The organism is Bacillus thuringiensis (assembly GCF_001182785.1).
GTDB classification, from domain to species: domain Bacteria; phylum Bacillota; class Bacilli; order Bacillales; family Bacillaceae_G; genus Bacillus_A; species Bacillus_A thuringiensis_S.
Map to the genome: position 1 here is coordinate 2,239,763 of NZ_CP012099.1, position 57,671 is coordinate 2,297,433.

The following is a 57,671-nucleotide window of genomic DNA, read 5'->3' on the forward strand; positions in this document are numbered from 1 at the left end:
TGGGGATAAGGAAATGGAAAACGGAGCTGTAAATGTACGTAAATATGGAGAAGAGAAGTCAGAAGTTGTTGCGCTAGATGTATTTGTGGCAAGTATTGAAGAAGAAATAAAGAATAGAAAATATTGATTGTAAAGAAAACACACTATTAGAAATTAGTGTGTTTTCTTTTTTATCTTACAAAAATGTAAGGTAAATGTAAGCGAAATCGAGGGAACGAGTTGTAGAAAAATGAGAATATGAAATAGGAAATAGGTTCATGTTAAAGGTGTAACTCTTATTGAATGAATAATTAAAAAATTCTTAAGAATTTACATGACAAAATAATAAGAAATATGTGAGAAATTGATTTTATACAAAAGGGATGGAGTGAAAGAGATGTCAACAAATGTAGTTACTGTAGAAAGTGTAGAAAAAACGTATGGGAAAAGAAATGAGAATCAGTCAAAAGCATTAAGGGGTGTATCGTTAAGTATTAAAGAAGGAGAATTTGTCGGGATCATGGGACCTTCTGGTTCTGGAAAAACGACTTTACTTAATGTGATAAGTACACTTGACCAAGCGACAGGTGGTAGTGTGACGATAGCTAGTACAAATATTACTTCTATGAAGGGCAATGCGTTATCTGATTTTCGCTCTCAAAAATTAGGTTTCATTTTTCAAGATTTTAATCTACTAGAAAACTTATCAATTTATGAAAATATAGCTTTACCACTTTCTTTGCAAGGCGTACCGTCAAGTGAGATTACTGGAAAGGTAAATGACGTTGCAAAAAAATTAGGCATCACTGAAATTTTAACAAAATATCCGACTGCGGTTTCTGGAGGACAAAAGCAAAGAACAGCGGCGGCAAGAGCTTTAGTACATAATCCAGCAATTGTATTAGCAGATGAACCGACAGGAGCGCTTGATAGTAAAAATGCAAAAAGTTTATTAGAAGCGATGCAAGATTTACATGAAAATCATAATGTAAGTATTTTAATGGTTACACACGATGCATTTAGTGCAAGTTATTGTGAGCGTATTTTATTTATTCAAGATGGTCTTCTTTATAAAGAATTAAATCGTCAAGGCACTAGAGAGAATTTCTATCAAGACATTTTAGGTGTGCTCGCTCATATGGGCTCAGCTGCTGAGTCTAAGTAGGGGGCGAAACTATGTTATTTAAATTATCACGTCATAGTATGAAAAAGATGTTAAAAGATTATATGGTTTTACTTATTGGCCTTGTTATTAGTATTAGTATTTTCTACATGTTCCAAACAATGGCGATGAATAGTGAATTTACGAAAGATAATAGTCTAATTAGTAGTATTAGACTCGTCTTTTGGGTAGGTGCAATACTATTATCTTTCATTACTGTATTTTATATTATATATGCCAACTCTTTCTTGCTCACGTTAAGAAGAAAAGAACTCGGTATGTACATGATGCTTGGTGCGAAAAAGAAAAAAGTAGCACAGTTATTATTTATTGAAACATTCGGTATGGGTATTGTTAGTATTATTATCGGTATTTTAGTAGGGATGTTACTTGCAAGTGTAGCAGGGAACCTTTTAATGAATGGAATGGAAATTTCAGCAAAAGGTAGTTACGCATCTGTATACACACCAGCAATTTTAGTTACAGCTATTTTCTTCTTAATACTATTTTTCATTACTGGCGTAATGAACAGTGTCCGATTGTTACGTAAAACTGAACTAGAATTAATTCGTGAAGATGAAACACTAGATGAAGTGAAGAAAAGTAAAACTCGCATTATTATAATGACAGTACTTGGTGTATTACTAGTAAGTACAGGGTACTATTTTATGATCAATGTAAAGATATATGCTGAATTAGGTTTTATTATAGCAACCATCGTTACAACACTTGGAACATATTTTATCTTTAGTTCATTACTCCCATTTTTTGTGATGAAAATTAAGGGGAATAAAAAACGAAATGAAACGGGCTTAAATAGTTTTACATATGCACAGCTACGCTTTCGAGTAAATAGTTTATCGAGAGTATTAGGTACTGTAGCTATGTTAATTGCATTAGGCGCAGGTGCGATGACGGCAGGTATGGCGTTCCAAAAAAATGTAGGTATTATGACAGACTTTTCTCGTGTATATGATGTTGTAATTCATGATTCGAATGATCAAGACAAAGCTGCCTTAAAAGAAATGGAAATTGTTGAAGAAAGCAAGTACAAATATAAAGTAGATGGAGAAGCGGTTTATTATTTACGTAACGACTTAACTGCGAAACCACCACTTGTTTCAGACCATTTTGATACAAAAACGTTAAAAGAGCCTGTTCGTAAACGTGTGACTGAACCTTTAACTGAACCTGTATATTCAGCTTTAGAGGCTCCTGAATTAGCAAAATTCCCTCGTATGCCAAAGGATTGGGAAGACGCAGTTGTAAGAGAGATACAAATTACGCATAATCAATTTAGCGGAAAACCAGTAAGAATTGCAGACGAAGAGCATTATAAAGGAATTCAAGGAACAGAACACACTGTAATATTAGCAAAAGTAGATGATATGAAAAAATATAAACCGTTATTGATCGAAATAGACAAGAGACAAAAAGCACAAATTGAAAAAGCAACAGGTGAAAAGGTAGACTTATTTACGAAAATGACAATTTATCAGTTTATGAACAGCTTCATGAGCGGAACAATGTTTATGGGATTTTTCCTCGGAATTGCCTTTTTAGCAATGATGGCAAGTTCCCTTATGTTCAAAATATTAACAGGTGCTTCTCGCGACGTACGCCGTTATGAAATGTTACGAAAAATTGGTGTGAGACGCAGTATGTTAACGAAAAGTATATATAAAGAAATTTCATATTTATTTATCTTCCCAGCGATCATTGGCATTTCTCACGTTTTAGTAGGGCTTAACTTATTTAGCTTTATATTAGTTGACCCGTTTGTGAAAGTGTGGGTGCCAATAGGAATTTTCTTAGTCATTTATTTCATTTATTACTGGATAACTGTTCAACTTTATAAAGGTATGGTAATGCCGAAAGAAGAGGTAGCTAAATAGTTTATGAAACGAGTCCTTGTGTTGAGAATAAGGGCTCTTTTTTTATGTTTTTTATAAAGAAGGAAAAGATTGGATAATGGTCGAAAAATATAATGTAACTTCCAAGAAATGACTAAAGCAATACTATTTTGTCGAGAGAAAGGATACGAAGTATGAAAGAAATGCTACAGTTATTTCGCAACAAAGTGTATGCACGTTTTTTTCTAGCGAATATTTTAGAACGACTCGGTTCTATGATTGCTGGAGTTTCTTTAATGTTTTATTTGTTAGACCAATACGGAAAACAACCAGTTTACGCAACGATGACACAAATTATGATGGCATTACCTGCATTAATCTTTTTTCTATTAGTAGGGACGGTAGTGGATCGTTTTGATAGACAGCGTATTTGTACGGTAAGTAACATATGTTGTTCGCTTTGTAATATCGGAATTCTAATTTCGCTTTATTACGGGATGATTATACTCGTCTTTATATTTTTATTTTTGGAAAATGCATGTATACAATTTTTCTCTCCGTCAGAACAGTCGATGATACAGGGAGTAGTTGAATCAGACCAATACGGTGCAGCAGCGGGTATTAATCAAATGGTAAATAGTTTGTATGCTTTGTTTGGTGTAGGAATTGCAACGATGGTGTACTGGACTTTTGGAATTTACGGGAGCATTTTAGTAAATACGCTCACTTTTATTATGAGTGGTATTTTGATTCAAACGATCTCCATTCCAGAAAAAGTTCGTTTACCAAATGGTAGAACAAAATGGAAAGAAGTTAATTTGAAGATGTTAATAACAGAGTTTAAAGAAGGGATTAGGTATATATACCAAAATGAAACTTTAAAAAAATTACTTTTAGGATTTATCGTATTTGGATTATTAAATGGTGTTTTAAGTGTATCCACTACTTACATATTAAAATACAAACTAGCTCCAGAAACGTATGAAAGTTTAGCGATGGTGGGCGGTGTAGTTGGAGGGATTTCATTACTAATTGGAAGCATAGTAGCAACGAGTATAGGTAAGAAATATGCGCCAAAATCTATTATAGTTTTTGGTATGGCAGGCTCAGGAGTCTTCTTTGGTATGTGTTACTTTGTAAATTACGTATGGTCTTTTTATGTATGTATCGCTTTAGCGACATTCTTTTTACCGTTTATTAATGTTGCAATATCAGGTTGGATGTATGATATCGTAGAAGAATCGTTTATGGGGCGTGTTCAAAGTTTGCTAAGTCCATTAACGACAGGGTTTCAATTGTTATCTCTTGGAGCGATAGCTATGTTATTCCCGAAATGGATTGAGGCGGATACTTTGTATATTATTTTATTTGGTTTATTATTTTTTGTTACGTGTTTATACCAAGCTATTTTACCTAGTGGGCAAAAGCGAGTACATGTTGTAGCTAAAGAGATGTGACATATTTAGCTCTTTTTGTTTCTAGATATTCTATCGAATGGTAAGGGGTAATAGTTATGTTCATGCGAACTGCTAAGTGGTGTTGGATTACTTGTTTACAATTATTAGCTGCAATTCTATGTATAATCTGTTTAGGTGCGCTCCCTCGATTATTTAAGGGATTGCAAATTGATTTAATCGGTTTTTGGAACACGATTGTGTTTATTGGAGGAAAGTTACTCCGACCATGGGAAATTACATTTGGATTTCGAGACTCGAGGAAATTATTTCCGCAAATATGGATTCATTATAGTGAAACTATGATTGTATTTCTATCAGCTTTTTTACTATCTTTGCTTATAGCGTATGTACTTGTTGTTTGGGTATTGCAGCGTTCTCATATGAAGCAAAAAATGTGGAATGGAGTTTTTCTTACGTTAGAGAGTATACCGGATATATTACTTATTTTATTATCACAACTTCTTGTTGTAATTATGTTTCAAAAAACAGGATTTATGCCGGTCAAACTGGCTGGATTAGGGGAAGAAAGGATACGTTTGTTACCAATTATATGTCTTACAATACCAACAACATTATTGTTTATTAAACTGTTTTTATTACGGTTTAAAGAAGAATTAGAGAAAGATTATAGTTTGTTTGCCAAGAGTAAAGGGCTAAGCTTACGGCATATTTTGACACATCATATTTCAAGAAATGTTTTATTAACGACAATTTATTACGCGAAAACAAATATTTTATTTATGCTTTCTAATTTATATATTATTGAATGGATATTTAATACATATGGTATGTTTGTTTTTGTAAAAGAAAATTCTAAATTAGAAATATTTACAGTGAGTCTAGTAATATTATACGTACCGCTTTTTATACTATTTCGTATATTACATACGCTTTTACAAAATGTTATAAGGGAGCGTGTGTAACATGTGGCAAGTTGTAAAAAGAGATGTGAGATTTTGGATAGGTGTTACTTTTCTGAGTGTACTAATGATTATTAGTATTGGATATACGTTATTTTTCGATGGGAATATTCGTGAACTTACGATGATGTATAACGAAAAAGGAGAACTAGAGGCTGCGCCATTTTCGCCATCAAGTAAATTTTGGTTCGGAAGTGATACGAAAGGCCGTGACCTTGTCCAATTAATAATAGAAGGCGCGAAATGGACAGTTGGAGCGAGTATAATTATAGCAACTTTACGAGTTATAGTTGGAGGAGGGATTGGGTTACTTCTTGGTATGTATGGTAAACGATCATTCCCAGTTATTTCATCCTTTTTTGATCCTTTTAGTATTGTACCGATGGTTATGATTTCTTATTTTATGTTAAATGAAGTATTAACGTTTGATAGTGGAGCAGAAGTTGTGCCGTTATATTTGCGTGTGGCATTTCAAATTATAGTTCTTGTATGTCTTGCTGCACCAACGGTTATGTTGTATGTAGCGCAAGAAGTTAAACGTATTAAGAAAGAAGAATTTATGTTGGCAGCCACTGTGCTTGGCGGGAGTAAGTGGCAAAGGTTAAAGCGCCATATATGGCCTCATATGTTGCCATCATTTCTTTTATTAGTAGCACAACAATTTGTGAGTACTTTATTACTTCTTTTACACCTTGGTTTGTTGCAATTATTCTTTGGTGGAACAATAACCTTCAGTGGAATGGATCCAGATAGTGTAACAAAAGAATGGACCGGCCTAGTTGGTCAAAACTTCCGCCACTTAACTACTCATACATGGATTGTACTTATACCGATTGCTTTTTATAGTATGACAATTTTAGCTGGAAACCTTATTAGTAATAGCATGCAAGATGCGATTAAGCTAGGAAATGTGAGAAGGCCAGAGCGGGAAGGTAGAGAAGTGCAAGTAGAGAAACAAGTACAACCAACTATGAATGACTTTTCTTTTTATAGGGAGATACAAAAGTAAAGAAAGATAGCTGAAGACAAATCGTTTTCAGCTATCTTTTTTCGCTTAAAGTGGAGGTAAATCAATCTTACCTTCTTCAAATAATTCTTTTATCATATGCTTCGTATAACCAGCGGCTTGACCAAATGTGATTTTTGCTGGCATTGGTGCTTCGTTAGCATCTACAACTACATCAATAATACACGGTTTATTTTGTTTTACTGCATTTTCGAAAGCGGGAAGTAGTTCATCTAAATTCTCAACACGGTATCCAATACCTCCACACGCCTCTGCATATTTTGCAAAATCAGGGTTCGTTAAATCTGTTTCGAATTCGATGTTACCCATGACTTCTTGCTCGAATTTAATCATCGCAATTTTATTATTGTTTAATACGACGACAACGATTGGTAATTTATATTTTACAGCTGTTACGAAGTCATTCATCGTCATTCCAAATCCGCCATCACCACAAACTGCAAACACTTGTTTATCCGGGAACGCAATTTTTCCAGCAAGAGCACCAGGTAAACCGCAACCAAGTGTTGCGAGCCAGCTAGAAATGACAAATTGCTGGTTCGTCATACGGAAGTGCCTTGCGGTCCATACTGTTACATTTCCGACATCGACTGATAGAATTGCATCATCATGTGCTACTTGCTGCAGAGCATGCATAACGCGTTGTGGTTTAATTGGAATGGAAGAGTCTTCTTCTTGCTCGTGTAATTTTTCTTCCCACTTTTTCATCATTTCTTGATAATGTTCTAAGAAGGAATGGTCTGTGTGTTTTTCAACATTTTCAATTAACCATCGCAATGTTTTATCAGCATCACCAGCTAAACCAATATCTGTCGCGTAACGTTTCCCGATTTGGGCAGGATCTGTATCGATATGAATTGTTTTTGCTTTTTCAGGTAAGAAGCCGGTGAACGGATAAGAAGTACCGACCATAATTAAAGTATCTGCATGCTTCATTGCTTCATAAGAAGGTTTCGTTCCAATTAATCCTAATCCACCAATACAAAGAGGGTGTTCATCAGGAATAATTCCTTTAGCAGGTAATGTAAGTACGATTGGAGCACCAATATGTTCTGCCAATGCAAGTAAAGATTCTCTCGCATGTTTTGTTCCTTTTCCTGCTAAAATCACAGGCTTTTTCGCTTCATTTATTGCGAGTTTTGCTCCATCTAAATCTTCTTTTTGTGGAAACAACTCAGGTAAAGTAAAAGAAGTATTTGTAATACGAGCACCATTTTTCACTTCGAATTTCGGGACATCATCTGGAATTGTAAGAACGGATACACCTTTTTTCGTATAAGCCATTCGAATTGCTTGATTCACTACGGCAGGTAGTTGCTCTGCTGACATAATACGCTGGTTATAAACCGCAACATCATCAAACATTCTTTCTAAATTTACTTCTTGGAAAAAGTCCGTTCCAAGTAAATCGGTTTCTACTTGACCTGAAATTGCTAGAACAGGGGCTTTATCGAGTTTCGCATCATATAAACCATTTAATAAATGAATAGCACCAGGTCCTGCAATTGCCATACAAACGCCAAGTTTTCCTGTTAATTTCGCATAGGCAGCCGCTGCTAATGCACCAGCTTCTTCATGGCGAACTTGAATGAATTTAATTTTATCTTGTTTTTTTCTTAAAGCTTCAATGATAGAATTGATGGAATCTCCAGGCATACCGTATATGTGTTCTACTCCCCAGTCAATTAATAAATCAACTAATGCTTCACCAGCTGTTTTTCCAAACATAATTGTTCCTCCTTATAATAGGTAGATAACATTATGTTTTGGATAAAAAGGAAAAATATACAAATAAGAAAATTTATCTGGTTATTTGTAATCTAAGAATCAGTGTGGGAGGAACAAAAGTTTCACTTTAGCAACTTTAATGATGACCAGCGAATAAAGTGAACACTGTTATTAGTAAAAAACCACTAGTTGCCCATATTAGAAATGTAAGGAAAGAGAGCTGTTTCTTAGCTTTCCAAAGCATTTCATGAATTGTGACATATCCAAGTGAACCAATAGCACTTCCCATAATGAGTCCTTGCAGGTGAAGAGCTTTTCCTTCCATCAAAATGCCAAAAACTGTGCCAGTGCCGAGAATAAGAGAAAGTAATAAAGTCGTTAATAAAAAGGAAATATATTTATGTTTTGTAAAAAGAAATGGAATAATTAAAGCTAATCCTTCTGGAATATGGTGAACGACAATTGCTATTAAAAACGGAATGGCAGAGTCATTATGATTTATAAAAGCTGTACCTAACGCAAATCCACTTGGTATATTATGAATAAATATAGCGAAAGAGAGAAAAAGGAAGGTTTGCCATGCTTGTTGATCTTTTTTATGTATCATTGGATGATGACAATAGTTATCTAATAAGCTCATAACTAAAATACCGATGGCTATACCAAGTATAGGCCCAATCATTTCGTAGCTTGAAAATGTTTCAGGAATAATTTCAAGGGATAAAAGCCCAAGCAAAATACCGCCACATAATGCATATAAACGATGCATTTTTTCTTCAATTAGCTGGCGTGTAGCAATGCCAACAGCACCGCCTAATAATAAGCCACCAAATGAAAAAAATGTAACTATCATAGGAATCCATAATCGTTCCATAGTATCACACTCCGATTCTTCCACCTTATTTTTAGCTTACGAAAAGGAAAGTTAGATTAGTCCAAGTAATTGTGTTTGATTATAGAGAAAAAAGTAGTGATTCGTTATAATTTATATATTAAATTTAAGTGAGAAAATGAAAAGGGGAATTGGTTATGCAACAAATTAAAAAAATAGGAAACTCATTTTGGTATATGACACCTGTTTCTGAAACAGATAGGCCTATCTTAGGAATGGTCGTTGGACAAGAAAAAACGTTAATGATTGATGCAGGGAATTCAGAAGAACATGCACAATTATTTTTAGAAATGTTAAAAGAAAAAAATGTATCGAATCCTGATTTTGTAGCACTAACGCATTGGCATTGGGATCATATTTTTGGATTATCTGTATTACATAATGCATTAACTATTTCGCACGTTGAAACGAAAAAAGAAATGCAGGCAATAGTATCTTATGAATGGACAGATGAAGCGTTGGATGCACGCGTAAAAGAGGGTACTGAAATTGCATTTTGTGCGGATTGCATAAAAAAAGAGTTTGAAGAAAAAGCGAGAAATATTAACATTATTCCTCCGACCTTAACGTTCCAGAATCAAATTGAATTAGATCTAGGTGAAGTGACATGCGTGTTAAAACATGTGGGCGGAGATCATGCACATGATTCTGTTGTTATGTATATAAAAGAAGAAAAGATATTGTTTTTAGGAGACTGTATATATGCAGATATTTTTTCTTCGAAGTGGAACTATACGACGAAAAGAACGTTTAAATTGATAGATGAATTAGAGAAATTTGATGCTGAAACCTATATCCTTTCTCATGGGACAGCTATAAATCGGGATGAGTTTTTACAAGAAATGCGTTTACTAAAAACAGTAGGAACTTATACAGAAGCTCATAAAGGCGATGAAGAGAAGATAAAGGAAGCGTATAAACAAGAACTAGATAGAGAATTAAATGAAGATGAGTTAGAAACAATAACTTATTTTGTCAATGGTTATGAAATGGTTAATCTGTAAAACACAGCTCTAATCAAAAAGTATTATACTTCACAAAAAGAGTATTGAAATTTAATTCAATACTCTTTTAAATATTAAGTTCCAAGCAATTTCTAAATTTTTTAGCTGGCTCATCATCTGGATTTATACCACTTTCAAAACTGGTAGTGAAAGGTAACCACTGCCAATCTTCGCATCCTACAAAAGCTATTCTTGACCAATTCTCAATGAATTCAATGAAATTATTCGCAATCTTATATCCATGTCCTTCTCCATCGTCGTGGCTTAGATAAATTATCGGAGCATCTATATCATCTTTCATATCAAATGCTAAATAATCTCCATTTCCCACTTCACAAAATGCTAATTTGTTGTGCCAAACTACATCATATTCATCATCTAGATTTGAAAAAACCTCGTCAACCAAGTCTTTACGTTCTTTTTCGAACTCAGAAAGACTTTCTAGACTCCAGTGGGGTGTTCCGCAAAAAATATCAGTAAATTCATTTGGTAGCTCTACATCGTCAGGTAAAAACCAGCGTAAGCTAAAATTTCCTGAGAACTCTAAAAGTACTTTTTTGAAGCTATTTGGTAGTTTAATACCCAGTTTTTCTTCTACTTGGATTATTTGTTCAAGGGAAGATGGTTTATCTATACACACTTCTTGAACTTCACCACCTATGTATTTAATTCTAGAAGTTATAATTTCTATTCGTTCTTTTAGTAACTCATAATCCATCTTATCACCTCATGTTATATTAATTAAAGTATATCATTCTTAATAAATTTTTTTGTGTAATTGAGGTTTCAAGTAGCAGCTTTTTTAGCTAATTTAGTAATATATTCAAAGAATACATCACGTTTTACATCATAAACGACATTTACAGGTCGTCCATCAGCAGTTTCCTCTGTACGCCCCTGGCTAGGTCCGTATGTATGAACGATACTATTAATTGTTTGAGTTTTTGCAAGGCTAGTGTTTCCAACAAGCGCGGTAGTTAGTACATCCCATAAATAGTAGGTAGAGTTCGTTGAGAAGTGAACGAGAGGGGGGACCATTGCATAGCATTGACCAAGGAAATCAACACCAATATACTTTCTCTCTTTTGCCCACTGTTCACGTATGTCTATAGTTAACGGAACTTGGTTTGTACTTTCTAGTGTCACTAAGTCGATTTTAATTTTTGCATCCCATACACGAGCTACTGCTTCAGGGTCCCAAAACGAATTCCACTCAGCTGTTCCATCATGCTCTGGTTCATGTACATTGCCTGCTGTAAGAAATGTACCACCCATCCAAACGAGACGTTCAATTTTATCTTCAATTATGGGAGCTTCATATAATGCACGAGCAAGGTCAGTTAGGGGCCCGGTAAATAATAAAGTTGTTTTTCCTTCCGTTTGTAGAAGCGTTTCTATTAAATGGTGATGTGCAGGCTTTGCTGCTACAGGTGTTACAACTTTTCCAGCCTCATTTAAAATTGGTAAAGCATCTACATAAAATGCATGCATCCGCCAGTCTTTCGGAAACGGATTTTGCCCACGAGAGTTTGAAGCGGCTACTGCAATATTACCTTCGCCGAAGCGATCAATAATTTTACGACTTGCAGACATTGCAGGTTCTAAATAGCAGTCTGCTGGGATAACAGATACACCGGTAAGTTCAACGTTTTCCATTTGAAGTAATAAAAATAATGAAATTAAATCATCTACGCCGCCATCATGATTGAAGTATACTTTTTTCTTCATTGTAATCTCCATCCTATATAATTTAGTTAGAAATTAAATATGAATTGAGGAAAAGTCATCAATAATTTCCACCACTTCAATTTCTCCATTAATCAGTAGCTCAGGAAGCTCATTTCTAATATTTCCTTTCCAATACTCTCTAGCTTGTTGGATTTTTTGAGAAAAAGGAATACCATCTTCTTTCGGTAAAAGATTACCGTCACCTTCAAAAGAACTTCCGATTACTCGTAGTTTAACAATCTGTAAAACTTCTCGATTGTAAGAATCAAATAATGCTTTCCATTTTAAAGCATCTTCGTAGCTTTTTGAAGCGTATAAACAAGATAACCTGGAAGGGTATTCAGGGAATTCTTGTAGTCTAACCATTTCTACAATTGTTTCTCTAACTGCTCTAATTGTTTGATCCATATAACTCATAACTACTGTAGCATTTTCATTATTTATATGTAATTCGTCATTTTTATAGTGATTATTTAAAATTTGTATGCCATCTTCACCATTAGCATTTAATTGTTCTCTTTCAAAAAAGAAGTGATATAGAGTATTTTGTTGATTTTTGTTAAAAGGAATCATTTGTCCGATATGCATTTTTTTCCTTGTTACGATGTGATATGCGTAAAATTCTGCTTCATTCATGGTTATCCTCCTAGTAATAATGTAATGCAATGTTAAATTTAGTAATTCAACATTGAAATATATAAAACCTTTATAAGTAAAAGTGAGAATTTGAGTTGAAAGTAAAGAAAATATATGAAAACGTTTTAAATTTGTTCACAAAATGTTCACTTACGAAGGGGTTTCCAATGTCGATATAATGACAAAGACTCAAAGAGAGAGGATGATGAAATTTGCCAACAACAAGAAAGGAAAACTTCCAATTTGGCATGATGATGTGCTTTGGAATGGTTATCGTAATGACGTTTTACAATTTACTAATGAATGAAACAGGAGGATCAATTTATATTAAAGAGATTGCATTAGAACTATTAATTGGCTTTATTATTGCGCTATTAATTGAAATATGTATCGTTGGACCTTGTGCGAAAAAAATTGTATTCATGTTGCCATTTGATAAATCTAAGAAAATAAATATTATCGTTGCAATGGCGACAACTATGGTAATCGGAATGGTGTTCTTTATGTCATTTTTCGGTATGGCTATGATGCATTTACATGGTGGACTACAAGGAGATTCATTTGTTTCAATTTATTTTTCGATTTTTATTAAAAATTTCATAATGGCATATCCATTACAATTAATTATTATGGGACCGCTTGTACGTTTCTTATTTGCAAAGTTTGTTATGAAAAAGAAATCTTTTAATGTAGCGTAATTTTCATTTATAAAACATTATATATAAATAACGAAAAACACATCTCGCATTTTTGAGGTGTGTTTTTTTTCATTCCAAGTTATTTTCATAGTGATGTGACATTTGTCCTTTTGCCATTATAGGATGATGGTTTTTAATTAAGTCAGAAATAAAGGATGAGGAGATGATTTTTTGAAAGGTATTCTATTTGCTGTTTTTGCGGGGATATTTATAACGCTTCAAGGAACCTTTAATGCGAAACTTAGTTCACATATCGGTATATGGTCGACGAGTATTATAACCCATTTAATTGGATTCATTATTGCAACAACTGTATTTTTGTTAAAGAAAGAAGAGAAAGTAACAGATTTAAAGAGTGTAAAAAAAGTATATTTAGTAGCGGGTGCATTTGGTGGATTCATTATTTGTGCAGAAACTATGTCGATATATTCACTAGGAGTTACATTGACAGCTGGCACACTAATGGTTGCTCAATTGTTAACGGCAACAGTTATTGAAATGAAAGGACTGTTTCATATAAAAAAGATACAGATGGAGAGATATCATATTGTGGGAACAATAGTAATGATTATAGGTATTGTTGTATTTAATATGTAAATGAAAGGAGAAATGCATATGGAGGATAGATCAGGTTTAATTACGCATTATTTGAAAACCAATAAAACGCTTGAGATTTTTTCAGAAATAGATACATCTTATTTTCAATTAAATCACTTTGAAAAAGGCGAGCTTATTTGCAATATAGATGACGAAATGAATCGTTTATATTTTGTTGTTAAAGGTAAAGTAAAAGTTTACACGATTACACCTGAAGGGAAGAAACTAATCCTTCGCTTTATCAATCCACTCGCAATTGTTGGTGATATTGAATTAATTCAAAATAGCAAAGCACATAATGTCGTTGAAGCTTGTTCAGATGTTGTAGCAATTTCCATTTCTAATACGGTTATTAGAAACAAGTTATTACATGATCCTATATTTATGAAGTTCTTACTTGAAAACATTGCGAACACGTTAAAAATATCGACTCGTTTTACTGCTCTTAATTTACTTTATCCTGTAGAAGTACGTGTAGCTAGTTATTTACTTTCAATTTCAACAGATAGTAACGGGAATATGTACAAAGGGGATTTGGATGCGACTTCGGTAACGAGTATTGCGGATTTTATAGGGGTAAGTTATAGGCACGTAATTCGGGTATTACAAAGATTTTATAATGAAAAATTAATTGAAAAGAGTAATGGAGTTATTGTAATTAAAGATTTTTCTAGAATGAAGGAAGTCGCTAAAGATAATATATATGAGCAATGAAAGGGAGAGGAAGATTTTGATTGGATTTAGTTTAGCTATATTAGCAGGAATATTAATTAGCTTACAATCTGTTTTTAATGCAAAAGTAAATGAAAATGTAGGACAGTGGTTAACAACTACATGTGTCCTTGGAATAGGTCTCATTAGTTCTATTCTATTTTATATCATTACAGAAAACAGTATTAACATTAAAGTGTATACTACAAATTATTTGTTTTATGTAAGTGGACTGTTTGGCATCGGGTTAATTATTTGTATAATGGGTGCAATAAAGAGCTTAGGTCCAGCATATACGGTGCTAATTAGTCTTATTACTCAATTGGTCGTTGCATTATGCATTGATACATTCGGATTATTTGGAATGGAGAGCATGCCATTACAAATAAATAAATTAGTTGGTATAGGTTTATTAATTGTGGGAGTAGGGATTTTTAAAAATCTATTTTCGAATAAGAAAGCTATTCATATAAGAAAGGATAGGGTTTAAAGAATTTAAAGGTAAAAGCTGTTAATGGTCAGAACATATACATTTAAATAGTAGTAAGTGATTCAATATATGTTGCAAGATGGTGTACATGATTTGAAAATCGATGAGATTCAACATTTTAGCTCCCACGTAAAGCGCATGCAAGATTTTATCCCGCATTAACGGGCAGTAAGACCCCCACCTGAAAATTCAGCGAAAGCAAAGAAGTTAGGTGGGGAGCGGGCTGCCCGTAAAAACCCGATTGGTGAGGGCTGATAATCAGTGGGGGATGAACAAAACCCCTACTGATTAAAGTTTCACTTTATAAAATTTTTCGGCTATCCAATAACAAAAGAGAATTCTAGAATCGCACAAGGATAGAGGTGTGTAAAAACGAATAGGTTTATAGAATGAAAAGGGCGATTCCTTGTGAGATTAAATTTTTGATTTTGAAGTAATTCAAAATCTTAGCCAGATGCCTATGTAGCGGTACCTCATAATAAAAAGGCAGGAACATATCAATTATGTTTCTGCCTTTGATTTTATTAAGATTAACATTTATGACCTAAGTATAAATGTATTGAGCTCTTCTTTATTTATTATTTTTTGAACCGTAAATGAACAAACTTCAACATTTTTATTAAGTTTACAATTCTCATCATTATACGCGTACTACCATCCCAATCTTTATTTGTAGCTATATCTTTAAAAAAAGGGGAACAGCTTAATACTTTTATTGTAGAGGACCATTTTTCTATTGATTTTGGATTGTTTACGTAAAAATACATCATAGCACCGTTATTACCGGATTTCTTTACAGTAGCATTCGAAAGATTCAGTGCGAACTTTGATTCAGCGTCAAAATATAATTCTCCTCCAGGGAAACGTTTTGACATAGCGACTACGATCTTTTTTAAATCTTCTTCTTTAAAGTAATAAAACACACCTGCTGATATAAAAAGAATTCCGTCGTTTGGATTATATTTTATATCGTCAAACCAAGAAGTATCAAAAAATGATTTAGCAATGCTAATGTTTCTAGGGGTATCTTCAATTAAAGTTTTGCGAAAAGAGATTGCATCAGACAAATCAAGGTTGTACCAGTGTATTGTACCGTTATCGATTCTTGAAAAAGTAGTGTCAAGTCCGGAACCGATGTTGACAATAGTAGCATTCGGGTGTTTTATTATAAATTGTTTTATCGTATCGTCAATTTTTCGTGCACGTGTAATGTATGTGATACATCCGTATTCGCCAAATGTATTTGCTATTGTTGAGAAGTCAAAATCACATTCTTTAATAATTCGAATAGCTTCTATATCATCTAAAATATCCTTATTTTTCTCACTGCCATATGCTCTTCCCCATAGTGGAATAAGCATTGTACCTTGTACAGATTGCAAATCTAATTCTTTAACCATGAAACATCCTCCGTTTAATAATAAACAATATATTTAGTCGTTATTTAACATTTTTGAGAGCATTGTATTTGTTTTATATAGTCCATAAGTTAAATCCCGCCTATCTTCTTCAGATAACTTTTCGAGGTTTACTGTGAAATTATTATATATTTGTTTCCATCTCTCATAATGTACTTTTTCAGCTTTTTCTGTCAGAGAGATTAATATAGCTCTTTTGTCTACCATATCTTGCTTTTTTATGATGTATCCGTTTTGTTCTAAGTTACGCACTGTTACACTTAATTGTTGTTTAGGGATGTTTAAATAACTAGCAATCATTTTTAAGTTTACAGGCACCTTTTGCTGGGCGATATACTCTACTACGTGTTGTTCTAAATGTGTAAATTCTGAGGATTTCTCCGATAGTAATTTAAAAGTACCTGACATATTTAATAATAAATTCATGTATTCGTTTAATAATTCGTTTTGGTTCATTGTTTTTGATTCCTTTATGAGTTTAGTTATTATTTTATTACTAAATTCACTATAAATCAATTGAAATTACTATTTATAGTAAATTAACGTTTACTAATAACTGTTTTTTTGAATTTATGTGGACTGAATTATGAAGGTGCGAGAAGTGGTTTTAGGGAACGAGAATATAACCGAATATAAAATATTACTAAACATATATAACTAATGAATACAATGTCTTTTTCAGTTATTAAGTTGTAAATCATTTTATGATAAAATCTTTTACATAATTTAATAAAGGGGTAGTTTTCAATGGGTTATTTCTCGAATGGTTTATTAGTTTTGTTTGTGCTAATCGTATGCAGTTGTATATTTTTTGGTTGATAATATAATGAGAGTCTTATATAAAAGAAGTTATCTTAAGTGAGATAACTTCTTTTTATTTTATGTTGAGAAGGAATTCTATCTTTCTTATTGAAGTTTGTTCTAGTTATTTTTACATCGATCAGATTTGTGTAATGGGAATTTTATGAAATATAAACAAGCCAGAGAATAGGGAGTATTTACATGGAAAATAGTATACGCTACACAAGTGAACATCCTACAGATTTTAATGGATTATTATCCTTATACGAATCTTTAGAATGGAATTCTCTTAAATTAACGGTTAACGAGTTAGAACGAATGTGTACACAAAGTTGGTATGCAATATATGCATTTAAAGAGGAACAATTAATTGGGATGGGGCGTGTTATATCCGATGGAGTAATAACAGGCGTTATTTGTGGTGTATGTGTATTGCCAAAATATCAGTCCATTGGTATTGGGAAAGAAATAGTGGAACGATTAATCCAGCACTGTGAACAAAATAAGGTTATTCCACAACTTATGTGTGTAGAAAAATTGCAATCTTACTATGAATCTATAGGGTTTGAAGCATTCTCTATTGGGATGACAAAACATATTATAAGATAGAAGTGCTTTATCCCGCTATTTGCCGGGTAGTAAAACCCCACAGATTAAAGTTTCACTTTATATTTTCAGTTTACTCGTACATATTTTCAAACTTCAACATAAAGGAGAATGGCTATATGGAGATTGCTAAAGGGATAGAAATGTTACAACTTGAATTTCAAGAATTTGTTATTCATCCAATTCTTTTATGGGATGATGAAATGGCAGTATTAATAGATACGGGTTTCCCAGGGCAAATTGAAGATATACAAGTAGAGATGGAAAAGGTTGGGGTATCATTTGATAAGTTAAAAGTCGTGATTTTGACGCATCAGGATATTGATCATATAGGTAGTCTTCCAGAGTTGTTGCAGCGCTGTCGAAGTAATATTAAAGTTTATGCGCACGAACTAGATAAGCCATATATCGAGGGGGATTTACCTTTATTGAAGGACGGAAATATAGAGAACCGACCAAAAGGAAAAGTGAGTGATACTGTGATTGACGGGCAAGAACTTCCGTATTGCGGTGGAATACTAATTCTTCATACTTCAGGGCATACTCCGGGTCATATTAGTTTATATTTGAAACAAAGTAAAATTCTTATTGCAGGAGACTCTATGTATAGTGTGAATGGGATGTTAGGAGGAATTCATGCCCCAACAACTATAAATATTATGGAAGCACGACAGTCTTTGAAGAAGTATTTAAATCTAGATATTGAATCTGTAGTTTGTTACCATGGGGGATTAAGTAAGGGGAATATAAAGATTCAGCTTCAAAATTTGTAAAAGGTAAAGATAATAATTTTTTAATAATGGATGCTAAAGTGTAGTCTAATTGTTGATATATAAATAAAACACTTAAATGATAAAAAAGCATGTTTGAAAAAATTCAAACATGCTTTTTTATTAAAGGAAATCTATTTAATATGAATGACCTAGACCGTTCCAATAAAACGAAACAATTTCTTCTGCTAATTCATCTATATTTGCAAGAATAGGATTATGATTTTCATCTTTAAAATTCCCAATTGATAATAAAGATACGAAAGCATGAGCCGCAAATTTAGCGTTTCCTTTCGGAATTTCTCCGATGTGCATCGCATTATCGAGTGCTTTTTCTAGTACTTCATACATATTATCTTCAGCATTTTTTAATTCTTTCAATTGTTCTTCAGATAACGACAGTTTTGCATCTTTCATAAAATTTTTCATATCAATATCCATCGTTGCGTGTAAGTAAACTTTAGCGAAGTCTAATAATCTTTCTTCTAACGTTTTGTTTGTAGAGAGTATTTGAGACATATTCTCACGTATACGTACCATCATTTCGATCATAGTAGCGGTAAATAAATCGGCTTTTGTTGAATAGTAATAGTAGACAGTTGCTTTCGTAACACCACAAACTTTTGCGACCTCATCCATAGAAACGACTTGATAATTTTGCGTAAGAAATAAGCGGGTTGCCACTTCTAAAATGGTTTCTTTTGTAGATTTTGTATTTTTATTTTGACGCGGCCTTCCGAGAGGACGTTGTTTTTGTTCCAAATACATTCGCTCCTGACATTTATGATTGAGATGATTATAACATAATTTTCAATCATTCTTGATTAATTAACCGACCAGTATATATAATTAATAATGGAGGAAAAAAGGAAGGTGGGTTTTTATGAAAAAGCACCCGTTACATATGTTAGGGAGGCTTGTAGCAGGGAGAAATACACAATGGATCACTTTATCGGTGTGGGTTCTTATTACATTATTACTTTCATTTACGTTACCACAAGTGAACAGTATGAAAGAACCGAATCCGAAAAATTTACCTGAAACAGCTATGTCACAGCAAGCGGAAGCGCTTATGAAAAAAGAGTTTCCGAATAATGCAGGGAATCCGTTGTTAGTAGTATGGTATAGAGATGGTGGATTACAGTCACAGGATTATAAACTCATACAAGATGTTTATAAAGAGTTAAAAGCTAGTCCTTTAAAAGAACAATCAACGTTACCACCATTTGATACAATCCCAGAGCAAGTATTATCAAAAAGTGCATCAAAAGATGCTACATCATTTGTTACACCGGTATTCTTTAATAAATCTGCTGGTACAGATATATTAAAAGGAAATCTTGAAGAGTTTAGAAAAATAGTGAATAGTAAGGTGGATGAAGATCCATTTAAACAAAAAATAAGTGAATCTGGTTTACATGTTCGATTATCAGGACCTGTAGGTATTCAAACGGATGCAGTTAGTTTATTTAGTCAAGCAGATGTGAAATTGTTAGTGGCTACTGTATTATTAGTCTTGGTCTTATTAATTTTGCTTTACCGTTCGCCAATTTTAGCAATTTTACCTATACTTGTTGTTGGCTTTGCATACGGTATTATTAGTCCTACACTCGGTTTTTTAGCTGATCACGGATGGATTAAAGTAGATGCCCAAGCGATATCAATTATGACAGTATTATTGTTTGGCGCTGGAACGGACTATTGTCTATTTTTAATTTCGAGATATAGAGAGTACTTGTTAGAAGAAGAAAGTAAATATAAAGCATTGCAACTTGCGATTAAAGTTTCTGGCGGTGCAATTATAATGAGTGCGTTAACTGTTGTACTTGGATTAGGAACATTATTACTTGCTCATTATGGTGCCTTTCATCGATTTGCAGTACCATTTAGTGTTGCTGTATTTATAATGGGAATCGCGGCTTTAACAATTTTACCAGCACTATTATTAATTTTCGGTAGGATTGCATTTTTCCCGTTTATACCGAGAACAACTTCAATGAATGAGGAGTTTGCAAGAAAGAAAAAGAGAGCTGTAAAAGTTGAAAAATCAAAAGGCTCCTTTAGTAAAAAACTTGGAGATATTGTAGTACGAAGACCGTGGACAATAATTATGGTAACTGTATTTGTATTAGGCGGATTGGCTTCATTCGTACCACGTATTCAATACACATATGATTTACTAGAGTCGTTTCCAAAGGATATGCCTTCTCGTGAAGGGTTTACGTTAATTAGTGATCATTTCTCAGCTGGTGAACTAGCACCAGTAAAAGTTGTTGTTGATACGAAAGGAAAAGAGCTTCCTATTAAACAAGAACTAGAGAAATTTTCTTTCGTAAATACAGTGAAAGAGCCAAAAGAGGGAAAAGAAAATAAGCAAATACAAATGTATGAAGTTTCTTTAGCGGAAAATCCATACTCAATTGAAGCGTTAGATCAAATTCCTAAATTGAAAAGTAGTGTAGAAAAAGTATTAAAAGATGCTGGGATTAGTAATGCTAAAGATCAATTATGGATTGGTGGGGAAACAGCTTCATTATATGATACAAAGCAAATTACGGAACGTGATGAATCAGTAATTATTCCAGTAATGATTAGCATTATCGCTTTACTATTACTTGTCTACTTACGATCGGTTGTTGCGATGATTTATTTAATTGTAACTGTCGTTTTATCATTCTTCTCAGCGTTAGGAGCAGGATGGCTATTACTTCATTACGGTATGGGTGCGCCGGCCATTCAAGGTGCGATACCGTTGTACGCATTCGTATTTTTAGTTGCTTTAGGTGAAGATTATAATATCTTTATGGTTTCAGAAATATGGAAAAACAGAAAGACACAAAATCACTTGGATGCAGTAAAAAATGGTGTAATACAAACAGGTAGTGTTATTACATCGGCTGGTTTAATTTTAGCAGGAACTTTTGCAGTGTTAGGTACACTTCCAATTCAAGTATTAGTTCAATTTGGTATTGTAACTGCAATTGGCGTATTACTAGATACGTTTATCGTAAGACCGTTACTTGTACCCGCAATTACAGTAGTTTTAGGCCGATTTGCTTTTTGGCCAGGTAAACTTTCAAGAAAGAGTGAAGAAATACAAAAGGTGGATGCATAGTTAAAAAAGCCAAAGATATTTTCCTTGGCTTTTTTCAATTTAGTTAATTAATTTTTTGAAGTCAAATCATCAGCTGCAGCGTGATCAGCATCTTCAATTGTTGTTTCGGGCATTCCATATAAGCCGTTCATTGCTTGTTCTTCGATAGTAAGGTTTGCAGTATTATTATTTTGAATAGATGTAGTGTTTTCAGTAACATTTTCTTTTTTATTCATATTTTTGTTATTCATGTATGTATCCTCCAAATTTCATTTGATTTATCTATAGTATGTGGATGGATTTCCAGAAATATGTGAATTGATTCTTACATATGTTATATAATTAAATAAATAATTAGGGTGAAATGTACACTGTTAGGAGTGAACAATTATGGTGAAAGCAAGGGAATTAGCCTTCTAAAATAAAAAGAAAATTTTAGGAGGCTATTAGAATGAAGTTCCATGTAATTGATAGAGAAGATTGGAATAGAGAGCAGTATTTTGAGCATTATTTAAAGTTGAAATGTACATTTAGTATGACTGTGAATGTTGATATCACGATGTTATTAGAGGAAGTATATCAAAAGGGAATAAAATTTTATCCCGTTTTTATATATTTAATTTCTAGAATAGTAAATAATCATAAAAAATTTCGAACATGTTTTAACGATGAAGGAGTTTTAGGCTATTGGGAGGAAATGATACCGAGTTATACAATCTTTCATAAAGATGATAAGTCTTTTTCAAGTATATGGACGGATTATTCAAGTTATTTCCGCACTTTCTATAAAAATTATGAAGACGATATGAGATGCTATGCTAGTGTTCATGGTCTTTTCACAAAAGAAAATATTCCGCCTAATGTCTTTCCGATTTCTAGCATACCTTGGACTAGTTTTACTGGATTCAATCTTAACATTAATAATGATGAAAATTTTCTATTGCCAATTATAACTTGTGGGAAATATTTTAACGAAGGAAACAAGGTTATGCTACCAGTTTCATTGCAAGTACATCATTCGGTTTGTGATGGATATGATGCGAGTAAATTTATAGAAGATTTACAGCAGTTAAGTAATACTTGCAACGATTGGCTTAAGTAATATCTAATTTTTAATTATATAAAGTGAAACTTTAATCAGTCCTCACCAATCGGGCTTTTACGGGCAATTGATCCCCCACCTAACTTCTTTGCTTTCGCTGAATTTTGAGGTGGGGGTCTTACTGCCCGGCAAATAGCGGGATAAAATTGAAAATGAATAAAAGAAGAGAACATGTTTATATTACATGGTCTCTTTTTATTATTCATTAATACTAAGTAACTGTGGAAAATGTAGGGTGATTTGTAGTTTAATAGTAAAGAGAATGATTAGTGTTAATTTTCTTAGTTTTGAAAAAATAAGGATATAAATGTTTTAATAGGGGGGAATAAAGTGAAATTCGTAAGCATTGAAAAAAATGAGGTCCTAATTGGGAATATGGCAAATTTGTATTGTAAAGTATTTGAGAAAACAAATTTCAATGAAATAATCGAGCGAATGAATAGGCATATAGAATATACAGGTTTTAAAGGTATAGTAGCAATAAATGATGAAAATGAAGTAGTTGGTTTTACTTATGGTTATCGCTCAATGGAGGGACAGTACTATAATCAATTAATGAGAGAAGCGTTACATCTAGAGTTAGTAGAAGAATGGTTACAAGATTGTTTTGAATTTGTAGAGTTAGCAGTTCACCCACAATATCAAAATGAAGGTCTTGGAACGAAATTACATAATGGATTACTAGAAGGGGTTTCAAATAGAACGAGTGTTTTAACAACACAAATAAACAATGAAAAAGCACGTTCGTTATATGAAAGATTAGATTGGATAAATGTATTGGAGCCATTTCATCCAAGTAAAAATGATGTTCCATATGTAATAATGGGAAAAGCATTAAAAACAAAAGTGAATTGATAATTATGGCATTCACAAAAATTATTGGTTTGTAATAATGAAGGGGAAAACAACAATGATATCTATAGAAAAAGCTACAATTTTAGATGCTAAAAAGTTAACAGAGATAATGAAAAGAACATTTGATGCAGAAGCAAAACAATGGCTATACGGCCAAGATGATGTCATTGATTATAACATTCAACCGCCAGGATATTCTTCAGTTGAAATGATGGAATATTCCATTGAAGAATTGGATTCTTTCAAAGTTGTAATGGATAAAGAAATAATCGGAGGGATAATAGTTACGATTTCTGGTAAGTCGTACGGTCGAATTGACCGTATTTTTGTAGATCCTGTTTATCAAGGAAAAGGAATTGGATCACATGTTATGAAATTAATAGAAAAGGAATATCCAAACATAAAGATTTGGGATCTCGAAACATCTAGTAGACAAATTAATAATCATCACTTTTATAAAAAGATGGGTTACCAAATGATTTTTGAATCGGAAGATGAGTATTGTTACGTGAAAAGAATAAAAACAAGCTCAAACAAAGAGAGTGTAGTTACAAATAAAGATATGAAAAATAGTCAATACGAAAACTGTAATTTAGCAAATACAGAGTATTATCAAGTGAATTTAAAAAACAGTTCATTTGTTGGTAGCAATATAATGAATATGAATATGAGTAATTGTAATGTAAGTCAATCAAAGTTTAGAAATATAAATTTTAGATGGTCATCATATGCAGATTTAAATCTTTCTGGCAGTAAATTTAATTTGGTGACTTTAGGTGGAGTACAATTTAAAAATACAAGTCTCGGAGATGAGAAGGAACCTATTTTATTCAATAAATGTGATTTGGAAGGTAGTACCATAAGTGATAGTAATCTGAAAAATATTGAAATAGAAAATTGTGATATAGTCGGTATGAAACTAAATGGCATTCCGATTGAAAATTTGCTTAATTTATATAACAAGGTGAAAAGGTAACCATATCCATATATATAGTTGTTAATCTTTTTGGAAGTTAAGTATTATATCGAAATAATTATGTAAAAATGACATAAAGAAATACGGATGAGAAGGTCATTTATGAACGTTTCTAGAATAACCACAAATATATTTTTATTTATATGGAGGAGAGAAAGATGGGGATTAACGTTAGAGCAGTAGAAATACAAGATGCTAGAGCAATTCATCGTATATGTATACAAGATGACGTTTTACCGTATATGGTTTTCTTACCTAGCATGCGTGTAGACGCTATGGAAAATAGAATTCGAAATTTAGCACCAAATCAATTTGAATTTGTTGCAGAATATGATAGAGAAGTTGTTGGGTTTGTAGGTTTAACACAAAGTCAGGGCCGAAGATCTCATTCAGGTGATTTATTCATTGGGGTAGACAGTGAATATCATAATAAAGGAGTTGGGAAAGCACTTCTTACGAAGATACTTGATCTGGCTGATAATTGGTTAATGTTAGAGAGAGTAGAACTAGGTGTGTTAGAAACGAATCCAAAAGCAAAAGCTTTATATGAAAAATTTGGATTTGTAGAAGAGGGAGTAAAGATAGGGAATTTGAAAGCTCATGGAAAGTTTATTAATGAAATTATGATGAGTCGTTTTAGACCGGATGGTTTAATTGTACATAATGAATAGTTAAAAGCATGACAGTATACTGTCATGCTTTTTTATTAGAACTTGGCTGTAATAAAAATAATACTAAACCAATAAAAATAACGGTAATTCCTAGTCCTTGTTGTAAAGAAATGGTCTCATGTAATATAAAGTACGCTAGTATACAAGTTCCAATTGTTTCTCCTAAAATACTCATTGAAATTACAGTAGCACTCATCCATTTTAATAACCAATTAAAAATGGTTTGTCCTAAAATTGTAGCAATGAAAGCTAATCCAATAAAGCACAACCAAGTTTGTGTAGAGTAATGGATGAAAGATTCTTGTTGCGTGAAAGCAAATATGCCAAGAAAGCCAGCGCTACTTCCATAACTAATTACCGAATATGGTATAAGTGCTAAATCTTTACGAACGTGTTGGCTAATGAAAAAATAAGCAGTAATGATACCGGCAGCGATAAATGCTAAAATATCTCCATATAAAGCTTCTCCGCTAATTTGGAAATCTTGCCAGCCAATGATGATACTACCTGAAATAGCGATGAGGCAACCAATAACTGCTCCTTTCGTAAATCTCTCCTTAAATAAAAAATAACCACCAATCATTGAGAATAAAGGTTGTAGCGTTACGATAACTGTAGAGCTTGCTACAGAAGTATATTGTAATGATTCAAACCATAGTACATAATGTGCAGCTAAAAATAGCCCAGATATGAATCCGAATACCCATTGTTTTTTCGTTAAATTTTTTAGCTCATTTCGACTATTTTTATTAAATAGTAATAACGGTAACAGAATTAGTGTGGCAAAGAATAATCGGTAAAAAGCAATGATTGTCGCAGGAGCATCTGCCAATTTTACAAAAATAGCTGAAGTTGATAAGGCGAATACACCAAAAAATAAGATGCAATATGAAAGAATAGGTGATTTCAAAGTTTGTCCCTCCGATAGAATGTTTATTATAATAAACTTAATGCGATATAATGTACAAAGGTAAGTATATAAGTCCCGGAGATAATAGGGAAGGGTTATTTGCCTTTGTTTAGTATGTCAGCACAAAGACAACGAAACATGCATTATGATGGACGAAAGGAAGTTTTACTATGGTACATGATAGGCTTGGACAAACAGTATTAAGTTATCGTAAGAAAAATAATATGACAATTCGTGAATTCGCTGATTATGCAGGGATTAGTACGTCGTTAATTAGCCAAATTGAAAGAGGACATGCTAATCCTTCTTTAAATGTTTTGGAATTAATTGCAAAAGCATTAAATGTACCGCTGTTTACACTTTTTATTAACGATATTGATACAGATTCGCTCATTTCTAAGAGAAAAGATCGAAAAAAAGTATATCGGGAAAACAATGATCACATTGTATATGATGTATTAACACCGGATTTTATGAAAGCACGTATTAAAATGCTAATGATGGATTTAAATAAACAAGCAAACACAACAGAAAGCCATTATTCCCATGAAGATAAGGAAGAAATTGCTGTTGTTATGAAAGGGGAAGTGTATGTGGAATTGGAGGGAAAAGAATATTTTTTAGAAGAAGGCGATGTTGTACGTATTCCACCGAATGTGAAGCATCGATTTTTGAATAAAAGTGATGAATTGAATCACATTTTATTTGTACTGACACCATCTTTAGGATGAAAATATAGTGATTTTTATTAGGGGAGAAAGAACATGGAAAACAAAAGTATTTTAAAAGGCGGCCTTTCAATTATTTCTCAATGTAAAAAAGAAACAAATGATATTTGGCATGCGCATTTTGGAGCAGCTGCAATTGCTAGTTATTTTTTTATGAAAGATAATAATATTGATGAAGAAACAGCTCGTAATATGTATTCGCAAACAAGGATGATGCTAAGCAAGAAAAAAATTGGTGAGATGATTGATGATAAAAAAGAAATAGATTTTCAGATTGCGGAGAATATGATTATAAAATCTTTAGAACAAACGATTGATGAGCTTTATTGGGTGGGGCATAACGTCATTTATGCATCATTAAGTTTATTAGCTATGAAAGAGCTACAAAAATGGGGTGATAATCAAGCAATTGAAGGGATTACTACTCTTATTTTATCATTTCGAAAAACAATTCCAGGTAGATCGTGGATTGGTTATACGACGAAAGAAGTAAAACAATTAAGTTTTGAAGATGAGATACAAAGTGAATTGAGTAATCCAACACAAGTATCTCAGTTCATTTTAAATGAGTTATCGAAATTTAATAGTATTTATCGAGCGGAATCACATCATGATTTAATTGGGCATTTGCTTACATACTCCCACGCAATTAATATAATGTACGATTTAGGACATATAGATATATTTCAACGAGGGATACGTCCGCTTTTAAAACTAGTATACGTACTAAGAGCTAGCCAAAAGCTCAAGCTGAATACGGAAATAACTTTACACTCACCTATAGATCGATTACCTTTAATTCAATCTAAACGTGCAAATATTTTACCAACTGAAAATATATTTTGGATAAAAGACTATAGTGAATTCGATTGGGATTTTGGTCATGTATTTAAATTCTCATATAGTTATTTTAATCATATACAGAGAGCTCCAAATTATAAAGATATCACATTAGAAAAATTCCGGTATGTTATTCATTCTTAATGAACGTCAATAATCTGTAAAAGGAAGTTTAATCTAGTTTCTTTTTTGTTAGTAGTATATTATTTTTTCAAATATGTAAGATTTTACATGCGTATTTTACTTTTACTAATTATGTAAGTAGGCTATACTGAAATACATATATTTTATTTTTGGAGAGATGTAAAACGACATGGAATTAGCGAAATTGGAAAAAGTAATTGAAATAAAAAAAGAAGAACTTTTATATTTAGTATCGGATTATGGAATTCAACATGAAAAAGTATTGGCATTGAGTCAAGAACTAGACAAATTAATCAATTACTTTATGTTTTTAAAATAAAGAGAACTATGACGGGGTTTGTAAATGTTATAGTTCTTTTTTATTAGGCAATTTGAAAATATATTCAAATATATTGTCTAATTTCTTACAGAATGCGCAACTTGCTAGTCGAATATAAGGACTTTTGGTTATAATAAAAAAGAATTATTAATTGTATCGGTTAGGAGCGCAGTACATATGAAAACAGTTGTTGTTATCGGTGGAGGTATAACGGGACTTTCTACTATGTTTTATTTAGAAAAATTAAAAAAGGATTATAATATCGATTTAAATTTAATTCTTATTGAAAAAGAAGAGTATTTAGGTGGTAAAATCCATAGTGTGGAAGAAAAGGATTTCATTATGGAGTCAGGAGCGGATTCAATCGTTGCTCGTAATGAACATGTTATGCCACTTGTAAAAGATTTAAATTTAGAAGATGAAATGGTATATAATGAAACGGGTATTTCTTACATATATTCTGAAAACATGTTACATCCGATTCCTTCTGATACTATATTTGGGATACCGATGAGCGCCCGGTCGTTGTTTAGCAGTACGCTAGTCTCAACGAAGGGGAAAATCGTAGCTTTAAAAGATTTCATAACGAAAAATAAAGGGTTTACGAAAGATACATCACTTGCTCTATTTTTAGAAAGCTTTTTAGGCAAAGAGTTAGTGGACAGACAAATTGCTCCTGTGCTTTCAGGCGTATATTCTGGTAAATTGAATGAGCTTACAATGGCATCTACATTACCGTATTTACTGGATTATAAAAATAAGTATGGAAGTATTATTAAAGGTTTTGAAGAGAATAAAAAACAATTTCAATCAGCAGGAAATAAAAAATTCGTATCATTTAAGGGTGGACTATCTACGATAATTAATCGCTTAGAAGAAGTGCTGACTGAAACTGTCGTAAAAAAAGGTGCTATAACGACGGCTGTAAGTAAACAAGAAGATCGATATGAGATTTCTTTTGCAAATCATGAAACAATACAAGCTGATTATGTTGTTTTAGCAGCTCCACATGATATTGCACAAACTTTATTACAGTCTAATGAGTTAAATGAGCAGTTTAATACATTTAAAAACTCATCTCTTATAAGTATTTACTTAGGATTTGACATACTAGATGAACAACTACCAGCTGACGGTACGGGGTTTATTGTAACGGAAAACAGTGATTTACATTGTGATGCTTGTACATGGACAAGTCGAAAGTGGAAACATACATCGGGTAAACAAAAATTATTAGTAAGAATGTTTTATAAGAGTACCAATCCGGTATATGAAACAATCAAAAATTATAGTGAAGAAGAACTAGTACGAGTAGCTTTATATGATATTGAAAAGAGTCTCGGAATTAAAGGTGAACCAGAAGTAGTCGAAGTTACAAATTGGAAAGATTTAATGCCGAAATATCATTTAGAACATAATCAAGCGGTTCAAACATTGCAAGAAAAAATGACGAATCTTTATCCAAATGTATATTTAGCTGGTGCCTCATATTACGGTGTCGGAATTGGTGCGTGTATTGGAAATGGAAAGAATATGGCCAATGAAATAATGGCTACATTAAATAAATAATACTGTAGAATAAATAAAAACTGTTCCTTCAGCAAAATGGAGGAACAGTTTTTATTTATTTTATTTGAATGGAAATTTTATTGTTTTTTACATTGTTTTCTTTTATTGTTAATGTTATTTCTCCAGACTCTTTAAATGAATACGGTGATAGTTGATACATATCTTTTATATCATGTTTTTCTTGTAATTTATTTATCGGTATTGATACGATAGTTGGCGTCCATGTTTCTCGTTTTCCTGAAGGATATTCTATAATTATTAACGGATTTTGTAACTGCATTGTTTTCCAATAGACGAAATATAATTGTACTTCTGTATCTTTTTTCAATAACTCTTCGGAGAAATAACCGAATTCGCCTACATTACCGAAAACAGTGTAGTTTTGATTTTTTAATTTAATATCTAAATAACTAGGTTGATATGTTACTGCATGATAAGTTCCATATGAAAGTGAGAGTATGGCAGCGATTAAAATACCGATTGAAAATGTCTTAAAGCTATTGCCTTTAAAGCTAGTCATCATGAATGAGTTTGGTGTGAATTTTTTTGCGAATAAAAAAATAAGTAATATGAGTAAGAGGGATAAGCCGATGAATATATACATAGGAAATTTACACCTCCAAAATAAAATAATATATTAACTATATTTTACCATAAATGTATGGGGTAGGGTGGTTGTTTAGAAGGAGAAAATGAAGAAACAATTTTTTTACAGTTCTTGATAATTTGAAATTCGATTTATGGAAATTATAGCGTAATGTTTGAGTAGTAATCAGAAGGTATCCAATTCGTGTATAGAGAATAAAGAGGGAATGCGTCATTAGAAATGTTTGATTTATGGAACAATAAGGACTTTACTAATTATAAATATTTTTTCTGGTATAATGAATGAGTAGAGAGAAAGGAGTGATCCTATGGCATTTCCTATATCAGAAACAGAACGCTTACGTTTAGTTGAAATAGAACAATCTTATTGTCAAAAAATATATGAAATCTTTTCGTTGGATGAAGTAACGTGTTATTACGGTATGAATTCTTTTACGGAGTTTGGACAAGCTTCACGTATGATCGAATCTTTTTCAAAAAATTACTTTGAGAAAAAGGCAATACGATGGGGAATTGTGTTAAAAGAAACGAACGTTTTAATAGGAACAATTGGACTAAATAATTTACAATTATGGAGTAAACGATCTGAGATTGGATATGACCTGCATCCTCGTTATTGGGGAAATGGTTATGCGTCAGAAGCGGCTCGAGAAATTATTGATTATGGGTTTAAAGATTTAGGTTTGTTTAGAATTGGAGCTATTACATATCCTGAAAATGTTACTTCTTGTAGAATGTTATCTAAAATCGGCTTTCAAAAGGAAGGTCTATTGCGCGGATATATTCATCAAGGAAATAAGCAACACGATGCATTATTGTATTCTATAGTGCGAACTGATATTGAGGACATAAATTTATAATAAAAAAAACCTCTTAATTAAAAGAGGTTTTTTTTATTATAAATTAACCTAATTTAGGTAATAAACGTTCTCCGCTTTTCATACTACTTTTACATAAAGGGCATTTAGGCTCTTCTTCAAATGAAAAGTTCTTTCTCATCCATCCTAAACAATCCTCTGATTCACATTCCCAAACAGGGGTTTGTTCTGGTGGTACTTCTGCTACATCGTTCTTTCGATTGCGATACATGTAACCACTCCTTTTATGTAAAAAATTTTAGTTATATATTAAAAAGGTTGTTAACCTTGCTGGTAACAACCTTTTTATTGTTTGAATTATAGCTTTACAACGTTTTTAGCTTGAGGTCCGCGGTTACCGTCTTCAACTTCGAAGCTAACTTCTTGACCTTCGTCAAGAGACTTGAAGCCGTCGCCAGTGATAGCTGAGAAGTGAACGAATACGTCGTTACCGTCTGCAACTTCGATGAAACCGAAACCTTTTTCGCTGTTAAACCATTTTACTTTACCTGTTAATGTCATGGTAATGCCTCCTAAAAGTAGAAAAATTACAATATGATCGGCCTTATTTGAATGAAAATAAAAGTTCACATATTATCAAAAACCCATAAGGAGTACAAAATGTCCCTGATTGATACTTGATAATATGCAAAGAAAATATAGTATTAAATTGACCTTAATTACTATCTTACAACAAATGGTGGGAAATAGCAAGTGCTGGTAATACCAGTGTGAAATAGGGATGGTAAAAGACACAAAAACATCTCTTTTATTTATATATTATTCCTAATTTTGGTTTATGATAAACTAAGAACATTTTTATTGGGAAATTGTATTAGTGAATCGATATATAGTATAAGAATAGTGTTGATGTATTTGTTAAGGAGGCGAGAATATTGCAGTCTAATAAATTTAAAATAATTGAAGCAGCCAAAGAAGGAAGAAGAAAAGTTCATCCAGTATTTGCTGTTATACTTGTAATTGTATTTTTAACTTTAGGTGAATTGTTTATGTTATTTATGTTGTTTTTACCGAAAGCAGAAACGCTTTTAATGAAAGCAATTTATAGTGATATTGAAATGATATTGACGTTTGGCGGAGCTATATTTTTTGTTTTTTTATGGATTAGATTTGTAGAGAAAAGATCAATTTCATCCATTGGATTTTGGAAGAATCAGTGGATAAGAAAATATTTAAGAGGTGCATTAATAGGTTTTGTTTTTATTTCAATACCAGTCATGCTACTTTTATTAACTGGAAATGTACAACTACAAATGCAACACATTACACCAACGGCTATACTTGGAATTGTGGGATCTTTAGTTGCTTTTTTAATACAAGGTGCAACAGAAGAAATTGTTGTTCGGGGTTGGTTATTTCCAGTTCTTTCTGTTAGAAGCCGTATATGGATCGGTATTGTTGTAACTTCATTTTTATTTGGTTTTCTTCATTTACTAAATCCAGGTATTACAATTCTTTCAATATCGAATATAATATTAGTTGGTGTGTTTGCAGCTTTTTACGTTTTGAAAGATAGTAGTCTTTGGGGGATATGCGCATGGCATTCCATTTGGAATTGGGCACAATATAACGTATTTGGTTTTGCGGTTAGTGGAATGACAATGTATTCTACACCACTTTTTAAACCTGTAACAACTGGATCGGAATTCCTTCATGGAGGCTCGTTCGGAATTGAAGGGAGTATCATTACAACAATAATGCTCTCTATCGCTTCAATTGTTTTATGGAAACAGTTATGGGGGAGAAAGGCGAAACAACGAGATTTTAGTTAATGAAAGAGGGAGAAACTATGGGGATTATAGCGTTTGAGGGAGCGAGTGCGGTTGGTAAGAGCACAACGTGTCGTGAGTTAGAAAAGAATTATGGTGCTTATATTATACCTGAAGTGAATTTTTTATTTGAAAGACCAAAAAATGAGCATAGAACATGGTATTTTGAAAAACAAGTAGAGCGCTGGAAAATAGCAATGCAGAAGTCAGAGCAATATGAATTAGTAATACTTGATGGAGACATTTATCAGCCACTTAGCTATAATTGGTGTTTCCATTTTGAAATATTTGATCAGTCATTATCTTTAATAGAAGACTTTTATAAGGAAAAGCTGATACATAGGGAAATTGGTTTTCCTGATCAATATTTTTATTTATATACGAATGATGAAGAACTTAGAAAACGGAAAGAATCTGATGAGACGAGAAGAAGAAGAAACTTTGAAAAGCATTTACATATATCAAAACCACTTCAGCGTTATTATGAAAATTTAAATACCGTTACAGACGGGTATTGTAAATTAATTGAGGCGAAAAGTGTAAAATCGAATGAAATAGAAATTGTAAATAATTTAAACAGTTTAAATGTTTGTGAAGAAAGACGTTTTGATGTTTCGAGGTTAGATGCTATTAAGAAGTGGTTAAACGAAAATCGTGCATAAAGTAAAAACAACGAGTGTTGTAGAACGCGCTCGTTGTTTTTTTGTTTCTTTATAAATATAAAGGGAAAATTTGTAGAATATTTTCATTATTTAACAGAATAATCTTTCAATTTCAAAGAAAAAGAAATACAATATGAGGAAGTATATATAAATAATATGATAGGGGATGGGATGCGATATTTTAAATGAAGTAACAGTTTTTATATAAGAAATAGTTAGGTAGTCAGAACAGAGATATTTGGGAGGAAACAAGCGCGATGAAAACACTATTTAAAATAATCGGTATTCTAGCTGGTATGGCGGTAATCGGAGTAGGTTTAACATATGGTATGCTGCATTATTTAAATAATAGTAAACCAGCTGCGAAAAAGGCATCACCAGCTGCTCCAGCAGTAGAAGTACTAGCTGATAGTAACGTAAAAGCAGAAGATGCGAAGCTTTTAGAAAATGGAAACTATTCATTACCGAATAGTGGTTTTAATAAAAATTTTAAATGGACAGATGAGAACATACAGACAGCATTACATGAAATGGCACATCAAAAAGCGAAAGCTGATCAAAAGTGGGGCTATATTTTTATTACACAAGAACGGATTGAAAGTTTAATTGATATTGTAAAGAGTAACGATCTTGTACAGGGAAGTACATATGTAGAAATTTTAGAACGATGGAAACAAGGAAAATATGAAAAAGTTGATGGGGATCATAATAAGATTTGGAAATTACAAAGTGGGAATTTAGGAGAAGGAAAAGGAGTAATGTCGGAAGCTGAGCAAAAAGAATTAATTAATCAAGTGTTTATGCAAAAAGGTACATATTCAGGTAGTAAATTAATTGCAGATGGGGGAAAGACTAATAAATAATATACTAATTAATGAAAGGGAGTAATTGCTTATTAGGCAATTACTCTTTTTATATGTACTTCTTAATATCTTAATCTCGTTCAAGTAAGGAAAGAAACGACTGTAGTACCGGAGAAATCCATCTAGATTTATGATAGATGACATGACTTTGAATAAATGCTGGAGTTTCAATAGGCTGAAAACATAGTTGTTCTTTTTGACAACTCTCTTGTACAACGATATAAGGAAGAATTGAAATGCCTAACTCACACATGACGGATTGTTTAATGACTTCAACATTGGAAGTTTCAAATGTTTTAGCTGGAATATTTCCGCTTTGACGTAAAAAACGATCTACCATTGGCCTATAGCCGCAGCTTTGTTCTGTAAAAATGAACTGGGTGTCCTGTAATAACTGGAATGGATTTGTATGTGCAGCGGAATAAGCTGGTAAAATCCATCCAAATGTTTCATTACTAAAAGTTCGCGTAATAAAATCATTATGTTCTATACTTTCTCCAATTATGAAGACAATGTCTGTTTCTCCTTCACGTAATTTTTGTAATGCTTGTTCATTTGTGTTCGTTTCAAGTACGATATTTACTTTCGGATTTTTCTGTTTGTAAGTACGTAACAATTGTGGTAAGCGGTATACCGCTAATGATTCATTAGATGTAATACTCAATGTACCTTCTAAATAATCTGTATTTTGGGGGATTTCTTGCGCTTTTTCATATATTGCAAGTAATTCTAATGCATAAGGATGAAATTGATGACCTGCTTTTGTAAGTAGCACTTTTTTCCCTAACCGATCGAAAAGAGGAATATGTAAATCGTTCTCTAAAGCTTTCATATGTGCTGTAACAGTAGATTGCGCATAACCTAGCGCGTGCGCAGCTTTAGAAAAATTACCATACTTCACAATGGCGCAAAATGTTTTAACATGTCTCATTTCCATAAGCGATCCCTCTTTTATTATCATGATTTGTGAATGATTATATCATGTATTTTAATTTTCCAAATGATTAAATTCTGTATAAAATGAAATTGTAGAAATATTCATTCAGGTGATATTGGAGGAGAAAAGATGATCAAAAAGGGCTATCATGTAGCTGTTGTTGGGGCTACAGGTGCGGTAGGGCAAAAAATTATTGAACTGTTAGAGAATGAAATGAAGTTTAATATAGTTGAAGTTACATTGCTTTCGTCCAAACGATCCGCTGGTAAGAAAGTAAGATTCAAAGGACGAGAGATAATTATACAAGAGGCAAAAACAACTAGCTTTGAAGGTGTAGATATTGCCTTTTTTAGCGCTGGGGGAGAAGTATCTAGACAATTTGTAACTCATGCAGTTTCTAGTGGTGCGATTGTAATTGATAACACAAGTGAGTACCGAATGGCGCAAGATGTACCGCTCGTTGTTCCGGAAGTGAATGCGCACACTTTAAAACAGCATAAAGGTATCATTGCAGTTCCAAATTGTTCAGCATTACAGATGGTAACAGCACTTCAGCCGATTCGAAAATCATTTGGTTTAGAAAGAATTATCGTTTCAACATATCAAGCTGTATCGGGTTCTGGCATTCATGCGATTCATGAATTACAAGAGCAGGCTAAGTCTATACTTGCAGGTGAAGAAGTGAAGAGTGATATATTACCGGTGAAAAAAGATAAAAAACATTATCCAATAGCATTTAATGTACTGCCTCAAGTAGATATATTTACAGACAATGATTTTACTTTTGAAGAAGTCAAAATGATTCAAGAAACGAAGAAAATATTAGAAGATGAAAACCTGAAAATGGCAGCTACTTGTGTACGTGTTCCAGTTGTATCGGGGCATTCAGAATCGGTTTATATAGAACTGGAAAAAGAAGCAAGCGTTGCGGAAATTAAGGAAGTATTAATGGATGCACCAGGTGTTATTTTGCAGGATAACCCTAGTGAACAGCTGTATCCAATGCCATTATATGCAGAAGGGAAAATAGATACATTTGTCGGAAGAATACGTAAAGATCCTGATACGCCAAACGGATTCCACCTTTGGATTGTTTCCGATAACCTATTAAAAGGTGCGGCTTGGAATTCAGTTCAAATCGCAGAGACTTTAGTGGAAAAGGGGATACTTTAATATAGTTTAAAAAACTGGGGAATCGTTAATGATTCCCCAGTTTGTATTTCATAATTGTTTTCTTTATTTCGGCCAACTTTAATTAAAATTAGTCGTTATTGAATTTTTATAAATATCTACTTTATGTGCAGTGAAGCGTAAGGTTTTGGATTCTGCATGAATTGTAAGATTAATAATAATCGATAACGGCATTTCGACCGTTTTCACAATATCTTCTATAGCAATATACTCATTTTTTGCTTCCTTATAATAAACAACAGAACGAATTACGGCCTCGTCACCTTCAATATCAATTTCACACATCATAGGGAATTTTTCACCATTATGTAAGAATAATTCGCCTAGTACGATTGAACCGTTTAATTCTTCTGTAAAATTAGTAGTTGCCGCTGGTTTTACCCATGTTTCGTCATGTTCTTCGTTTTCCTCTTCATCTATTGCCCATTCCCAAATGGGGTTTTGTTTTAGGTCCTCAATAGTTAATTTATCAATTGGTTTGCAATTATTCATACATAAATTCTCCTTTTATTTTGATAAGTAAGTTTCTTAGTTTCATGAATTAGATGATTGCTTATAAGTGGATTCAACAAAGTATTTTGCTCATTTGATATCCAAACTACTTTATTTTGAAATAAAGTTATTACAGCAATATTAACAAAACTTTAATTGTCTAGTAAATAATTATTAGTGGAGATATTAAAATGGGATGGTGTTAAAGAAAGATAGTAAAAAACATCAAGGATGAATGAAATCCATTTGGTATGATATGGATATATCCAATGTGAGGGGGAGTTTGATGTATCAAGTAAAGGGGTATTTTTCATCATTAAAAGGAAGTTATTATGAGATTGGAAAGCAACAAGGGGAGTTCGTGAAACAAAATCCGTATCTCATCCCGCAATTTATACACGAAGAAAATGTAATATCTAATAACCATTGGACAGAATCGAGAAATATACTAAACAAACATTGTCCAGGCATAAATGAAGAAATTGAAGGTTTTTGTGAAGTGTTGAAAATTCCTTCTAAAAATATAATGTATTACTATCAAACACTATTGAAAGCAGGTTGTAGTCATTGTGCAGTATTACCTAAAAAGACAGATTCAACTCACACTTATGTATTAAGAAACTATGATTTATCACCAGTAATAGATGATATGCGTTTTTGCTCGACGCATGTTGAAGGTGCGTATGCGCATAGTGGTTTTTCTACTCAATATTTTGGTAGAACAGAAGGAGTTAATGAACATGGATTATCTGTTACATTTTCAGCATGTGGTCAACCAGTAGGAAATATTGAAGGTCTACGAAAGCCAGTAGTAAGTGGTTTACAATGTTTTGCGGTAATTCGACTGTTATTGGAGAAATGCAAAAATGTGCAGGAGGCTAAGTCACTAATAGAAGAAATACCAATTGCTAGTAATATTAATTTAATACTAGCTGATCCTTTAAATGCAGCATATATTGAAATATTTGACGGTCATAAATCCACAATAACGATTGATGGTGAAAAACAAGCTTTTATTGTATCAACAAACCATGCAGTTAGTTCATCAATTCAGAAATTAAATAATAGGAGATTAGAACAATCTACAAAGAGATATCACGTTTTACATGAGCATTTAAATAGATATGAACAAGTAAGCATAGAGTCTTTAAAAAAATTAGTAGAAGAAGAATATCCTGCTGGACTAACTGTACATAACTATGAAGAATGGTTTGGAACTTTACATTCTGTATTATTCGATTTACATGATCGTACAATGAAGATTTGCTTCGGATCACCACTTTTAAACGACTGGTACCTATTGAAAGTTGGAGGAAGTATGCCGTTTTCTGAGGTGAACGTGAACTTTAAAAATAAAACTTATACTGACTTTTGGAGGGAAGATAAGAATAAATTGATGCCTAAAAGATAAATGGGATAAGATGGTAATATAAAGAGTGCATTTATACTGGAGGGATTACCAATACTAAAAGTTATGTTACCATTTGTTCTTATCTTTTTTCTTGTCATTGCGATGTATATTGCTTATCAAAAGAGAAAAAAATCTGGGATAAAAGGATTGAAAAGTGCGTTAACTTCTATTTGCTTCTTTTTACTCGCAGTCTTAAATATGTTTGCATATTGGTTTCATTTTGGTGGTGCTTTTACTTGGTTATTTTCAATTGTATTATTGCTAGTTGGTGCATATTTTACTAAATATATTCCAATATCTAAAAAGGTACATTAAAGTTTATAAGAGTTTAAATATAATGTTTACTTTGTTTTGAGAAGAGATTATTCTACTAAATTGTTGTGAAACGGTTTCATAGGATAATCTCTTTTGTTTAGTTTTGGAAAGAATGTACTGTAATTTTTAGTTGCTCAATAAATTCTCGAGTTGCAGCACACATATATTTATCTTTTCTATAAATTAGCCCTATTTCAATTGTTGGAGTAGGGTTTTCTATTTTAATAGCTTTAATGTTTTTATTTTGTAAAAAGTCTATATATGGTTTGGGTAACACTGTAATTCCCATTCCTTTGGAAACCATTTGGATTAAAGATTCCATCGTACTAATTTCTAAAATTGGCCTTGGTTTAAAGTTTAATTTTTGACAATGAGATGTAATTAGTTCGGTTAAAAAGAAATTTTTAGGTAAAAGAATTAAAGGGTAGTTCTGTAATTCAGCAATAGATACATGATTACGTTCAGCTAATCGATGACCAGTGGGCACGACCAATGTAAGATCGCTTTTGTATAGAGGGATGGAGATAATCTCTTTATCTTGCACCGGGAGAAATGTAATTCCAATATCTAGTTCGTTTTGTAATAATTTTTCACGAATATCTCCTGTACGAAGCCCTAATACAGAAAGCTTTATATTGGGATATAAATTATTAAAATTTAAAATAGCTGGTGGTAGTAAATAATTTACGACGGTTAACAAAGCCCCTATTGTTAAGGAACCTTGCTGTAATCCGTTTAGGTCTTGAATAGCTGAACGAGCTTGTTCGACTTCATGAAAAATGGTTTTACTATGTGATAATAAAATCTTCCCTGCTTCAGTTAATGATATTTTTTTACCAATTCGATCGAAAAGTGGCATTCCTACTTCATGCTCTAATGCACGTATTTGTTGACTTAGTGAAGGCTGTGAAATATTTAATTTTTCAGCTGCTTTTGTGAAATGTAATTCTTTTGAAACAGCTAAAAAATATTCAAGTTGTCGTAATTCGATTGGAATCACCTCAAGTATAATGATAGGTTATATCTATCATTATTATATAAATAATTGAATTGAACAATGATTTTAGAGGTTTTATAATCATCTTTATGTAACAGAGAGGGTTGTAAAAATTAATCGAGAGAAAATACATGTAACACCTTTAAAGGAGGAAATAGAATGGCTAATGAATATCAATTATTATCTTTAAATATAGGATTACCAAAAGAGGTTACATACGGCGGAAAAGTAATTCATACAGGCATAAATAAGAAACAAGTAAAGGAACCGGTATATTTATCCTTTGTAAAATTTAATGGAGATGGACAGGCGGACTTAGTTCATCATGGAGGAGTAGATAAAGCAGTTTGTGTTTATACTGGTGATCACTATCCATACTGGGAAAAAGAATTGAATCAAGATCTTGTATATGGGGCTTTCGGAGAAAATATAACAGTTAGTGGTATGCGCGAAGAGGATGTTTGTATTGGTGATACGTTTGATCTCGGAGAGGCAATCGTACAGGTAACACAACCAAGGCAACCTTGTTTTAAATTAGCAAAAAAATATAATATTCCAAAGTTACCACTATATTTTCAAGAAACAGGATATACAGGATTTTATTTTCGTGTATTAAAAGAAGGATGGGTATCATCAGTCGATACATTAAAAAGGCTACAGTCTGATCCGAAAGGTGTTTCAGTAGCGTTTGCTAACCGTATCATGCACAAGGAAAAACAAAATATTGAAGGAGTAAAAAGGATATTAGAAGTAAACGCACTTTCAAGTAGTTGGAGAAAGTCTTTTGAAAAGCGTATAAGTGGAGAAGAAATTAATACGAAGGAAAGACTTGAAGGGATAAAAGAATAAAAATATTTTATTATAAATAGTGTATTTCTATTAGTAAAAGCTAATTAGAAAGCGCTATTTTTATATAATAAACTAATTAATATCCAGAAATCTTAATATTGTTTTATTCGACTTATTTTCAAATAGTCAAAACATAAAATTAATTAGACTTTTTTTTTATGTTTTATGATAGTATATTGATTGGTAAGACCTCTATTTTTAAGAGTAGGTCATATAAGTATATCTAATTTAATGGAATTTAACATTTGGAGGTACAACATGGGGAATGTTGAAAAATTGGCAAGTCTTCTAATAGAAGAACCGAAAAGAGAGCAGTTATTTCCTTTATTTGAAGAAGTGTTTGGAATTAAAACTCAAACATTGAATGATTTTTCGGATAAAGGATATTGGGATGATACATATAAAGCTTTATCGTTTTTACAAGAAGATAAAGTGATTGCAAATGTTGCGGCATTTTCACTCCCATTATTAATTAATGGTGAAAAAATAAATGCGGCGGGTATTCAATCAGTAATGACACACCCTAATTTCCGTAGACAAGGGTTAATGACACAATTAATGGATAAAATGATAGAAGAAATCGATAAGAAATGTGAATGTGCATTATTGTTTACGGAAAACCCTGAACTATATACAGCATTTGGATTTAAAGTTGTGCAGGAATATTTGATGACTATACCATATGATAAAAATATTAATAATAACGATTCACTACTTAAAAAGTTAGATTACTATAATATAGAGAATAGACAGTTAATACATGAAACTATTGATAGTAGCCAAAGACTTTCAAATAGTTTTTCAACTTTAAACTTCCATCCTTCATTTTATTTGAATATGTATGATTCGGAATGGAATGAGAAATTGTATTATTCAGAGAAACTAGATGCTCTAATCGTTTATGAAGTAGAAAATGAAAAGTTGAAATTATTTGGAGTATTTGCGCCAGTACTTCCGGTTTTAGATGAATTATGTGGAGAAATCAATGAAAGGTTTACGGAAATCGAATTTTATTTTTCTCCGGATCAATTAGGGGTTGAGGATGTACAGTTTACAGAAGTACAGTCTAGCAAGTATTTAATGGTTCGAAGTGATAAAGAGTTAGATTTTAAAGGTTATAAATTCCCAGTATTAGCGGAGTTTTAAATGTCTATATAAATGCTTTATTATGGAGGAGCTATGAATATATCGTATATACCAGAACATATTGAGCAACTCACTATAATGAATGTACCTGAATACTATAAAATTAATGATAATCATGCGTTTATTGTCCGTTCGAAAGCAGAAACTGATTTTTGGCTTAAAACACATTATGGTTTTGAAGTAATGAATGGTCATGTATTTTATAATGAGATGATGACAGACTTTCAAGCTGAAGTTCAGTTACGTATGAATCCAAATTCAAAATTCGATCAAGCAGGTCTTTTTGTTATGATTTCGGAGAACTGTTGGCTAAAAACATCTTTAGAATATATCCCTGAAGGGCCATCTCACTTAGGTGCTGTCGTAACGAATAATGGATATTCTGACTGGTCAACGCAAGATTATCCAACTGAAGCAGCTAAGCAACAACTTCGTTTTCGAATTATTCGAAAAAGCGGTGATTATACAATATATGTGAAAAAGGGCCATCAATGGGAACAAATAAGAATCGCTCATTTAATGGAGGATATAGGGAAGGAGCCTGTTAAAATAGGTTTTTACACGTGTAGTCCTTCTAAAAATAAGGGATTTGAGACTGAGTTTTTACATTTTACAATTGAAGAAATATAGATGAAAAACCGTATTCTTTTCATTAAGAATACGGTTTTTGTATTTATATAATATAAAGCACATTTATTGACTAGAAAGTCATTAATACTTATCATTTAATAATGTTAAATATTAATTTACATAATATAATAGAAGTAATAAAGAAATTACAAAATATATAGCTTAAATAAGGAGGGATATGAATTATTCAGTGGTAATTTCATGGGAAAAGGAGATTATGTATGAAATCATTTCGTAAGTTATTACAGTATTTAAAACCATACATGTTCTTCGCTATTATTGGGCCGCTATTTATGGTACTTGAGGTTGCGATGGACTTAATTCAACCGACTATTATGCAACATATCATTGATGTTGGGATTGCAAATCGGGATTTAAATTATGTAATAAAAATGGGGCTTCTTATGATAGGAGCAGCAGCACTCGGCTTAGTTGGAGGGCTTGGGTGTATGATGTATTCTACAAAAGCAGCTGTTAATTTCGCTACAGACATACGAAAAGATGTGTTTGCGAAAATAGAAACATTTTCTAGTAATAATCGGGACTCATTTGGAACAGGTAAATTATTAACGATCGTGACAAATGATATCACTTCCATTCAATCGGCAATGACGATGACATTACGTGTTCTCGTTCGTGGTCCACTGTTATTTATCGGAAGTATAATTATTGTTTTTGTAACAGCGCGAGAGTTATTTCCAATATTACTTGTAGTTGTTCCGATTTTATTACTTGCGATTATTTTAATTGCAAGTAAAGCAAGTGGTACATTTAAAAAGGTGCAAGAGGCATTAGACAAAGTGAATACAAAGCTACAAGAAAATTTATCTGGTGTGCGTGTTATAAAAGCGTATGTAAGACAAAAATACGAAATCGCTCAATTTGGAAATGTAAATACAAATTTAACGAAGATAAATATTCGAGCTGTGCAACTTATTTCTTTAATGATGCCAATCATTATGCTAGTTGTAAGTGGCGGGATTGTCGCAACATTATGGATTGGTGGAGAAAAAGTATTCGATGGAACGCTTCAAGTAGGAGCGATTTTGGCATTTATTAATTACTTGAATATCATTTTAATGTCACTTATGTCGATTAGCATGGTATTTATTCAAATTGCGCGAGCTTTTCCATCTGCGGATCGTGTACAGCAAGTGTTAAATACCGAGGTTGATATTATAAGCGAAGCGTATGCGATCGAACCTGAGAAAATTGAAGGAAATATCGAATTTAAAAATGTTAGTTATAGCTATACGAAAAATAATGAATACGTTTTAAAAGATATTTCGTTTAGCATACAAAAAGGTGAAAAAGTAGGGATTATTGGATCAACTGGAAGTGGTAAATCTACCTTAGCGAAACTGTTACCACGTCTATATGATGTGGATCATGGTGAAATATGTATAGATGGAATAGATGTTAAAAAATATGATTTGCAAAAACTCCGTGCTTCAATAGGGTTTGTACCTCAGAAGGCGTTGTTGTTCTCAGGCAGTATAGAAGAAAATTTACGTTATGGTAAAGAAGATGCAACACATGACGAGCTGGAAGTAGCAGCTGCATCAGCTTGTGCGACTGAGTTTATCAATAAGCTGGAAGAATCTTATCAATATAATTTAACACAAGGCGCGACAAATCTATCAGGTGGACAAAAACAACGTGTATCAATTGCAAGGGCACTTGTGAGAAAGCCACCGATTCTCATATTAGATGATTCTACATCAGCAGTTGATGCAAAATCAGAGGCTACCATTCAAACAGCTTTAAAAACAAAATATAAAGGCACAACGACTTTATTAATTGCGTCCAAAATTTCTTCCATAATGGATGCGGATAAAATACTTGTATTAGATAATGGTGAATTAGTTGGCAATGGTACACATGAACAATTGTTAGAACAAAGTGAGGTTTATCAGGAAATTTATCTTTCCCAAGGTGGTAATTTGGATAAAGAAGGTGGGGAAGAACATGCGTAATTTTCAAGGGCAATTTGCTAATAAAGGTGGACGAAATACCCCAAAGATGGGAAAAGCTAAAAATGCTCAAGGAACTGTAATGCGGGTATGGAACTATATGGGCTATCAAAAAGCTGCTCTTATGTTTGTTATATTTCTAGTCGTTGTTACTACATTACTTGGATTATTAGGTCCATATTTTATGGGAGTCATTATAGATCAATATATTGTACCGAAAGATTTAAGTGGTACAGCAAGAATGTGTATGTTACTTATCGCGATTTATGGTGTAACTGTACTTTTAACATGGTTACAAACGTTTGTCATGATTAACGTTGCATTAAAAACAATTCAAAAAATACGACAAGATATTTTTGAGAAAATCCAAACGCTCTCTTTACGGTTCTTCGATGTGCGTTCCCAAGGTGATTTAATGAGCCGTGTGACAAATGATATAGATAATTTGAACCAAGCTTTGACACAAAGTGTTGTACAAATTATTTCATCAGCGTTAACTTTTATAGGTGTAACGATTGCGATGTTCGCCTTAAATTGGATTTTAGCAATTGTAACTTTAATTACAGTACCTATTATGTTTTACGTTACAAAAAAACTAGTTGCATATAGTGGGAAAAACTTTGCGAAGCGTCAAAAAGATTTAGGTGAATTAAATGGATTTATTGAGGAAGCAATTACAGGTGCGGATGTTACAACGTTGTACGGAAAAGAAAAAGAAACTGTACAAAATTTCAATAAAATTAATGAACAGCTAAGAGTTTCAGCTACGAAGGCTGATACATTTTCAGCTTTTATTTTTCCAAGTATGAACTTTATTAATAACTTAGGTATGGGGCTTGTCATTGGGACTGGATCAGTTATGGTCTTAAACGGAATGACAACAGTAGGAGTTATTGCGGCTTTTATTAATTATTCTCGTCAATTCTCAAGACCGCTAAGTCAATTTGCGACTTTAATGAATACAATTCAAGCGGCAGTTGCTGGTGGAGAACGTGTTTTTGAAATTATGGATGAGGTACCAGAAATTCAAAATAAAAAAGACGCATTCGTTGTACAAAATTTACAAGGGCATGTTGCACTTGAGAATGTTTCATTTGGCTACGCAGAAAATAAAACGATTTTAAAAGAAGTGAGTCTTAAAGCGCAGCCAGGAGAGACAATTGCTTTAGTTGGTCCGACTGGATCAGGGAAAACAACAATCATTAATTTGTTAACTCGCTTTTATGATATACAGCAAGGACAAATTCATATTGATGGAAAAGATATAAAAGATTATGATATTAATTCTTTACGAAGTAAAATAGGAGTAGTTTTACAGGATACGTATTTATTTGCTGGTTCGATTATGGATAATATCCGTTATGGACGCTTAGATGCTACTGATGAAGAAGTTATCACTGCAGCTAAGGCAGCATCTGCAAATTCTTTTATTAAGCATTTACCAAATCAATATGAAACAGAAATTGCTTCAGAAGGATCGAATTTAAGTCAAGGACAAAAACAACTTCTTGCGATTGCACGAGCAATTTTAGCAGATGCAGATATATTAATTCTCGATGAAGCGACATCAAATATTGATACAAGAACAGAATTACAAATACAAGCAGGACTAAATAATTTAATGAGAGGTCGCACAAGTTTTGTGATCGCTCATCGACTTAAAACAATTGAAAAAGCAGATCAAATTCTTGTTATAAAAGATGGAAATATTTTAGAAAGAGGGAATCATGAATCTCTCATGGGAGATAGAGGGTTTTATTTTGATCTGTATACGAGTCAGTTTAAAATTTAATATAAAAAATGAGGTTTCTCTAGAAAAGAGAAGCCTCATTTTTTATATTCGTAAATTTTATGAATCACTTTTCAAACCAAATTCATTATCCGACCTGAAAAATACTTATACTTGCAGAGACATTTGTTAAAGAGCCGCCATCACTATTTGAGAGAGTGATAGTACTTGCTGAAGAGGTGTTATTTATTAAAGTCAATGTTGAAGGGACAACTGTTACGGTAAAAGCAGCAGTACCTTGATTTATTGTATGTGGTGACCCCGTACCAAAACGCCCACCTGGAATTGGTGTACCATTTAGTTCGAGGGAGAATTGGTTTTCGCGAGAAGCTTGTAATTGAAACTCTGCTACATATGTTCCTAGTGTATTAATTATAATATTTCCAGTACCTGTGATGTGACTAAGGGCAGTTCCTGTTATAGGTCCATTTGTGTTAAAAGTAACACTACTTCCCACTGCGATTGATTGGTTAGTAGTATCAAAAACATATAGATAGTTTGTTAACCCTACACTAGCCGCCCCAGTAGGTCCGGTGGAACCGGTAGAGCCAGTATGTCCAGTAGAGCCGGTAGCCCCAGTAGGCCCGGTGGAACCAGTGGAGCCAGTAGAACCGGTAGCCCCAGTAGGCCCGGTGGAACCAGTGGAGCCAGTAGAACCGGTAGCCCCAGTAGGCCCGGTGGAACCAGTGGAGCCAGTAGAACCGGTAGCCCCAGTAGGCCCGGTGGAACCAGTGAAACCAATGGAACCAATAGGTCCAGTGGAACCGGTAGAGCCAGTAGCCCCAGTAGCCCCAGTAGGTCCAGTGGAACCGGTAGAGCCAGTAGAGCCAGTGGAGCCAGTGGAGCCAGTAGCCCCAGTAGCCCCAGTGGAGCCAGTAAGTCCAGTGGAACCAGTAGCCCCGGTAGGTCCAGTAGGAGAATGTGGGAGAATAATACGGTTAATATCTAAAAGTGAAAAGTTAATGAACATATCTTTGTTTTGATAATCTATCGAAATCACCTCACTAGCATGTTTAAAGAAATAGTAAAGTAATAATTTTTATAGGTATTTCATTTCTATATTATTAATGCAACTTATTTTGGAAACAGTAAATAGCTATCATGACTATAGGGTATTAATTTTTAACCTAAATTTTAATAAAACCTTTATTAAAGATAAAGAGCGCTTTTAAAGGCGCTCTGAGACAAGTTTCATGTTGAAAAAGGGAATTGAGGATATTATGTGCATACTGTTTTAGAATGTTGTAAATTTTTAATTAAAAATAAAAAGATCTTATAAAAATTTAAAATTTGTATTATTAGATAGTCACCATACAATAAAATATGCTTGTTTGATATAAATGTGTGTCAAATTTACCAAAATATATTTTGGTATGCATAAGAAAATTAAAATACTTTGTTAGCAAATACTAGCGGCTTCAGTGACAGATGGTAGAAAAAGTTTACGTGGTATTGTAATAATCTCAAGCGCTATTTGCGTGGAATATAGGAGTATTTGAGTTAAATCTAAAGCGAGTGTTAAAAGTATTATGAAGCTTGTAAGAATTACAAAACTACCCCAAAAGAAACTTTTTGAAGTGTTACGGAAATCTTTTATTAAGGAAAAGAAAGAAAAAAATGCAGTAACAATAAGAATGAAAAATTTATACTTATCAGACATTATGACCCTCCTAAATAACAGTAATTTATATTATACCGTATTTTTCAATATTATTATAAAAAGATTTTAAAGTGAATAATAGGAAAAAATAAGGCCATAACTCTTAAAACATTAGTTTTGATTTTATTTTTTAAGAAACGGTATGAAAGATTATAGGCTGGTGATACGAGATTAAATAAGGGGAATCTGCGTGCAGCAAGAGTCCAAAATCAGATTTCTACTAGAGAAAAGTAGTTAGTTGGAGTAGGTAGATTAATAAAAAACGGATGGATGTGGAAACTAAATATTTATGACATTAAGTACAAAGGTCAGGAAATATAGTTTGGTATTCTGAGAATAACCGGAGGTCCGTAGTTAAGGTTGCATAGTATTTATATTTTTTTTCTAATTTTTCAATTGTTGTTAAGTGATGAGAACCTAATCCACGCCGTACACTATGTTGAGAAAGGGTCGGTCCAATTTGCAATTTTCGTTTTTTCATTGCATCGTTCCATGGACTATAAAAAAATTTAAAAATAAAAGCAGGTTCCATGTAAATGCTATAAGGATAATGTGAACCATGTCTCCCGACTCTATAGTTCCCATCCGAATTATTGTGAATTAATCTACCGTTAAGATAAAGTTGATTTGGAGTAGGTTGAATTATTATGCCGTGATAACGTTGTTTAACAAGCGGAGAACTATATCTTGGATTAGTGTAGCCATGAGTCGGTTCATCGATCATCATAATCACTCTTATTGAAAACATATTGTCACCCAAAGTGTTAAGTGATTTGAAAAATTTTTCTTTATTGTAACAGCATAGGAATTCTGTCGTATTTAATACCATTTTCCATCCTGTAATTTCTCTTTCAATTTTCATAACTTCTTGATCAACTAAATAAGCATCAAATTCGAGTGATTTTGAGTTTCGTATTTCCCAATTAGGAGCGAATGTTTTACAGATTTCAACTGAACGATCAGTGGATCCACGGTTAATAAGAATACCATGATCAAAAAGCTTTGTATGGTGCATTAACCACCATGGAAGTAAATATTCTTCATTGTAAAAATGAGAAATTAAAGTAGTCTTAATCAAAATCACCTCCGTATTTAACCGGCCTCTTATTTAATATGATATGGAAGGAACCTTATTGTTAGAAGGTTCCCTCTTAAAACTTTTAAACAAATAGGGTATATGGATGAATTAGTATATAAAGTAGTCTGATTGATGAAGAGTGGTATTAAAAAGTACAAAAACCTAAAACGAGAATGAGCATTGAATTAGTGTATAACGATTGAAATAGCACTAAAAACTAATAATACAGCCATAATGATGTTAAATAATTGATTGTGTTTTAATAGAAGTTTTTGAAACATAGAACCGAATAAGCTCCAACTAAATGTACTTGTTAAACCGACTATACCAAGAAATAATGAAAAAAGTAGAAAGCTTGAATATGAATTGTAGTAAGGAAGGATAAAAGTTGATACTACAGTCAGTCCGAATAAGATCCCTTTAGGGTTCACAAACTGAAGAAAAACCCCTACTGTAAATAGATTTTTATTATTCTTTTCATCGAGATTGGTCCCCCCTTTGTTAGTGAGTATCTTAAAAGCTAAATATAGCATATACGCTACACCTAAAATTTTTAAAGGAGCTTCAATTATAGGGAGGATATTAATTAATAAAATATTAAAGAAACTACATAAGGAAGTGAGGATAAAAAAACCGAAAGATACTCCAAAGCAAAACTTCATGCTCCCTTTTAATCCGTGTTGATTTGCGTATGTCATCGCTAAAAAATTGTTAGGTCCGGGTGTGAAGCTACTTATAAAAACAAATAATAAAAAAGAAAATATAGGCATTTGAAGACCCCCTAATTATTTTGTGTGTTATAATGACCGAAAAGAACAATATAACGTGTGCTTTTTATTATACATAACGGTCGTTATATTGTGTATAGTGTGGGAGTGTTTTTTTATGGAAGAAATTCAACTTATACTGGCGAAAAATTTAAAAACTATACGAGAAAAAGAAAAATTGAGTTTAGAAAAAGTTTCCCAATTAACAGGTGTGAGTAAAACGATGATTGGACAAATTGAAAGAGGAGAATCAAGCCCGACACTAACAACAATATGGAAAATTGCAAATGGCTTGAAAGTTTCTTTTACCTCTTTAATCAACAATCCACAGCCTGATACGAAAGTGATTTTAAGAAAAGATATTCAAGTATTGTCTGAAGACAATGGAAAATATAATGTGTATCCTTCTTTTCCTTTTCAAGATGATAGACATTTTGAAATGTATACAGTGGAAATAGAAACAGAAGGGAAATTAAGTTCAGAAGGGCATAAAGAAGGCGCAGAAGAATTTATAACGGTATTTGAAGGTGAATTGACAATAAAAGTGAATAACAGTCAATATAAATTAAATAGTGGAGATTCAATTTGTTTTAAGGCCGATAGATCACACTCTTATTATAATTTAGGGAAATCTTTGACTCGATTAAGCATGACAATTTATTATCCAACTGCATAAGTGTGCATTTACAGTAACAAAAGATAAAACCATCTATAAGAGATGGTTTTTATTTTTTATCACTCACAAAAAAAGACACTCATCAGAGTGTCAACATAGTATTGCTCTCGCGTATAGGATTGGAGTACATTTCTCAAATGCGTATTGAGATGGTTCGTAAAAGAGAAAATGTCTTCATATTTAATGTAACATCGGTGGAAGTCAGTGTAAATTGATAATATATATACGGAAAATTTAGTATAGATAGTTTCCACTATGGATATAGTGCAATTTGCTCTTTAATACGCCATCACTTTTATGAAATAATTGGGAGGTTCTTATTATGACAGACTTGGTATTTAATAATGTTTATTAGAAAAAGAGTGAATCATTTTTTAATCGATTCGTATAATTGTTAGAGAGGCACCTGTTGAACCACCTCCAACCAAATTAACGACGGATAATATGCCGAATAATTGAAGTGAAATTGTATTACCGGCAATTAAATTAGTAATTAAATTATTGTTATAATTTGAAGTTGATATAGCGGGAGAAAAAATAGAACCAGGAAGTGGAGTAGAAGCGTTTAATAGTAGTCTTGTTCCAGCGAGTAGAGCAGTTGTCGTATTAACTTGATAGGTTAAATGATATCTTCCGGTTACAGGAATTGTAAATATATCGTTTGAGGCGTTAACTGTAAAATTACCGAGGCTTTGATTATTAGAAAGAGGAATATTAGTTCCACCTAATATCACAGAGATGGGACCACCTAATGTATTATTAGCGAACATAGAGTTTGTTGTAACTATTGACCCAGTACTTCCGGTAGGTCCAGTACTTCCGGTAGGCCCAGTACTTCCAGTAGGTCCAGTACTTCCGGTAGGTCCAGTACTTCCGGTAGGCCCAGTACTTCCAGTAGGTCCAGTACTTCCGGTAGGTCCAGTACTTCCGGTAGGTCCAGTACTTCCGGTAGGTCCAGTACTTCCGGTAGGTCCAGTACTTCCGGTAGGCCCAGTACTTCCAGTAGGTCCAGTACTTCCGATAGGTCCAGTACTTCCGGTAGGTCCAGTACTTCCGGTAGGTCCAGTATTTCCGGTAGGTCCAGTACTTCCGGTAGGTCCAGTACTTCCGGTAGGTCCAGTACTTCCAGTAGGTCCAGTAAGTCTGTATGGAAGAATAATTTCAAGAGCTATTGATACTAGTTCTTCTATTCTTTTTTCATTTTTATCTTGAATTTAAATCACCTCATTTTTAAATTAGAATGCAATAAGTTTCGTGTTTTTGGAATGGAACTATCATTTTATTATATTAATAGTAGTAGTTAAAGCAACGGTAAAATGTTTAATAACTGTATGAATCATTTGGAAAGAAAAAAGAATAGTTATGAAAGTATTCCTTAATAATAGACTCATACTTATGTAAGTTAATTAAAAATATGTGGAATGAGGAATTAAATTGAAGCGGAATGATAAATTATCAATAAATAAAGGTAAGATAGCACCTGAGAATATTGGGCCTACATTTCCAGCTCTTCCACCAATATATATTCCAACAGGAGCAACAGGAGGAACGGGAGCAACAGGAACAACGGGAGCAACAGGAACAACAGGAACAACAGGAGCAACGGGAGCAACAGGAACAACAGGAGCAACAGGAACAACAGGAGCAACGGGAGCAACAGGAACAACAGGAGCAACAGGAACAACAGGAGCAACGGGAGCAACAGGAACAACGGGAGCAACAGGAGGAACGGGAGCAACGGGAGCAACAGGAGCAACGGGTGTAACAGGAGCAACGGGAATAACGGGAATAACAGGAATAACAGGAGCAACGGGAGTAACAGGAGCGACAGGAGCAACGGGAGCAACGGGAGCAACAGGAGCAACGGGGACAACAGGAATAACAGGAGCAACGGGAGTAACAGGAGCAACGGGAGTAACGGGAGGAACAGGAGCAACGGGAGTAACAGGAGCAACGGGGACAACAGGAATAACAGGAGCAACAGGTCCTACTGGGGGGATTGGCCCTATAACAACAACTAATTTGTTATATTACACTTTTTCAGATGGAGAGAAACTTATATACACAGATGCAGACGGCATAGCTCAATATGGTACAACGAATATACTATCACCTAGTGAGGTCTCATATATAAATTTGTTTATCAATGGAATTTTGCAACCACAACCATTCTATGAAGTTAGTACTGGTAAACTAACTTTATTGGATAACCAACCACCATCGCAAGGTTCTTCAATTATTTTACAATTTATTATTATTAATTAAAAAAGACAGATTCTTAATGAAAAGGAATCTGTCTTTTTTGTTCTGAATTACATTCGTTAACATTAAGTGACGATAAATTCAATTGTAATTGGAATTCCGCCGTCTAATGCATCCCCACCAGGAATTGTAATAGCACCAGTAGGACCAGTAGTAACACTGGAGTTCACGCTTGGTTGAAGAATACCGTTTACATATAAGTTGTAATACGTGAAAGTCGGAAAAGCAGTTGCAGTAGTACCCGCATCGTTTAAACAGGCTGTGGCAGCAATTGCAAAAGCTGCACCTGTACCTGTGCCGACTCCTAGTGTAGATGTAAATCTTCTCGATGCCATAAATGGTTGAATGATAGGCAATTAATTTTCACTCCTTACAATATTTTATTAGAACGAAGTATAAAATAACTTGTCCACTATATAGTATGAGAGTTTTTTATAATAGAAACGGCTTTACCTTTATAGGGTGAGCCCAATTTTAGTAAAGAAATGTTCTTTACTTATATGAAAAAAATGATGTTGTTACTTGCGGAATATTTGTTAATCGTAAATTCGGTTTTTGTATTCCAATTAAAATGTGTATTTGAATCTAAGAGATAAACGTGGAAAAATAAAATAAACTCTTAAGTTTAGGTATTTAATCTAAGCAGTCAATTATTAAAAACATATAATTAATATGTGAGTCATGAACATAATTAAATAGTGTTTTCAAGTTTAATTATATTTCATGTTTCCTATTTTAAGTCAATATATAACACATACTCTTTCACAACTTTTTGATCCTTATAATAGGAAAAACTCAAATATAAAACAAGTAAGGAGGACATAAATGACAAATAATAATTGTTTTGGTCATAACCACTGCAATAATCCGATTGTTTTCACTCCAGAATGTTGTAACAATCCACAAACAGTTCCAATTACTAGTGAGCAATTAGGTAGATTAATTACTTTACTAAACTCTTTAATAGCGGCTATTGCAGCGTTTTTTGCAAATCCAAGTGATGCAAACAGATTAGCTTTACTCAATTTGTTTACTCAACTATTGAACTTACTAAATGAATTAGCACCTTCTCCAGAAGGGAATTTCTTAAAACAATTAATTCAAAGTATTATCAACGTACTACAGTCTCCTAACCCAGATTTAAGCAAATTACTTTCCTTATTGCAACAATTCTACAGTGCTCTCGCACCATTCTTCTTCTCTTTAATTATTGACCCTGCAAGTTTACAACTTTTATTAAACTTATTAACTCAATTAATTGGTGCTACTCCAGGAGGAGGCCCAACAGGTCCAACAGGTCCAACAGGTCCAACAGGAGCGACTGGTGGCGGAGCAACGGGAGCAACAGGAGCAACAGGCCCAACAGGAGCAACAGGCCCAACAGGAGAAACAGGAGCAACAGGAGCAACAGGTCCAACAGGAGCAACAGGAGCAGGAGCAACAGGCCCAACAGGAGCAACAGGCTTAACAGGAGCAACAGGTTTAACAGGAGCAACAGGCCCAACAGGAGCAACAGGAGCAACAGGTCCAACAGGAGCAACAGGTCCAACGGGAGCAACAGGTTTAACTGGTGCAACAGGCTTAACTGGTGCAACAGGAGCAACTGGTGGCGGAGCTATTATTCCATTTGCTTCAGGTACAACACCATCTGCGTTAGTTAATGCGTTAATAGCTAATACAGGAACTCTTCTTGGATTTGGATTTAGTCAGCCTGGTGTAGCTTTAACTGGTGGAACAAGTATCACATTAGCATTAGGTATAGGTGATTATGCATTTGTAGCACCACGCGCAGGAACTATTACGTCATTAGCAGGTTTCTTTAGTGCAACAGCTGCATTAGCTCCATTATCACCTGTTCAAGTGCAGATACAAATATTAACTGCACCTGCAGCAAGTAATACGTTTACAGTACAAGGCGCACCTCTATTATTAACACCAGCATTTGCCGTAATAGCGATTGGTGCTACATCATCAGGGATCATAGCTGAAGCTATTCCAGTAGCAGCTGGGGATAAAGTATTATTATACGTTTCATTAACAGCAGCAAGTCCGATAGCTGCAGTTGCTGGATTTGTAAGTGCAGGTATTAACATCGTTTAATTTGTTACAATGTTTAGTAGGAAATTAAACAGGGGTTTGTATATAGTCCTTCCTAATAAATTTAGGAAGGACTATATTTTTTAGGGAAATAAGTAATAAATCAATTGAATAATTACTCTTTATTAAGTTCGTATAAAAAAGTATAATTTACCCTTTCTCATTTAAGGCATAAGTTATGTAACTTTAAAAATTTCCGATCAGCAAAAAAAGATGAATTCTTTTAAAAAAGAATTCATCCATAAAATAAACTATTTATTTTTATTACAGTTACATCCTTTTTTCTTTACATAGCCTTGTTCGGCTAAGTCTCTTTGTGATTGGGAATTGGAAGATTGAGAATTGGAAGATTGAGAGGATGCTGAAGAGCTACTATTTTTATTATAAGAGTAGTTTTTTCGATAGTTATAATTACTCATAGTACTATCACCTCCAATTTAATATATAAATATTATATGTATGTACACTATCAATTGTTACTATTATTAATAGAAAGAGAAGATACAATAAAAAAATCTCCTCGGTATTTTCCCAGGAGATAAATGATGATTATTTTGAAAATTCGCAAATTAATAACCCCAGTAAAGAGGGAAGTAATAAGAATCTTGGTAATACGGATTATGTTGTTGAGCGAGGGGCTGGGTTGGATAATTTTTCATTTCACGGTTTTGATTGCAGTTTGACGGAGGACCAATTACAGTAGTTGATTGAATAGGGGAAACCGCTTGTTTCCATTGTTGTTCATTGAGGCAGTAAGTATGTGCCATCATATGAGCCGGAGTTAATCTTAAAATGTCAGAACCGAAAATAACTTCTGGCGCTGGAGCGTTGAAAATAGCTAATAAATGAGTATTATCTGCTGTAGCAATTTCATAATGCCACCACGCTTGTGGAATGTTAGCAACTTGCCCAGGTTTTATCGGTAAGTTTAATATTTGATTCGTAAATGGATTAAGTAAAGAAACAACAGCAGACCCTGAAATACAATAAACAAGTTCAGCTGCATTTTGATGAATATGTGGTTCTACAACATTTCCTGTACTTAAATAAATATCTAATAATGAAGTATTTTCTAAAGTATTTAATTGTTTAATACCAAGTACATTTATATAATTTTGGGCATCTTTCCGAAAAAAATTACTTTTATTTACATCATAAGTAAAATTGGTTGAGGGGGAGGTATAGTCGATGTTGGCAGTCAATTATATTACCCGCCTTTCTATAGGGAAGTTAGGTTGCAAAATTAGGATATGTGTCTAGTCTTTGTTTTGTGCTGTTGTCGGTAGCTTAATAAATTCATTTATTCCATAAAGAATAAAGTATTAAGATTAAACTATATTCGTATTCCCATTCATACTTTGGATTGATGGAAAAAAGTAATGAAAATGTTAATTTAAAAGTACATCAATCATTTATAAGGAGTGAATGTTCATGTCATATAGTGAAATGATTAGAAATGAAGTGCTCAGCTGGGCGGGTGTTTCTGAAAAACCGCATCGATTTGGTGGTATTGAAATAAATTATGGCAAGAAAGAACTTGGCCATCTGCATGGTGATAAATTAGCTGATTTACCATTTCCGAAGTTAAAGCGAGATGAATTAGTGAACCGAGGATTGGTAAAACCACATCATATATTACCTGAATCAGGATGGATCAGTTATTATATAAAGAGTGAAGAGGATATTCCATTTGCAATTGAGTTATTTCGTATGCAATATGATCGAATTAAAAAGTAATGAAATATAGTAGGGTAATAAAAATTTATTTTCATGTCACATCCCTCCTTAATCGTTCGTCTTGTATGTAGAATGATAAGGAGGGATTTTTTTATGAATACATTTGATATAGCAATTGTTGGCGGTGGGCTTGCTGGATTAACAGCATCTATATATTTAGCGAAAGCTGGAAGGAAAGTGATTGTATTAGAAAAGTCCAGTCACTTCGGTGGCCGAGGGATGACTATAAATAAAAATGGGATCTGCATGAATCTTGGTGCACATGCTTTATATAGAGGCGGGGCAGCGTTTATAACTTTTAATGAGCTCGGTTTGAATCTTCCAGGTGGAATACCATCTACAAAAGCACATGGAATATGGAAAGGGGATATATTCACCATCCCAACAGATTTTCGCTCAATTTTATCAACACCACTACTTTCGTGGTCTGCAAAAGTACAATTCTCACGTCTTATGATTCGTTTAGGAAATTTAGATATAGGAGAAGTTCCGAAAATGAGTCTAACTACATGGGCAGAAAATGAAATAAAAGATCCAATGGTTCGCAATATATTTTATGCGTTATGTCGGACAACAACATATACGTTTGCTCCTACAATACAATTAGCATCATCTGTACTAAAGCAAATACAGCTTTCTATAAAAGAAGGAGTGCTTTATGTAGATGGGGGTTGGGAGACGATAATAACAAAATTAAGAGCTATAGCGAATGATGTCGGGGTGCAATTTTTGGCTAAAAAGCATGTTTTGGAAATAGAGCATTACGAAGATAAACAAAGAATACATTGTGTTGATGATGAGGCTTTTGAAGTAGGTACAGTCATCGTGACGACTCCGCCGAAAGAAGCTTGTAAAATAATAAAAGGTGCAGAAGGAACAAGTTTGCATAGATGGAGTGAACAATCGGTACCGGTTACTGTTGCTGCATTAGATATTGGCTTGAGACAATTACCCAATCCTACACATCAATTTGTATTAGGATTAGATCGACCTATATTTTTCACAAATCAATCGAGAGCAGCTAAATTAAGTGAAGATGGATCAATTGCAGTGAGTCTAATTAAGTACCATAATCCTGTGCTAGAGATGAATCATATTCATGAAGATAAAGAACAGTTGGAAAGTACGATGGAGTTGTTACATCCAACTTGGAAAAGAGAAGTTGTTGCACAGCAATATTTACCGAAAATAACAGTAGTAC

General features: G+C 33.1%; 62 protein-coding genes (2 of these 62 running past the window's edge). 39 read left to right on the top strand and 23 right to left on the bottom strand.

Annotated features, from left to right (window positions below):
* From thrS to AC241_RS11685, 6 genes are all read left to right on the top strand, one after another.
* Positions 1-127, top strand: the final stretch of a protein-coding gene (thrS, locus tag AC241_RS11660) for a threonine--tRNA ligase (protein ID WP_050843474.1). Its footprint begins 1,796 nt before the window's first position; the window shows 127 of its 1,923 coding nt (coding positions 1,797-1,923); the start codon falls outside the window, past its left edge; its stop codon occupies positions 125-127.
* Between the two features lie 249 nt (positions 128-376).
* Positions 377-1,144 (top strand): ABC transporter ATP-binding protein, encoded by a 768-nt coding sequence (locus AC241_RS11665; protein WP_050843476.1) that lies wholly within the window; start codon positions 377-379, stop codon positions 1,142-1,144.
* 11 nt (positions 1,145-1,155) lie between these two features.
* A complete protein-coding gene (locus AC241_RS11670) occupies positions 1,156-3,036 on the top strand; it encodes an FtsX-like permease family protein (protein ID WP_050843478.1) in 1,881 nt (626 codons plus the stop codon).
* Positions 3,037-3,179: 143 nt separating this feature from the next.
* Positions 3,180-4,451 (top strand): MFS transporter, encoded by a 1,272-nt coding sequence (locus tag AC241_RS11675; protein WP_255287565.1) that lies wholly within the window; start codon positions 3,180-3,182, stop codon positions 4,449-4,451.
* A 56-nt stretch (positions 4,452-4,507) separates the two neighbouring features.
* A complete protein-coding gene (locus AC241_RS11680) occupies positions 4,508-5,374 on the top strand; it encodes an ABC transporter permease subunit (protein WP_050843482.1) in 867 nt (288 codons plus the stop codon).
* Between the two features lies 1 nt (position 5,375).
* Positions 5,376-6,380 (top strand): ABC transporter permease subunit, encoded by a 1,005-nt coding sequence (locus AC241_RS11685; RefSeq protein ID WP_050843485.1) that lies wholly within the window; start codon positions 5,376-5,378, stop codon positions 6,378-6,380.
* A gap of 45 nt (positions 6,381-6,425) precedes the next feature.
* On the opposite strand, the gene AC241_RS11690 is transcribed toward AC241_RS11685, so the two are convergent.
* Positions 6,426-8,126, bottom strand: a complete 1,701-nt coding sequence (locus tag AC241_RS11690) for a pyruvate oxidase (protein ID WP_050843487.1) — start codon at positions 8,124-8,126, stop codon at positions 6,426-6,428.
* Between the two features lie 136 nt (positions 8,127-8,262).
* On the bottom strand, positions 8,263-9,000 hold the full coding sequence (locus AC241_RS11695) for a ZIP family metal transporter (protein ID WP_050843489.1): 738 nt from the start codon (positions 8,998-9,000) through the stop codon (positions 8,263-8,265).
* Between the two features lie 155 nt (positions 9,001-9,155).
* Between AC241_RS11695 and AC241_RS11700 the strand changes: the two genes are divergently transcribed.
* Entirely contained in the window at positions 9,156-10,022 is an 867-nt protein-coding gene (locus tag AC241_RS11700) for an MBL fold metallo-hydrolase (protein WP_050843491.1), read from the top strand.
* Positions 10,023-10,089: 67 nt separating this feature from the next.
* On the opposite strand, the gene AC241_RS11705 is transcribed toward AC241_RS11700, so the two are convergent.
* The 3 genes from AC241_RS11705 to AC241_RS11715 all read right to left on the bottom strand — a co-directional run bounded on the left by AC241_RS11705 (position 10,090) and on the right by AC241_RS11715 (position 12,386).
* A complete protein-coding gene (locus AC241_RS11705; protein WP_048564087.1) occupies positions 10,090-10,740 on the bottom strand; it encodes an SMI1/KNR4 family protein in 651 nt (216 codons plus the stop codon).
* A gap of 68 nt (positions 10,741-10,808) precedes the next feature.
* A complete protein-coding gene (locus AC241_RS11710) occupies positions 10,809-11,762 on the bottom strand; it encodes a nucleoside hydrolase (protein WP_080990774.1) in 954 nt (317 codons plus the stop codon).
* Positions 11,763-11,783: 21 nt separating this feature from the next.
* Positions 11,784-12,386, bottom strand: coding sequence for a DUF2441 domain-containing protein (locus AC241_RS11715; protein WP_029442265.1), 603 nt, complete (start codon positions 12,384-12,386; stop codon positions 11,784-11,786).
* A 212-nt stretch (positions 12,387-12,598) separates the two neighbouring features.
* Here AC241_RS11715 and AC241_RS11720 point away from each other — a divergent pair, with 212 nt between their 5' ends.
* The 4 genes from AC241_RS11720 to AC241_RS11735 all read left to right on the top strand — a co-directional run bounded on the left by AC241_RS11720 (position 12,599) and on the right by AC241_RS11735 (position 14,882).
* Positions 12,599-13,084 (top strand): DUF2798 domain-containing protein, encoded by a 486-nt coding sequence (locus tag AC241_RS11720; protein ID WP_043938698.1) that lies wholly within the window; start codon positions 12,599-12,601, stop codon positions 13,082-13,084.
* A 171-nt stretch (positions 13,085-13,255) separates the two neighbouring features.
* On the top strand, positions 13,256-13,681 hold the full coding sequence (locus AC241_RS11725) for a DMT family transporter (protein ID WP_050843495.1): 426 nt from the start codon (positions 13,256-13,258) through the stop codon (positions 13,679-13,681).
* Between the two features lie 18 nt (positions 13,682-13,699).
* Complete coding sequence (locus AC241_RS11730) at positions 13,700-14,395, top strand: Crp/Fnr family transcriptional regulator (protein WP_029442267.1); 696 nt, start codon at positions 13,700-13,702, stop codon at positions 14,393-14,395.
* 16 nt (positions 14,396-14,411) lie between these two features.
* Positions 14,412-14,882, top strand: a complete 471-nt coding sequence (locus AC241_RS11735; protein ID WP_043938700.1) for a DMT family transporter — start codon at positions 14,412-14,414, stop codon at positions 14,880-14,882.
* Between the two features lie 578 nt (positions 14,883-15,460).
* Here the strand turns inward: AC241_RS11735 and AC241_RS11740 are convergent.
* The gene (locus AC241_RS11740) at positions 15,461-16,282 is read right to left on the bottom strand and encodes a class I SAM-dependent methyltransferase (protein WP_048564083.1); all 822 of its coding nucleotides are present in this window, start codon (positions 16,280-16,282) and stop codon (positions 15,461-15,463) included.
* A 33-nt stretch (positions 16,283-16,315) separates the two neighbouring features.
* The gene (locus AC241_RS11745) at positions 16,316-16,756 is read right to left on the bottom strand and encodes a MarR family winged helix-turn-helix transcriptional regulator (protein WP_016081689.1); all 441 of its coding nucleotides are present in this window, start codon (positions 16,754-16,756) and stop codon (positions 16,316-16,318) included.
* A gap of 546 nt (positions 16,757-17,302) precedes the next feature.
* Here AC241_RS11745 and AC241_RS11750 point away from each other — a divergent pair.
* Together AC241_RS11750 and AC241_RS11755 are read left to right on the top strand one after the other, a co-directional pair.
* Positions 17,303-17,710, top strand: a complete 408-nt coding sequence (locus tag AC241_RS11750) for a GNAT family N-acetyltransferase (protein ID WP_048564081.1) — start codon at positions 17,303-17,305, stop codon at positions 17,708-17,710.
* A 116-nt stretch (positions 17,711-17,826) separates the two neighbouring features.
* On the top strand, positions 17,827-18,480 hold the full coding sequence (locus tag AC241_RS11755; protein ID WP_029442269.1) for an MBL fold metallo-hydrolase: 654 nt from the start codon (positions 17,827-17,829) through the stop codon (positions 18,478-18,480).
* Positions 18,481-18,615: 135 nt separating this feature from the next.
* Here the strand turns inward: AC241_RS11755 and AC241_RS11760 are convergent, their stop codons facing one another.
* Positions 18,616-19,239, bottom strand: a complete 624-nt coding sequence (locus AC241_RS11760) for a TetR/AcrR family transcriptional regulator (RefSeq protein WP_050843539.1) — start codon at positions 19,237-19,239, stop codon at positions 18,616-18,618.
* A 121-nt stretch (positions 19,240-19,360) separates the two neighbouring features.
* Between AC241_RS11760 and AC241_RS11765 the strand changes: the two genes are divergently transcribed.
* On the top strand, positions 19,361-21,592 hold the full coding sequence (locus AC241_RS11765) for an MMPL family transporter (RefSeq protein WP_050843541.1): 2,232 nt from the start codon (positions 19,361-19,363) through the stop codon (positions 21,590-21,592).
* Between the two features lie 47 nt (positions 21,593-21,639).
* Here AC241_RS11765 and AC241_RS11770 read toward each other — a convergent pair whose 3' ends face one another.
* Positions 21,640-21,822 carry a DUF4021 domain-containing protein gene (locus tag AC241_RS11770; RefSeq protein WP_001060657.1) on the bottom strand — a complete coding sequence of 61 codons (183 nt, stop codon included), beginning with the start codon at positions 21,820-21,822 and terminating at the stop codon, positions 21,640-21,642.
* Positions 21,823-22,022: 200 nt separating this feature from the next.
* Between AC241_RS11770 and catA the strand changes: the two genes are divergently transcribed.
* The 4 genes from catA to AC241_RS11790 all read left to right on the top strand — a co-directional run bounded on the left by catA (position 22,023) and on the right by AC241_RS11790 (position 25,175).
* Positions 22,023-22,673 (top strand): type A chloramphenicol O-acetyltransferase, encoded by a 651-nt coding sequence (gene catA, locus AC241_RS11775; protein WP_016081684.1) that lies wholly within the window; start codon positions 22,023-22,025, stop codon positions 22,671-22,673.
* A 330-nt stretch (positions 22,674-23,003) separates the two neighbouring features.
* A complete protein-coding gene (locus tag AC241_RS11780) occupies positions 23,004-23,528 on the top strand; it encodes a GNAT family N-acetyltransferase (protein ID WP_050843543.1) in 525 nt (174 codons plus the stop codon).
* 37 nt (positions 23,529-23,565) lie between these two features.
* Entirely contained in the window at positions 23,566-24,504 is a 939-nt protein-coding gene (locus tag AC241_RS11785) for a GNAT family N-acetyltransferase (protein WP_050843545.1), read from the top strand.
* Between the two features lie 158 nt (positions 24,505-24,662).
* Positions 24,663-25,175 (top strand): GNAT family N-acetyltransferase, encoded by a 513-nt coding sequence (locus AC241_RS11790; protein WP_050843546.1) that lies wholly within the window; start codon positions 24,663-24,665, stop codon positions 25,173-25,175.
* Between the two features lie 22 nt (positions 25,176-25,197).
* On the opposite strand, the gene AC241_RS11795 is transcribed toward AC241_RS11790, so the two are convergent.
* Positions 25,198-26,085, bottom strand: coding sequence for a DMT family transporter (locus AC241_RS11795; RefSeq protein WP_043938717.1), 888 nt, complete (start codon positions 26,083-26,085; stop codon positions 25,198-25,200).
* Positions 26,086-26,255: 170 nt separating this feature from the next.
* Between AC241_RS11795 and AC241_RS11800 the strand changes: the two genes are divergently transcribed.
* From AC241_RS11800 to AC241_RS11815, 4 genes are all read left to right on the top strand, one after another.
* Entirely contained in the window at positions 26,256-26,816 is a 561-nt protein-coding gene (locus AC241_RS11800; protein WP_050843548.1) for a helix-turn-helix domain-containing protein, read from the top strand.
* Between the two features lie 33 nt (positions 26,817-26,849).
* On the top strand, positions 26,850-27,797 hold the full coding sequence (locus AC241_RS11805) for a hypothetical protein (RefSeq protein ID WP_050843550.1): 948 nt from the start codon (positions 26,850-26,852) through the stop codon (positions 27,795-27,797).
* A gap of 169 nt (positions 27,798-27,966) precedes the next feature.
* Positions 27,967-28,116 (top strand): aspartyl-phosphate phosphatase Spo0E family protein, encoded by a 150-nt coding sequence (locus AC241_RS11810; RefSeq protein ID WP_000417698.1) that lies wholly within the window; start codon positions 27,967-27,969, stop codon positions 28,114-28,116.
* 177 nt (positions 28,117-28,293) lie between these two features.
* The gene (locus tag AC241_RS11815; protein WP_050843551.1) at positions 28,294-29,685 is read left to right on the top strand and encodes a protoporphyrinogen oxidase; all 1,392 of its coding nucleotides are present in this window, start codon (positions 28,294-28,296) and stop codon (positions 29,683-29,685) included.
* A 55-nt stretch (positions 29,686-29,740) separates the two neighbouring features.
* Here AC241_RS11815 and AC241_RS11820 read toward each other — a convergent pair whose 3' ends face one another.
* On the bottom strand, positions 29,741-30,289 hold the full coding sequence (locus tag AC241_RS11820; RefSeq protein ID WP_050843552.1) for a hypothetical protein: 549 nt from the start codon (positions 30,287-30,289) through the stop codon (positions 29,741-29,743).
* Positions 30,290-30,599: 310 nt separating this feature from the next.
* Between AC241_RS11820 and AC241_RS11825 the strand changes: the two genes are divergently transcribed.
* Positions 30,600-31,151: a GNAT family N-acetyltransferase gene (locus AC241_RS11825; protein ID WP_050843553.1), complete on the top strand. Its 552-nt coding sequence runs from the start codon at positions 30,600-30,602 to the stop codon at positions 31,149-31,151.
* Positions 31,152-31,194: 43 nt separating this feature from the next.
* Here the strand turns inward: AC241_RS11825 and AC241_RS11830 are convergent, their stop codons facing one another.
* Both AC241_RS11830 and cspD read right to left on the bottom strand, forming a co-directional pair.
* On the bottom strand, positions 31,195-31,380 hold the full coding sequence (locus AC241_RS11830; protein ID WP_000286203.1) for a cold-shock protein: 186 nt from the start codon (positions 31,378-31,380) through the stop codon (positions 31,195-31,197).
* 86 nt (positions 31,381-31,466) lie between these two features.
* Positions 31,467-31,670 (bottom strand): cold-shock protein CspD, encoded by a 204-nt coding sequence (gene cspD, locus AC241_RS11835; RefSeq protein WP_000176365.1) that lies wholly within the window; start codon positions 31,668-31,670, stop codon positions 31,467-31,469.
* Between the two features lie 374 nt (positions 31,671-32,044).
* On the opposite strand from cspD, the gene AC241_RS11840 reads away from it, so the two are divergent.
* The 3 genes from AC241_RS11840 to AC241_RS11850 all read left to right on the top strand — a co-directional run bounded on the left by AC241_RS11840 (position 32,045) and on the right by AC241_RS11850 (position 34,463).
* Positions 32,045-32,941, top strand: a complete 897-nt coding sequence (locus tag AC241_RS11840; RefSeq protein ID WP_050843554.1) for a CPBP family intramembrane glutamic endopeptidase — start codon at positions 32,045-32,047, stop codon at positions 32,939-32,941.
* Positions 32,941-33,600 (top strand): nucleoside/nucleotide kinase family protein, encoded by a 660-nt coding sequence (locus AC241_RS11845; protein WP_155417057.1) that lies wholly within the window; start codon positions 32,941-32,943, stop codon positions 33,598-33,600. The genes AC241_RS11840 and AC241_RS11845 overlap by 1 nt, the downstream gene beginning before the upstream one ends.
* 257 nt (positions 33,601-33,857) lie before the next feature.
* Entirely contained in the window at positions 33,858-34,463 is a 606-nt protein-coding gene (locus AC241_RS11850) for a PRK06770 family protein (RefSeq protein ID WP_029442281.1), read from the top strand.
* 70 nt (positions 34,464-34,533) lie between these two features.
* Here the strand turns inward: AC241_RS11850 and AC241_RS11855 are convergent, their stop codons facing one another.
* Positions 34,534-35,400: a LysR family transcriptional regulator gene (locus tag AC241_RS11855; protein ID WP_016081671.1), complete on the bottom strand. Its 867-nt coding sequence runs from the start codon at positions 35,398-35,400 to the stop codon at positions 34,534-34,536.
* 129 nt (positions 35,401-35,529) lie between these two features.
* Between AC241_RS11855 and AC241_RS11860 the strand changes: the two genes are divergently transcribed.
* The gene (locus AC241_RS11860) at positions 35,530-36,573 is read left to right on the top strand and encodes an aspartate-semialdehyde dehydrogenase (protein WP_043938951.1); all 1,044 of its coding nucleotides are present in this window, start codon (positions 35,530-35,532) and stop codon (positions 36,571-36,573) included.
* A 78-nt stretch (positions 36,574-36,651) separates the two neighbouring features.
* On the opposite strand, the gene AC241_RS11865 is transcribed toward AC241_RS11860, so the two are convergent.
* Entirely contained in the window at positions 36,652-37,083 is a 432-nt protein-coding gene (locus AC241_RS11865; protein ID WP_029442283.1) for a hypothetical protein, read from the bottom strand.
* Between the two features lie 286 nt (positions 37,084-37,369).
* On the opposite strand from AC241_RS11865, the gene AC241_RS11870 reads away from it, so the two are divergent.
* Both AC241_RS11870 and AC241_RS11875 read left to right on the top strand, forming a co-directional pair.
* A complete protein-coding gene (locus AC241_RS11870; RefSeq protein ID WP_029442284.1) occupies positions 37,370-38,494 on the top strand; it encodes a C45 family autoproteolytic acyltransferase/hydrolase in 1,125 nt (374 codons plus the stop codon).
* Between the two features lie 63 nt (positions 38,495-38,557).
* Positions 38,558-38,809 (top strand): hypothetical protein, encoded by a 252-nt coding sequence (locus AC241_RS11875; protein WP_105434209.1) that lies wholly within the window; start codon positions 38,558-38,560, stop codon positions 38,807-38,809.
* 97 nt (positions 38,810-38,906) lie between these two features.
* On the opposite strand, the gene AC241_RS11880 is transcribed toward AC241_RS11875, so the two are convergent.
* Complete coding sequence (locus tag AC241_RS11880; protein WP_016081666.1) at positions 38,907-39,809, bottom strand: LysR family transcriptional regulator; 903 nt, start codon at positions 39,807-39,809, stop codon at positions 38,907-38,909.
* A gap of 156 nt (positions 39,810-39,965) precedes the next feature.
* On the opposite strand from AC241_RS11880, the gene AC241_RS11885 reads away from it, so the two are divergent.
* The 5 genes from AC241_RS11885 (at position 39,966) to AC241_RS11905 (ending at position 46,196) form a co-directional block, all read left to right on the top strand.
* A complete protein-coding gene (locus AC241_RS11885) occupies positions 39,966-40,655 on the top strand; it encodes an MOSC domain-containing protein (RefSeq protein WP_050843556.1) in 690 nt (229 codons plus the stop codon).
* A 258-nt stretch (positions 40,656-40,913) separates the two neighbouring features.
* Entirely contained in the window at positions 40,914-41,801 is an 888-nt protein-coding gene (locus tag AC241_RS11890) for a GNAT family N-acetyltransferase (RefSeq protein WP_050843558.1), read from the top strand.
* Between the two features lie 33 nt (positions 41,802-41,834).
* The gene (locus AC241_RS11895; protein ID WP_001027675.1) at positions 41,835-42,431 is read left to right on the top strand and encodes a DUF1349 domain-containing protein; all 597 of its coding nucleotides are present in this window, start codon (positions 41,835-41,837) and stop codon (positions 42,429-42,431) included.
* 221 nt (positions 42,432-42,652) lie between these two features.
* Positions 42,653-44,407 (top strand): ABC transporter ATP-binding protein, encoded by a 1,755-nt coding sequence (locus tag AC241_RS11900; RefSeq protein WP_029442287.1) that lies wholly within the window; start codon positions 42,653-42,655, stop codon positions 44,405-44,407.
* Entirely contained in the window at positions 44,400-46,196 is a 1,797-nt protein-coding gene (locus AC241_RS11905; protein ID WP_050843559.1) for an ABC transporter ATP-binding protein, read from the top strand. Before AC241_RS11900 ends, AC241_RS11905 begins: the two co-directional genes overlap by 8 nt.
* 85 nt (positions 46,197-46,281) lie before the next feature.
* Here the strand turns inward: AC241_RS11905 and AC241_RS36010 are convergent, their stop codons facing one another.
* The 4 genes from AC241_RS36010 to AC241_RS11925 all read right to left on the bottom strand — a co-directional run bounded on the left by AC241_RS36010 (position 46,282) and on the right by AC241_RS11925 (position 49,701).
* The gene (locus AC241_RS36010) at positions 46,282-47,163 is read right to left on the bottom strand and encodes a flagellar hook-length control protein FliK (protein ID WP_050843561.1); all 882 of its coding nucleotides are present in this window, start codon (positions 47,161-47,163) and stop codon (positions 46,282-46,284) included.
* A gap of 429 nt (positions 47,164-47,592) precedes the next feature.
* Entirely contained in the window at positions 47,593-47,853 is a 261-nt protein-coding gene (locus AC241_RS11915) for a hypothetical protein (RefSeq protein ID WP_016081658.1), read from the bottom strand.
* Positions 47,854-48,148: 295 nt separating this feature from the next.
* Positions 48,149-48,931, bottom strand: coding sequence for a glycosyltransferase family 2 protein (locus tag AC241_RS11920; RefSeq protein ID WP_016081657.1), 783 nt, complete (start codon positions 48,929-48,931; stop codon positions 48,149-48,151).
* Positions 48,932-49,116: 185 nt separating this feature from the next.
* Positions 49,117-49,701, bottom strand: a complete 585-nt coding sequence (locus AC241_RS11925; protein WP_050843563.1) for a LysE family transporter — start codon at positions 49,699-49,701, stop codon at positions 49,117-49,119.
* Positions 49,702-49,816: 115 nt separating this feature from the next.
* On the opposite strand from AC241_RS11925, the gene AC241_RS11930 reads away from it, so the two are divergent.
* A complete protein-coding gene (locus AC241_RS11930; RefSeq protein WP_050843565.1) occupies positions 49,817-50,374 on the top strand; it encodes a helix-turn-helix domain-containing protein in 558 nt (185 codons plus the stop codon).
* A gap of 374 nt (positions 50,375-50,748) precedes the next feature.
* On the opposite strand, the gene AC241_RS11935 is transcribed toward AC241_RS11930, so the two are convergent.
* Positions 50,749-51,396: a BclA C-terminal domain-containing protein gene (locus AC241_RS11935; RefSeq protein ID WP_050843568.1), complete on the bottom strand. Its 648-nt coding sequence runs from the start codon at positions 51,394-51,396 to the stop codon at positions 50,749-50,751.
* Positions 51,397-51,808: 412 nt separating this feature from the next.
* On the opposite strand from AC241_RS11935, the gene AC241_RS11940 reads away from it, so the two are divergent.
* Complete coding sequence (locus AC241_RS11940; protein ID WP_050843570.1) at positions 51,809-52,639, top strand: DUF4183 domain-containing protein; 831 nt, start codon at positions 51,809-51,811, stop codon at positions 52,637-52,639.
* A gap of 62 nt (positions 52,640-52,701) precedes the next feature.
* On the opposite strand, the gene AC241_RS11945 is transcribed toward AC241_RS11940, so the two are convergent.
* Positions 52,702-52,992: a DUF4183 domain-containing protein gene (locus AC241_RS11945; protein WP_016081652.1), complete on the bottom strand. Its 291-nt coding sequence runs from the start codon at positions 52,990-52,992 to the stop codon at positions 52,702-52,704.
* A gap of 469 nt (positions 52,993-53,461) precedes the next feature.
* Between AC241_RS11945 and AC241_RS11950 the strand changes: the two genes are divergently transcribed.
* The gene (locus AC241_RS11950) at positions 53,462-54,736 is read left to right on the top strand and encodes an exosporium glycoprotein BclB-related protein (protein WP_050843572.1); all 1,275 of its coding nucleotides are present in this window, start codon (positions 53,462-53,464) and stop codon (positions 54,734-54,736) included.
* 566 nt (positions 54,737-55,302) lie between these two features.
* Here the strand turns inward: AC241_RS11950 and AC241_RS11955 are convergent.
* Positions 55,303-55,935 (bottom strand): cupin domain-containing protein, encoded by a 633-nt coding sequence (locus AC241_RS11955; protein ID WP_050843574.1) that lies wholly within the window; start codon positions 55,933-55,935, stop codon positions 55,303-55,305.
* 229 nt (positions 55,936-56,164) lie between these two features.
* On the opposite strand from AC241_RS11955, the gene AC241_RS11960 reads away from it, so the two are divergent.
* Both AC241_RS11960 and AC241_RS11965 read left to right on the top strand, forming a co-directional pair.
* Complete coding sequence (locus AC241_RS11960) at positions 56,165-56,470, top strand: luciferase domain-containing protein (RefSeq protein ID WP_016081649.1); 306 nt, start codon at positions 56,165-56,167, stop codon at positions 56,468-56,470.
* A gap of 93 nt (positions 56,471-56,563) precedes the next feature.
* A protein-coding gene (locus tag AC241_RS11965) for a phytoene desaturase family protein (RefSeq protein ID WP_050843576.1) crosses the window boundary here: on the top strand, positions 56,564-57,671 show its 5' portion. It continues 203 nt past the right edge of the window; only the first 1,108 of its 1,311 coding nucleotides appear in the window; the start codon lies at positions 56,564-56,566; its stop codon lies off the right edge, out of view.

Excerpts from the sequence above, each read along its gene's own strand:
- AC241_RS11665 (WP_050843476.1), top strand. The coding sequence starts at position 377 with ATGTCAACAAATGTAGTTACTGTAGAAAGTGTAGAAAAAACGTATGGG.
- AC241_RS11670 (WP_050843478.1), top strand. The coding sequence starts at position 1,156 with ATGTTATTTAAATTATCACGTCATAGTATGAAAAAGATGTTAAAAGAT.
- AC241_RS11680 (WP_050843482.1), top strand. The coding sequence starts at position 4,508 with ATGTTCATGCGAACTGCTAAGTGGTGTTGGATTACTTGTTTACAATTA.
- AC241_RS11685 (WP_050843485.1), top strand. The coding sequence starts at position 5,376 with ATGTGGCAAGTTGTAAAAAGAGATGTGAGATTTTGGATAGGTGTTACT.
- AC241_RS11690 (WP_050843487.1), bottom strand. The coding sequence starts at position 8,126 with ATGTTTGGAAAAACAGCTGGTGAAGCATTAGTTGATTTATTAATTGAC.
- AC241_RS11695 (WP_050843489.1), bottom strand. The coding sequence starts at position 9,000 with ATGGAACGATTATGGATTCCTATGATAGTTACATTTTTTTCATTTGGT.
- AC241_RS11700 (WP_050843491.1), top strand. The coding sequence starts at position 9,156 with ATGCAACAAATTAAAAAAATAGGAAACTCATTTTGGTATATGACACCT.
- AC241_RS11705 (WP_048564087.1), bottom strand. The coding sequence starts at position 10,740 with ATGGATTATGAGTTACTAAAAGAACGAATAGAAATTATAACTTCTAGA.
- AC241_RS11710 (WP_080990774.1), bottom strand. The coding sequence starts at position 11,762 with ATGGAGATTACAATGAAGAAAAAAGTATACTTCAATCATGATGGCGGC.
- AC241_RS11715 (WP_029442265.1), bottom strand. The coding sequence starts at position 12,386 with ATGAATGAAGCAGAATTTTACGCATATCACATCGTAACAAGGAAAAAA.
- AC241_RS11730 (WP_029442267.1), top strand. The coding sequence starts at position 13,700 with ATGGAGGATAGATCAGGTTTAATTACGCATTATTTGAAAACCAATAAA.
- AC241_RS11740 (WP_048564083.1), bottom strand. The coding sequence starts at position 16,282 with ATGGTTAAAGAATTAGATTTGCAATCTGTACAAGGTACAATGCTTATT.
- AC241_RS11745 (WP_016081689.1), bottom strand. The coding sequence starts at position 16,756 with ATGAACCAAAACGAATTATTAAACGAATACATGAATTTATTATTAAAT.
- AC241_RS11750 (WP_048564081.1), top strand. The coding sequence starts at position 17,303 with ATGGAAAATAGTATACGCTACACAAGTGAACATCCTACAGATTTTAAT.
- AC241_RS11755 (WP_029442269.1), top strand. The coding sequence starts at position 17,827 with ATGGAGATTGCTAAAGGGATAGAAATGTTACAACTTGAATTTCAAGAA.
- AC241_RS11765 (WP_050843541.1), top strand. The coding sequence starts at position 19,361 with ATGAAAAAGCACCCGTTACATATGTTAGGGAGGCTTGTAGCAGGGAGA.
- AC241_RS11770 (WP_001060657.1), bottom strand. The coding sequence starts at position 21,822 with ATGAATAACAAAAATATGAATAAAAAAGAAAATGTTACTGAAAACACT.
- catA (WP_016081684.1), top strand. The coding sequence starts at position 22,023 with ATGAAGTTCCATGTAATTGATAGAGAAGATTGGAATAGAGAGCAGTAT.
- AC241_RS11785 (WP_050843545.1), top strand. The coding sequence starts at position 23,566 with ATGAAGGGGAAAACAACAATGATATCTATAGAAAAAGCTACAATTTTA.
- AC241_RS11790 (WP_050843546.1), top strand. The coding sequence starts at position 24,663 with ATGGGGATTAACGTTAGAGCAGTAGAAATACAAGATGCTAGAGCAATT.
- AC241_RS11800 (WP_050843548.1), top strand. The coding sequence starts at position 26,256 with ATGGTACATGATAGGCTTGGACAAACAGTATTAAGTTATCGTAAGAAA.
- AC241_RS11805 (WP_050843550.1), top strand. The coding sequence starts at position 26,850 with ATGGAAAACAAAAGTATTTTAAAAGGCGGCCTTTCAATTATTTCTCAA.
- AC241_RS11810 (WP_000417698.1), top strand. The coding sequence starts at position 27,967 with ATGGAATTAGCGAAATTGGAAAAAGTAATTGAAATAAAAAAAGAAGAA.
- AC241_RS11815 (WP_050843551.1), top strand. The coding sequence starts at position 28,294 with ATGAAAACAGTTGTTGTTATCGGTGGAGGTATAACGGGACTTTCTACT.
- AC241_RS11820 (WP_050843552.1), bottom strand. The coding sequence starts at position 30,289 with ATGTATATATTCATCGGCTTATCCCTCTTACTCATATTACTTATTTTT.
- AC241_RS11825 (WP_050843553.1), top strand. The coding sequence starts at position 30,600 with ATGGCATTTCCTATATCAGAAACAGAACGCTTACGTTTAGTTGAAATA.
- AC241_RS11830 (WP_000286203.1), bottom strand. The coding sequence starts at position 31,380 with ATGTATCGCAATCGAAAGAACGATGTAGCAGAAGTACCACCAGAACAA.
- cspD (WP_000176365.1), bottom strand. The coding sequence starts at position 31,670 with ATGACATTAACAGGTAAAGTAAAATGGTTTAACAGCGAAAAAGGTTTC.
- AC241_RS11845 (WP_155417057.1), top strand. The coding sequence starts at position 32,941 with ATGAAAGAGGGAGAAACTATGGGGATTATAGCGTTTGAGGGAGCGAGT.
- AC241_RS11850 (WP_029442281.1), top strand. The coding sequence starts at position 33,858 with ATGAAAACACTATTTAAAATAATCGGTATTCTAGCTGGTATGGCGGTA.
- AC241_RS11855 (WP_016081671.1), bottom strand. The coding sequence starts at position 35,400 with ATGGAAATGAGACATGTTAAAACATTTTGCGCCATTGTGAAGTATGGT.
- AC241_RS11860 (WP_043938951.1), top strand. The coding sequence starts at position 35,530 with ATGATCAAAAAGGGCTATCATGTAGCTGTTGTTGGGGCTACAGGTGCG.
- AC241_RS11865 (WP_029442283.1), bottom strand. The coding sequence starts at position 37,083 with ATGAATAATTGCAAACCAATTGATAAATTAACTATTGAGGACCTAAAA.
- AC241_RS11870 (WP_029442284.1), top strand. The coding sequence starts at position 37,370 with ATGTATCAAGTAAAGGGGTATTTTTCATCATTAAAAGGAAGTTATTAT.
- AC241_RS11875 (WP_105434209.1), top strand. The coding sequence starts at position 38,558 with ATGTTACCATTTGTTCTTATCTTTTTTCTTGTCATTGCGATGTATATT.
- AC241_RS11885 (WP_050843556.1), top strand. The coding sequence starts at position 39,966 with ATGGCTAATGAATATCAATTATTATCTTTAAATATAGGATTACCAAAA.
- AC241_RS11890 (WP_050843558.1), top strand. The coding sequence starts at position 40,914 with ATGGGGAATGTTGAAAAATTGGCAAGTCTTCTAATAGAAGAACCGAAA.
- AC241_RS11895 (WP_001027675.1), top strand. The coding sequence starts at position 41,835 with ATGAATATATCGTATATACCAGAACATATTGAGCAACTCACTATAATG.
- AC241_RS11900 (WP_029442287.1), top strand. The coding sequence starts at position 42,653 with ATGAAATCATTTCGTAAGTTATTACAGTATTTAAAACCATACATGTTC.
- AC241_RS11905 (WP_050843559.1), top strand. The coding sequence starts at position 44,400 with ATGCGTAATTTTCAAGGGCAATTTGCTAATAAAGGTGGACGAAATACC.
- AC241_RS36010 (WP_050843561.1), bottom strand. The coding sequence starts at position 47,163 with ATGTTCATTAACTTTTCACTTTTAGATATTAACCGTATTATTCTCCCA.
- AC241_RS11915 (WP_016081658.1), bottom strand. The coding sequence starts at position 47,853 with ATGTCTGATAAGTATAAATTTTTCATTCTTATTGTTACTGCATTTTTT.
- AC241_RS11925 (WP_050843563.1), bottom strand. The coding sequence starts at position 49,701 with ATGCCTATATTTTCTTTTTTATTATTTGTTTTTATAAGTAGCTTCACA.
- AC241_RS11930 (WP_050843565.1), top strand. The coding sequence starts at position 49,817 with ATGGAAGAAATTCAACTTATACTGGCGAAAAATTTAAAAACTATACGA.
- AC241_RS11950 (WP_050843572.1), top strand. The coding sequence starts at position 53,462 with ATGACAAATAATAATTGTTTTGGTCATAACCACTGCAATAATCCGATT.
- AC241_RS11960 (WP_016081649.1), top strand. The coding sequence starts at position 56,165 with ATGTCATATAGTGAAATGATTAGAAATGAAGTGCTCAGCTGGGCGGGT.